Genomic DNA, 56,791 nt, shown 5'->3' on the forward strand with positions numbered 1-56,791 from the left:
AGCCGACCCGAACCAGGGCCCACCACCGGCCCGGCTCCAGCCAGGGCGGCGGGGTCACCGAAAAACGGAGGCGGGCGCTGCCGCGGGCGGGCAGGACCGCGCCCGCCGCGGCGGGGCCCAGCCACTCCCAGGTTCCCCACGGGCTGATCAGATGAGCCTCGAGCGCGAGATCCGCCCCGGCGCGGCTGCCGACCGTGACGGTCAGCGCCGCCGTGTCCCCGGCTGCCAACTCGACGTCGGCGGGCCCCTCGGCGAGGTAGATCAGCTCCCCCTCGTCGGTCGCGCCGACCTCGACGAGGCACACGTCCTCGACGGTCTGTCGCCACGCGGCCGGGGCCTCGTCGCCGGCGATGCGGAGCTGGGCCCTGACCGGGTAGCGCCCCGGGCGGGCGTGGGCGGGCACCGACACCGCCACGTCGGCCTCCCGGAAGTCGCCGCTGCGCAGCGTGAGGGGGAGTTCGTCGGGCTTGGCCGACCAGCCCTCCGGGCAGACCACGGTGACCGTGCCGGTCAGCGTGGCATCGCTGCAGTCGCTGACCGCGGTGAGCCGCAGCACGACCTCGCCGCCCGGCTCGGCGGGCGCCCGCACGGGATGCAGATGCGCGACGGCCGGCAGCCCGCCCAGCGGCGCGGGGCCCCGGTTGTGCAGCCAATAGCGCGCGTACAACGGCTGGGCGGTTTCCGCGTGCGGGGCCAGCGCGACCGACGCCGCCGGCGCGCGCGGGGTATCGAAACGGGCCAGCACGGTGGCGACCTGGTAGCCGTGCAGGTCGAGCGGGCGGCCGTCGCGCGCGGTTTCGAGCAGGTCGGCCGGGCGGATGTCGGCGAGTTCGCCGACGTCGGAGCCGATCACCACGTCGGCCCGCTCCCCCGTCGTCTCCACCAGGCGCAGCGCCACCGCGCGCGGATCGACCGGCCGGGCGCTGCCCGCCGTGAGCGGGTTGCCGGCCGCCTTCAGGGCGGCCAGCTGCACCCGGTCGGCGGGTTCGACGCGCAGCAGTGACCCGGCCGCGGGCGCCGCGCCGCCCGCCCCGCCCGCGGGGACGGCGAGCAGCGGGTGGCTGAACTGCGCGCTGCGGCTCGGGATTTCGGCACGCCGCCAGTCACCGTCGCCGCAGACCAGCGCGTAATCGAAGGCGTGCGTCCAGTGCTGGAGTTGGAAGTTCGAGCCGTCCGGGGCGGTGCGGCGTGGCTCGTCGATCCAGGTGCCCGACGGCCAGCCGGTGCAGGAGCGCATCAACGCGGTGTGCAGCGTGCCCTCGGAGTCGACGGCGAAGCTGGGGACGCCGCGATTGAGCAGGGCGACGGTGCGGTCGTCGAACTCGTCGGTGCCCGCCGGTGCCCGCTGGGTGACGACGATTTCGGCGTCGCGGAGGTCGTCGGCCACCGCCGCGATCGCGGCCGCCAGGCCCGGCTCGTCGCGGCCGGCGATCACCAGCACCGGCAGCGCCGCCGGCGCGCGCAGGTCGGCGCCGGGCACCCACACCTTCGCCAACGGCGCCGCGGCCGGCACCCAGACCGCGGCCCGGCCCGCCGTCGCCAACTGGCGGTCGAGCTCCTCGGCGTACACCGGATCGGCCTGCGCCAGCACCGTCTTGCTGAAGGCGTTGCGGGCCGGCCCGCCCAGCGCGATCCGCACGTCGGGCAGGTTCGAATCGACGTCGAGGTCGCCGTAGCGGGACTTGTCCGCGCCGCTGCAGGTGGCCGTCACCCCGGCGCGCACCAAGGCGACCATCAGCTCGCGCGCCAGCGGTCCCGACACCGCCTCGTCCGGCGTCACCACCTCGGCCACCGAGATCGCCCGCACGGCCTGGCCGTGCGGCGGGCCCACCCGAACGCGCGCCGCCGACGACAGGCCGAACCAGCCGTAGGCCGGGTTGTCCAGCGTCCAGAGGTGCTGCGCGGTGTCCACCGAGCGGGCGCCGTCATGCAACAGGGCGAAGCCCCGCCCCACGACGGCGTCGCCCACCTCGCTGACCGGCGTGGCGCCGGGCACCGGGCAGGGCCAGCGCAGCCGCACCAGCCGGTCGGCCCCGGTGAACTGGTCGATAGTGGTGCGGCAGTCCACCCGCTCGACGCCGTGCCACAGGGTGATGGTCTGCGTGTAGCGCAGCAGCGCGCCGATCCGGCCGGTGACGACCAGCCGCTGCCCCAACGGGCCGCGGAAGGCCCGCGCCCGGGCCGGCGACTCCGACGAACACACCACCGGCCCCTTCGGCAGTAGGTGCCACGGACCCTCGCCCTGCGTCGGGTGCGACGGGTATTCCTCGTAGACGGCCAGCTCGTTGCCCACCCGGCCGTCGGCGATCAGCTCCCGGCCGCCGTGGCTGAGGGAAACCACTCCCCCGCCACGCGCCGGGTCGACCTCGACGCGATAGCGCCCCTCGGCGATCGCCGCGCCGGGCACCTCCTCCCAGCCGGCCGGGCCGTCGCCGGGAACGAGCCGGTAGGCCCGCCAGCCCAGCGACGGCACGTCGCGCGCCAGCCAGCTGACCGTCCGGCCCTCGTCGCCGACGTGGGCGGGCAGCTCGCTGCCGTCGGTGTCGAGCACCCGCACCCCGGCCCCGAGTGGCGCGTCCAGCCGCGCGGTGACGATGTCGGTGCGCTGCCGGGACAACGGGTTCCACACCACGACGTCCCCGCCGAGCGCGCCGGACAGCAGCGCCAGCGCGGCGTCGCGGGTCGCGCGGCCCAGCTCCCACGCGTCGCGCCAGCCGGTCAGCAGGTCGAGGTACACCTGGTCGGACTCCGACCCGGTGATGGCGTCGTGGTGCGCCCCGTAGGCCAGCTGCACCCACGCCTTGGCCAGGGCGGCCTGCGGGTACTCGGCGCCGGCCGTCAGCCCGGCGAACACGGCGAACCGCTCGGCTTCCAGGACGGCGTTCTCGGCGGCCCGGTTGGCTTGCTTGGTGTCGATGTAGGACACGTCCTTGCCGGTGTAGATCGGGTTCATGTCGCGGGTCTGCGGCGACGGGACGTGCCCGTGCTCGGCCAACTCGGCGCGCACGGCCGCGAAGAACTCCCGCGGCAGCGCGCACACGAAGCGCGGCCAGGCGTAGCGAGCCGCCCAGTCGCGGTGGATGGCGGTGACCCACTTGTTCGGCGGCGTGTAGTCGGTGCCGACCGGCAGCAGCACGTTGCGCGTCAGCGCGACCCGCTTGAGCCGACGGAACAGCGCGTAGGTGGCGTCCTCGGCCTCGGCCAGCGATGCCGACTCGTCCATCCCCCAGCCCGCCCCGTAGTGCGCGGGCATGTAGTGGGTCAGCAGGCCGCGGCCCGACGGCGCGATCCACTCGAACTCGCTGCAGAACTGCATGCGGTCGACGTCACCGCCCGGGCCCCACTGGTGGTGCGGACCCCGGGCCCACGAGCTCGACGTCAGCCCCGCGTCGGCGGCCATCCCGGGGAATTGCGGGTCGTGGCCGAACACGTCGAGCTGCCAGGCCGTGGCCGGGTCCGCGCCCAGGACGTGACGCTGAAACCCCATGCCGTGCACCAGGTTTCGGATCGTGGTCTCCGGGCCGGTGAGGTTGGTGTTGGGTTCGTTGTAGGTGCCGCCCATCACCTCCACGCGGCCCTGCGCCAGGAAGCGGCGCAGGTCGGCGCGGTCCTCGGGGTGGGTGTCCCAATACGGCTTGAGGTAGTCGACCTCGGCCAGCACGAACTTGTACTCCGGCTCGCGGCGGGCCATCTCCAGGTGCGCGTGGACCAGCTCGAAGCTGTTGGTCTGCCGGCCCGGCGGGTCGGAGACCCACTCGCTGGTGTACGCGCCCTGGGTGTTCCACCACACCGGGTCGTAGTGGAAGTGACTGACCATGAACATCGTCCAGCCGGGCTCGGCCACGACGAACTCGAACGGCTGCCGGGCGCCGGCGGCCAGTGCCCGCGTCGCCCGCCGCTGCCCGACGACCGGGCGGTCCACCCTGACCGCGACCTCGACGACCTCGTCGCCGGCAACGGCCACCGCCTCCCCGCTCACGCCGTCCCCGTCGATGCGGATCGGCGTCGGCTCGGTCACCGCGGAGACGGTCACCCGCGCCAGCTGCACCGGAGCGTCCGGCGGCCCGACGAACAGCTCGGTCGAGTGGGCCGAAACCAGCTGCATCCCCGCACTTTACGGCCTGCCGGCCATCTACCATCGGCTAATGCCCGCCCTCGCCCCGCCGGTGTCCGACGAACGCAGCGCCCTGCGCGAGTACCTGGCGTTCCACCAGAGCGCCTACTTCGCGGTCAGCTACGGCCTCACTGACGAACAGGCCCGGTCCACCCCCTCGGTCAGCGCGCTGTCGATCGGCGGGCTGATCAAGCACGTCACCGCGATGCAGCGCAGCTGGATGGGACGCGTCGCCGCCGCGCCGGGCGCGCCGCCGAAAGACCCGCGACCGTTCGAGCAGATCGCGCAGGAGTTCGCCGACCAGCACGTGATGCGGCCGGACGAGACGCTGGACGGGTTGCTGCGGGCCTTCGAAGAACAGAACGCGGAATCGCTGCGGTTGGTGGAGACCGCGGACCTCGACGCCGCGGTGCCGGTGCCGAAGGACATCCCCTGGTTCCCGAAGAACCAGGAGGCCTGGTCGGTGCGCTGGGTGATCCTGCACGTCATCAACGAGCTGGCCCGGCACGCCGGGCACGCCGACATCGTCCGCGAATCCATCGACGGCGCCACCATGTACGAGTTGATCGCGGCGCTGGAGGGCTGGGCGATCGAGGGCTGGGTGCAGCCCTGGGCGAAACCCTGATCGCGGGCCCGCACCGAACGTGCACTCAGGGCGAAATTCGGGCCGGTTTTTCGCCATGAATGCACGCTCGGCGCTCCGCAGTTTCCGGTGAGCGCCGTCACAGCGAATTGGGCCTCGACACCGCCGATTTGGCAGACTGCTGGAATGAGCTCTACCAAACATCGAGACGTGGCCAGGCTTGACCGGGTGCCGCTGCCGATCGAAGCGGCCCGGGTGGCCGTCACCGGTTGGCAGGTCACCCGCACCGCCGCGCGCGTCATCACCAAGCTGCCGGGCAAGGGTCCGTGGCAGCAGAAGGTGATCAAGCAGCTCCCGCAGACCTTCGCCGACCTCGGCCCGACGTATGTGAAATTCGGGCAGATCATCGCGTCCAGCCCCGGGGCGTTCGGCGAATCGCTGTCTCGCGAGTTCCGCGGCCTGCTCGACCGGGTGCCGCCCGCCGACACCGACGAGGTGCACAAGCTGCTCGTCGAGGAGCTCGGCGGCGACCCCGCCGAGCTGTTCGCCAAGTGGGAGGAGACGCCGTTCGCGTCGGCGTCCATCGCCCAGGTGCATTACGCGACCCTGCACACCGGGGAAGAGGTCGTCGTCAAGATCCAGCGCCCGGGCATCCGCCGCCGGGTCGCGGCCGACCTGCAGATCCTCAAGCGCTTCGCCCAGGCCGTCGAGCTGGCCAAGCTGGGCCGCCGGCTCTCCGCGCAGGACGTGGTCGCCGACTTCTCCGACAACCTGGCCGAGGAGCTGAACTTCCGCCTCGAGGCGCAGTCGATGGACGCGTGGGTCTCGCACCTGCACGCCTCGCCGCTGGGCCGCAACATCCGGGTGCCGCAGGTGCACTGGGACTTCACCTCCGAGCGGGTGCTGACGATGGAGCGGGTGCACGGCATCCGCATCGACGACGTCGCCGCCATCCGCAAGGCCGGGTTCGACGGGACCGAGCTGGTCAAGGCGCTGCTGTTCTCGCTCTTCGAGGGCGGGCTGCGGCACGGCTTGTTCCACGGGGACCTGCACGCGGGCAACCTCTACGTCGACGACGAGGGCCGCATCGTGTTCTTCGACTTCGGGATCATGGGCCGCATCGATCCCCGCACCCGCTGGCTGCTGCGCGAGCTGGTGTACGCGCTGCTGGTGAAGAAGGACCACGCCGCGGCGGGCAAGATCGTGGTGCTGATGGGCGCCGTCGGCACCATGAAGCCCGAGGCCCAGGCCGCCAAGGACCTGGAGAAATTCGCCACCCCGCTGACCATGCAGACGCTGGGCGACATGTCCTACGCCGACATCGGGCGGCAGCTGTCGGCCCTGGCCGACGCCTACGACGTGAAGCTGCCCCGCGAGCTGGTGCTGATCGGCAAGCAGTTCCTCTACGTCGAGCGATACATGAAGCTGCTGGCGCCGAAGTGGCAGATGATGTCCGACCCGCAGCTGACCGGCTACTTCGCGAACTTCATGGTCGAGGTGAGCCGCGAGCACCAGTCAGAAGAGGTCTGATGGAGGTCCGCACCGGGCACGCCACCTCGGACGGCGAGGTGAAGCTGTACTACGAGGACATGGGCGACATCGACCACCCGCCCGTGCTGCTGATCATGGGGCTGGGCGCCCAGCTGGTGCTGTGGCGAACCGCCTTCTGCGAGCGGCTGGTCGACCACGGGCTGCGCGTGATCCGGTACGACAACCGCGACGTCGGCCTGTCGAGTAAGACCCGGCACCGCGGTTCGGGCCAGCCGCTGGTGACGCGGTTGGCCCGCTCCTGGCTGGGGCTGCCGAGCGACGCGCCGTACAAGCTCGAGGACATGGCCGACGACGCCGCGGCCGTCCTGGATCACCTGGGGATCGAGCACGCACACATCGTGGGCGCGTCGATGGGCGGCATGATCGCCCAGATCTTCGCCGCACGATTCCGCGAGCGGACCAAGACCCTGGGCGTCATCTTCTCCAGCAACAATTCGGCCTGCCTGCCGCCGCCCGGCCCCCGCCAGTTGCTCGCGCTGATCAAGGGCCCGGCGCCGGACTCGCCACGCGACGTGATCGTCGACAACGCGATCCGGGTCAGCAAGATCATCGGCAGCCAGCGCTACCTGGCGCCCGAGGAGCAGCTGCGGGCCGAGGCCATCGAGAGCTACGAACGCAGCTACTACCCGTGGGGTGTCGCCCGGCACTTCGACGCCGTGCTGGGCAGCGGCAGCCTGAAGCACTACAACCGGCGCACCGCCGCACCGACCGTGGTGATCCACGGCCGGGCCGACAAGCTGATGCGCCCCTTCGGGGGCCGCGCGGTGGCCAGGGCCATCGACGGCGCTCGATTGGTGTTATTCGACGGGATGGGACATGATCTGCCACAGCAGTTGTGGGATCAGGTGATCGGCGTGCTGACGAGCAACTTCGCCAAGGCGAGCTGAGCCAAAATCACTCGAACGAAACGCTTCCCCTACGATCTCAGTCCGAGTCGCCGGGTTGTACGGTTGTCAAAGGAGGTGGGTCCACCAATGGCCAAGCTGAAGCCGTATTACGAAGAGTCGCAGGCAACCTACGACATTTCAGACGACTTCTTCGCGCTGTTTCTCGACCCCAACATGGTGTACACCTGCGCGTACTACAAAAACGACGACATGACGCTGGAAGAGGCGCAGCTGGCCAAGCTCGACCTGGGGCTGGACAAGCTGAAGCTCGAGCCGGGAATGACGGTGCTCGACGTCGGTTGTGGCTGGGGCGGGGCCGTGGTCCGCGCGGTCGAGAAGTACGACGTCAACGTCATCGGCATCACGCTCAGCCGCAACCATTACGCCCGCACCAAGGAGAGGCTGGCCGCGATCGGAACGACGCGGCGGGCCGAGGCCCGGCTGCAGGGCTGGGAAGAATTCGACGAGCAGGTCGACCGGATCATGAGCTTCGAGGCCTTCGACGCCTTCAAAAAGGAACGCTGGCCCGCCTTCTGGGATTGGGCGTACAAGACGCTGCCCGATAACAGCCGGATGATGATGCACAGCATCTTCACCTATCCGCAGTCGTCGTGGAAGGATCGCGGCATTCAAATCACGATGTCGGATCTGCGTTTCTTCCATTTCCTGGGAAAGGAAATCTTCCCCGGCGGCCAGATGTGCGGCGAGACCGATATCGTCGACCTCGCGCAAGCCAGCGGCTTCTCGATCGAGCAGGTCCAATACCTGCAGCCGCATTACGCCCGGACGCTGGACACCTGGGCCGCCAATCTGGAGGCCAACCGCGAACAGGCCATCGCCATCCAGTCCGTCGAGGTCTACGACCGCTTCATGCGCTACCTGACCGGCTGCGCGGACCTGTTCCGCAAGGGCATCTCGAACGTCGCCCAATACACGCTCACCAAGTAGCGGCCGGCGCGCAAAAACTCCGGCGCACGCGCGCGCCGCTGCGCCGTTTCGGGTCCCCGGCGAGTACCGTCCCCGAGTGGGCGGCCACCCCATCGGTGCCCGTCCCCTGGGGAGGACAGATGTCTGACAACCCGGCCGGCGCTGCGCGTGCGCGATCCAACTCGGACGACGTGCGGGCGCACTACGACCTCTCGAACGAATTCTTCGCGCTCTTCCAGGATCCGACCCGGACATATAGCTGCGCGTACTTCCCCCGCGCGGACATGACCCTTCAGGAAGCGCAGCTGGCCAAGCTAGACCTGACCCTGGACAAGCTCGGGCTCCAGCCGGGGATGACCCTGCTCGACGTCGGCTGCGGCTGGGGTTCGGCGCTCAAACGCGCCGTGGAGCGCTACGACGTCAACGTCGTCGGGTTGACCCTGTCCAGGAACCAGCACGCATACTGCCAGCAGGTGCTCGACGGGATCGACACCCACCGGTCGCGGCGGGTACTGCTGTGCGACTGGTCCGAGTTCAGCGAACCGGTGGACCGCATCGTCACCATCGAGGCGTTGGAGCACTTCGGCTTTCACCGCTACGACGACTTCTTCAAGTTCGCCTACACCTCGCTGCCCGGCGACGGCGTGATGCTGCTGCACTCGATCACCGGGTTGCACGGAAAGCAGGTCATCGAGCGCGGCCTGCCGCTGACGATCGAGGTCGCCAAGTTCATCAGGTTCATCGTGACCGACATCTTCCCGGGCGGCCGCCTGCCGATGATCGAAACCATCGAGCAGCACGCGGCGAAGGTCGGCTTCGGGGTCACCCGCGTGCAGTCGCTACGGGCCGACTTCGCCAGGACCCTCGATCTGTGGGCTGAGGCCCTGCGAGCGCGCAGGAAGGAGGCCGTCGAGATCCAGTCCGAGGAGGTGTACGAGCGCTACATGCGGTACCTGACGGGCTGTGCCAGGGCTTTCCGTACGGGCTACATCGACTGCAACCAATTCACGCTGCAAAAGTAAGGTTGGGTATCGTTGCACGTCACACCCGAGGCAAGTGCGCGGGAAATACGCAGTGAACTTCATTCAGGAGAACAAGACTAATGGCTGATCAACCGGCTAGCCCGACGAAGATTCGGACGGCTCCCGAGGACATCCAGGCGCACTACGACGTCTCCGACGACTTCTTCGCCCTGTTCCAGGACCCGACGCGGACCTACAGCTGCGCCTACTTCGCGCGCGACGACATGACGCTGGAAGAGGCGCAATACGCCAAGATCGACCTGAACCTGGACCAGCTGGACCTCAAGCCGGGCATGACCCTGCTGGACATCGGCTGCGGCTGGGGCACCACCATGAAGCGCGCCGTCGAGCGGTTCGACGTCAACGTCATCGGTCTGACGCTGTCCAAGAACCAGCACGCCCGCTGCGAGCAGGTGTTGGCGTCGATCGACAGCGACCGTTCGCGCCGGGTCCGGCTGCAGAACTGGGAGGACTTCAACGAGCCCGTCGACCGCATCGTGTCGATCGAGGCCTTCGAGCACTTCGGGCACGAGAACTACGACGACTTCTTCAAGCGGACGTTCGACATCATGCCCGAGGACGGCCGGATGACCGTGCAGAGCAGTGTCAGCTTCCACCCGTACGAACTGGCCGCCCGCGGCAAGAAGCTGACCTTCGAGACGGCGCGGTTCATCAAGTTCATCATCACCGAGATCTTCCCGGGTGGCCGGCTGCCGTCCACCCAGATGATGGTCGACCACGGCGAGAAGGCGGGCTTCGTTGTGCCCGAACCGCTTTCGCTGCGTCCGCACTACATCAAGACGCTGCACATCTGGGGTGACAACCTCGAGGCGAACAAGGACAAGGCCATCGAGGTGACCTCCGAAGAGGTCTACAACCGCTACATCAAGTACCTGCGCGGGTGCGAGCACTACTTCACCGACGAGGCGCTCGACGTCAGCCTGGTGACGTACCTGAAGCCGGGAGCCGTCAGCTGATTTTCGCCGCCCCTGTCGGATTAGGGCTGCGTCGTTCGTCGGATAGGTAGAGAGTGGAGCACGGGGCTTCGCTCGCTATCTGGAGGTGACGAGACATGCAGTACTTCGCCTTGTTGATCAGCAGGGAACAAGATCGCGCGCCCGAAGGCCCGGACGCGATGGCCGCCTGGGGGAAGTTCCACGCCAAGGCCGGCGCGGCGATCAAATCCGGGGACGCCCTGGCGCCCGCCGCCGCCGCGGCGGTCATCACCGGGGGCCCGGACGCGCCGGTGGTCACCGACGGACCCTTCGCCGAATCGGCCGAGGTGGCCTGCGGCTTCTACCTGTTCGAGGCCGAAAACCTCGACGAGGCGCTGGCGTTGGCGCGCGACGTCCCGCTCGCCACGTTCGGCGCGGTCGAGGTGTGGCCCACGGTGCACTCGGTCGAGCTGTCCCGCGGGCTCACCGGCAACGACTGGCTCGCGCTGCTGCTGGAGCCGGCCGAATCCGCGCACACCCCGGGCACACCGGAGTGGGAGGCGGTGGCGGCGCAGCACGCCGACCTCCACGCGGCCGCGGGTGATCACATCATCGGCGGCGCCGCGTTGCACGATCGGTCCACGGCGACGACCGTGCGGGTGCGCGACGGCGAGGTTTTGATCACCGACGGTCCCTACGTGGAGGGCGCCGAAATCGCCACCGGGATCTACCTGTTGAGTGCCGCGGACCGCGAAGAGGCCGTCAAGCTGGCGTCGATGATCCCCGCCTCGACGGTGCAGGTGCGGCAGCTGGCTGGGCTCTCGGGGCTCTGAGCGACGCCGGTGTCCGACCTGGACGGCGTCTTTCGTCGGGAATGGGGGCCCGCCGTCGCCGCGCTCGCGCGGTGGTCCGGCGACCTCACCGTCGCGGAGGACGCCGTCCAGGAAGCCTGCGCCGAGGCGCTTGAAAGCTGGGGCCGCGACGGCCCGCCGGACAATCCCGGCGGCTGGCTGGTGACCGTCGCCCGCAACCGGGCGCGCGATCGCCTGCGTCGCGAAACCATCCGCCCCGGAAAGGAATTGGCGGCCGTGATCGACGAAATCCGGGCGCGCACCGATCACACCGACCCGTCTCCGGTGCGCGACGACGAACTGCGGATGATGTTCACCTGCGCGCACCCCGCCCTGGACCGCCAGTCGCAGCTGGCGCTCACCCTGCGGCTGGTGTCGGGGTTGACCGTCACCGAGATCGCCCGCGCGCTGCTGCAGACCGACGCGGCGATCGGCCAGCGGATCACGCGCGCCAAGAGCAAGATTCGGCACGCGAACATCCCGCTGCGGGTGCCGCCGGCCGAGCTGCTGGGTGAGCGCACCCCGCACGTACTGGGTTGCGTGTATTCGGTGTTCACCGAGGGGTATTGGTCGACGGCCGGCCCGTCGGCGATCCGCGACGAACTGTGCGACGAGGGGATCCGGCTGGCCGGCGAGTTGTGCGCGCTGATGCCGCAGGAGCCCGAGACCCACGCGCTGGCCGCCCTGATGCTGCTGCACGATTCGCGGCGAGCCACGCGGGTCGACGACACCGGGATGCTGGTGCCGCTCGAGGAGCAGGACCGCCGCCGGTGGGACCGCGGCCGCATCGCCCGCGGCCTGGATCGGCTCCGCCTGGCCGAGGGATCGACCGGCCCCTACCTCCCGCAGGCGGTGATCGCCGCGGTGCACGCGACGGCGCCGTCCTGGGAGAAGACGGACTGGGTCACCATCTGCGCGGCCTACGACCGGTTGGTGCGGCTGACCGATTCACCGGTCGTGCGCGCCAACCGCGCCCTGGCGGTCGGATTCCGCGACGGCCCGGACGCCGGCCTGGCCGCCCTGGACGAGGTGGCGCACGACGCCCGGTTAAGCCGCTCCAACCTGGTCGCGACGGTGCGCGCCGACCTGCTGCGGCGCGCCGGCAGGCCGGCCGATGCCGTCACCTGGTACCGAGAAGCGTTGGCGGTCAACGGTTCCGAGCCGGGCCGCGAGTTCCTGCGGCGGCGCATCGCCGAGTGCGGCGGGTAGCCGCCCCGCGACTCAGGCCTCGGCGAAGTTCCGGGTGACCGACGGGTCCACCGGGATGCCCGGGCCCGTGGTCGTCGACACGGTGATCTTCTTCAGGTAACGGCCCTTCGAGGCGGACGGCTTGAGCCGCAGCACCTCGTCGAGGGCGGCGCCGTAGTTCTCCGCGAGGGCCTTCTCGTCGAAGGACGCCTTGCCGATGACGAAGTGCAGGTTGGCCTGCTTGTCGATGCGGAAGTTGATCTTGCCGCCCTTGATGTCGGCCACCGCCTTCGCGACGTCCGGGGTGACGGTACCCGTCTTGGGGTTGGGCATCAGGCCGCGCGGACCCAGGACGCGGGCGATGCGCCCGACCTTGGCCATCTGGTCGGGCGTCGCGATCGCGGCGTCGAAGTCCAGGAAGCCGCCCTGGATCTTCTCGATCAGGTCGTCGCTGCCGACGATGTCGGCCCCGGCGGCCTGCGCCTGCTCGGCCTTGTCGCCGACCGCGAACACCGCGACCCGGGCGGTCTTACCGGTGCCGTGCGGCAGGTTGACCGTGCCGCGGACCATCTGGTCCGCCTTGCGCGGGTCGACGCCGAGCCGGATCGCCACCTCGACCGTCGCGTCCTGCTTGGCCGACGCGGTCTCCTTGGCGAGCTTGGCCGCCTCCAGCGGGCTGTACAGGTTGTTGCGGTCCACCTTCTCGGCGGCGGCGCGGTATGCCTTGCTGTTCTTGCTCATTCGATCAATCCAATCTCGTGGTTGGTTGTGGTTAGTCGGGCCGAAGCTGGCCCTCCCACGTCTAGCTGAGTTCGTCCCTATTCGACGGTGATCCCCATCGACCGGGCGGTGCCGGCGATGATCTTGGCGGCCGCGTCGATGTCGTTGGCGTTGAGGTCGGTCTTCTTGGTCTCGGCGATCTCGCGAACCTGGTCCCAGGTGACCTTGGCGACCTTGGTCTTGTGCGGCTCGGCCGAGCCCTTGCCCACGCCCGCGGCCTTTAGCAGCAGCTTGGCGGCCGGCGGCGTCTTGAGCGCGAAGGTGAAGCTGCGGTCCTCGTAGACCGTGATCTCCACCGGGATGACCTGGCCGCGCTGGTTCTCCGTGGCAGCGTTGTAGGCCTTGCAGAACTCCATGATGTTGACGCCGTGCTGGCCGAGCGCGGGTCCGACCGGCGGGGCGGGGTTGGCCTGCCCGGCCACGATCTGCAGCTTGATCAGCCCAACGACTTTCTTCTTCGGGGCCATGGGTGTTGGTGTTCCTTCCTAGCTAACGTTCTAAATCTTCGAAACCTGGCTGAACGTCAATTCCACCGGCGTCTCGCGGCCGAAGATCGACACCAGCACCTTGAGCTTCTGCTGTTCGCCGTTGACCTCGCTGATGGTCGCGGGCAAGGTCGCGAACGGCCCGTCCATGACCGTCACCGACTCGCCGACCTCGTAGTCGACCTCGACGGCCGGCCGCTCCAGCCCGCCGGCCTCGGCGGCGGCGGCGGTGGTGGCCGCGCCCTTGGCGGCCTTCTTGGCCGCGCCACGCGGCAGCAGGAACTTGACCACGTCGTCAAGCGTCAGGGCCGACGGCCGCGACGTCGCGCCGACGAACCCGGTGACGCCGGGGGTGTTGCGGACCGCGGCCCACGAGTCGTCGGTCAGGTCCATGCGCACCAGGATGTAGCCCGGCAGCACCTTGCGGTTGACCTGCTTGCGCTGGCCGTTCTTGATCTCGGTGACCTCTTCGGTGGGCACCTCGACCTGGAAGATGTAGTCGCCGACGTCCAGGTTCTGCACGCGGGTCTCGAGATTGGCTTTGACCTTGTTCTCGTATCCCGCGTAGGAGTGGATCACGTACCAGTCACCCGGCTTGCTGCGCAGCTCCGCCTTGAGCGCGGCCGCCGGGTCGACCTCTTCGGTCGACTCCTCGGGGGCTTCGGCCGCCGAGGTTTCCGTGGTCTCGGCGTCCTCGGTGCGCTCTTCTACGTCGACCGCTTCACCCGCGGACGTGTCACCGTCGAAGGTAGTCACGGTTTTCAGTCCTCTCTATCCATCGCTCAGCCGAACACCAGCAGCACGAGCTTGGTGAGGCCAAAATCCGCGAGGCCGACCAGCGCCACCATGAAGGCCAGGAACGCCAGCACCACCGACGTGTAGGTGATCATCTGCTTGCGGTTCGGCCAGATGACCTTCCGCATCTCCGCAACCACCTGCTTGAGGTAGTTGAAGACGAAGACGAACGGGTTGGCCGAACGGTCTCCGGGCTTCTTCGGCTTCTTGCCCTTCTTGGCCTTCTTGGCTTTGGCGCCCTTGTCCTCCTTGGCGGCCTCCGCCTCGTCCGCCGACTCTACGTCGACGTCCTGGCCCGTGTCGGCCGCTCGCTGCCGAGATCGTTTGCCGGTCGGGCGCTGCGGCCGCGTCACCACAGCGGTCCGGCCGCCGCTCGCGCGGTCGTCCTCCCTGTCGGCGCCGTCGCTTGTGGCGTCGTTGGCAGCGTCGCCTTCGTCGCTCACCGCATGCTCCTTAAGTTTGCCGGTCTCCCGCGGGCCGTCCCGTGGTGGACGGCCACTATTCCAGTGTCCACCATGGCACGCCTTTCTATTGTCCGGCTCCTCCTCGGGCCCGGTGCGGCCCGCATCGTCGCCAGACGTCGCGTTCAGCAGGGGCGACAGGACTTGAACCTGCAACCTGCGGTTTTGGAGACCGCTGCTCTGCCAGTTGAGCTACGCCCCTTCGCGGTTGGCAGGCCAACCTGCGCTTACCTACCGGGGCTTACATGACACGCGCGCCCTCCGATCGCTCGAATCCCGGAAAGCGCGCTGATGCTGGGAAAACCCCGAGGTCCGAGTGTACATCGACGCGGGAGTCAGATACTAATTACGCCGTCCTGACGACCTGGCCGGACTCCGGGTCCCATTTGAGGTTCTCCGACTCTGCGTACTGGCTCATCAGCGTCGTGTAGGACTGCAGGACCACCCGGCCCTCATCGTCGGTGCAGGTGTTCCTGGTGACCACGATGTCGGCGCCGAACCGCTCGTCGACCGAGTGGATGTCCATCCGGGCCCACAGCTTGTCGCCGGCCTTGATCGGCCTGGAGAAAACGAACCGCTGGTCGACCTGGACGATCACCAGGGTCTCCATGCCGATGTCGACGTGGCGGAAGAAGTCGAGCTGGACCAGCTTGGCGAAGATCGTCGCATAGGTCAGCGGCGCCAGGATCGCGTCGTGGCCGAGTTCGGCGGCCGCGTCCTCGCTGTAATGGGCCGGGTGGCGGTCCTTGACGGCCAACGCAAACTGGCGGAGTTGTTCACGGCCCACGACGAAGTAGTCCGGGTACCGCCAGATCATCCCGCGGATGTCGGTCTTGAGCGCCATGGGCTACGCGAGGGTCGCGGACGCGATGGCCCTACCGAAGATCTTCTTGCCGCCGGTGGTGGCCGTCAACGCGATGGTCACGGACTTGGTTTCCGGGTCAGCCGACTTCACCCGGCCGTTGAAGACCAGCTCGGCGCCCATGCCGTCGTTGGGCACCGGCACCACCGCGGTGAACCGCACGTTGTACTCGGTGACCGCGCCGGGGTCACCGATCCACGCGGTGACATAGCCGCCGCCGATGCCCATGGTCAGCATGCCGTGCGCGATCGCGGTGTCCAGCCCGACGACCTTGGCCATCTCGTCGTCCCAGTGGATCGGGTTCAGGTCACCCGAGACGCCCGCGTAATTCACCAGGTCCTGACGGGTCAGCGGGTAGGTCCGCTCCGGGAGCTGATCGCCCACCTTCACCGAGCTGAACTCACGCAGTGGCATCAGAAAATCCCTCTTCTCCATCCTCGCCCGCACGGCCCGCCAGGGTCGTGTAGGTCTCTTGCACAACATCACCGGCCTCGTTGGTGATGATGTTCTTGGTCACGATGATCTGGGTGCCGTGCGAAACCCGCATCGAGTCGACGTAGACGTCGCAGTACAGCGTGTCGCCCGCCACGATCGGCGCCATGAACTTCAGCACCTGGTCGACCTGCACGATCTGCGCGTCGTGGACGGCAACGTTCGCGTGCTTGAAGAACGCCGACTGCGCCTTGTAGCCGAATACGCAGATGAACGTCAGCGGCGCCAGCAGGCCGGCATAGCCCAGCTCCGCGGCCGCCTTCTCCTCGAGGAACATGGCGTCGTCGTTCTGCACGGCGACGGCGTACTCACGGATCTTCTCCCGCTCCACGACGTAATGGTCGGGATAGCGGTAGTGCATCCCGACGATGCTCTCGCTTAACGGCACGGCTCTAAAATCTACCTAGTCAGGGGCGAATAACGGGTCGCGGGTCGCCGCTAGCGCGTTTCCCGGTGGGCCTGGTGCTTGCCGCAGTTCGGGCAGAACTTCTTCAGTTCCATGCGGTCCGGGTCGTTCCGGCGGTTCTTCTTGGTGATGTAGTTGCGGTGCTTGCACACCTCGCAGGCCAAGGTGATCTTCGGCCGGACGTCGGTACTGGAAGCCATGACGGTTCTCTCTCAACTCTCTAAAAAGTGCGCGTTGTTGTGTTGTAGCGATGGCCGGACTCGAACCGGCGACCTAACGATTATGAGTCGTTCGCTCTAACCGACTGAGCTACATCGCCTCTGGCCACCCCTTTTGGGGTAGGGCCGCCCACGCCTGCTCGGCGTCCGCCGAGCCCCCTAACGGAATCGAACCGTTGACCTTTTCCTTACCATGGAAACGCTCTACCGACTGAGCTAAGGGGGCCGTTCACCCGAATCGGACGCGGTGCCGCGGGCCTAAAAGAGGGTACAGCCTGGCCCGCAACCGGACCAAACCCACGGGCGCTACGGGGCGGCGCCACCGCTGGGACGGGGCCGCCAGGCGCTCAGGTCGCTGAACTCGTCGTACTCCTCGGCCGGTTCGTCGGCGTCGGCCTCGGTGAGCAGGGTGCGCAATGCCAGGTTGACGGCCTCGCGGGCATCGGCCAGATGGAAGCGGCGGATCGCCTCGTCGATCAGATCGACGTCGATCTCGATTTCGACCTTCTTCCTCATGCGCCAACAATACCCAGCGGGCGTGAGCCCAATCGCTGCTCGCGGGCGGTGTCCGGCAAAGTTCACGCCGGGGCCGTGGCCCCCGGCCGGGCACGCCCTAGTCTGGTCACGTGTCAACGGACCGGCTGTACTTTCGCCAACTGCTCTCCGGCCGCGACTTCGCCGCCGGCGACATGTTCGCGACCCAGATGCGCAACTTCGCCTACCTGATCGGCGACCGCCAAACGGGCGACTGCGTGGTGGTCGACCCCGCGTACGCGGCCGGTGATCTTCTCGACACGCTCGAGGCCGACGGCATGCACCTGTCCGGAGTGCTGGTGACCCATCACCATCCCGATCACGTCGGCGGATCGATGATGGGCTTCTCGCTGCAGGGCCTGGCCGAGCTGCTGGAACGCAAAGCTGTGCCGGTACACGTCAATACCCATGAGGCGCAATGGGTTTCGCGGGTGACCGGGATCAGCCTCGGGGATCTCACCGCCCACGAGAATCACGACAAGGTCAGCATCGGGGACATCGAGATCGAGTTGCTGCACACGCCCGGCCACACGCCCGGCAGTCAGTGCTTCCTGCTCGACGGTCGCCTGGTCGCCGGTGACACGTTGTTCCTGGAGGGCTGCGGGCGCACCGACTTTCCCGGCGGCGACTCCGACGAGATGTACCGCAGCCTGCAGCAACTCGCGACACTGCCCGGTGACCCGACGGTCTTTCCGGGGCACTGGTATTCGGCGGAGCCGAGCGCTTCGCTGTCGGAAGTCAAGCGTTCCAACTACGTGTATCGCGCCGCGGACCTCGCCCAATGGCGAATGTTGATGGGCGGCTGACGGTCGCTCGACCACAACGGGCCGGCCACCGGCCTGTGATATAAGCGGAGGGTGGATTCCATGGGGTGGATCCAGGACAGCTGGCACGGGATCACAAACGTCGGATCCAGCACCTGGATTGCGTGGGCGGCGTGGGCGGCGATTGCGCTCGCCGCCATCACCCTGGTCTTCACCAACAGGCAGATCACCCGCAACCGCCGGCTGGCCGCGGAGCAGACGCGCCCGCAGGTCTCGATGTTCATGGAACCGCACCCCGCCGACTGGCACGTGATCGAGCTGGTGGTGAGGAACTTCGGCCAGACCGCGGCGTACGACGTCACATTCTCGTTCGTCAACCCGCCGACGGTGGCCGAGTACGAGAACGCGACCGACGGCTACGCCGACGTCGTCGAACTGCGGCTCCCCCGCGAGCTGCCGTACCTCGCCCCCGGCCAGGAATGGCGGATGGTGTGGGATTCGGCGCTGGACCGCGCCGAGATAGGCAGCGGCATCGAGTCCCGCTTCACCGGCACGATCAGCTATTTCGATCAACCCGAGCGTCCGCGCGGCTGGCGGTTCTGGGAACGCGACCGCCGTCCGCTGGAAACTCAGGTGACGCTCGACTGGGATTCCCTGCCGCCCGTCCAGCGCATCGAGCTGATGACCACCCATGATCTGGCGAAGCGGGAGAAGCAGAAGCTGGAGCTGCTGCGCGGCCTGCTCACCTACTTCCACTACGCGAGCAAGGAAACCCGCCCCGAGGTGTTCCGCAGCGAGATCGAACGGATCAACGGCGCCGTGCGGGAAACGCAGGACAGATGGCGCACCCGCCAGCTCGACGACCCCACCGATGTCAGCCTGCGCTGGAGTGAGGCCCCGGACGACCTGGGCAAACACCACAGCCAGCCGGCGTGACGGCAAGGAGCCCAGCAACGATGAGCGGCCCGGTCCACTACAGCCTCAAGGATTCGATCGCGGTCATCCGGATGGACGACGGCAAGGTCAACGCCCTGGGCCCGACGATGCAGCAGGCCCTGGGCGAGGCGATCGACCGGGCCGAGGCGGACGACGCCGGGGCGCTGGTGATCACCGGCAACGAGCGGGTGTTCAGCGGCGGGTTCGACCTGAAGATCCTGACGTCCGGCGAGGCGCAGCCGGCGATCGACATGCTGCGCGGCGGCTTCGAACTGTCCTACCGGCTGTTGTCGCATCCCAAGCCGGTGGTGATGGCCTGCACCGGCCACGCCATCGCGATGGGGGCGTTCCTGCTCGCGTCGGGCGACCACCGGGTGGCCGCGCACGCCTACAACATCCAGGCCAACGAGGTGGCGATCGGCATGGTCATCCCGTACGCCGCCCTGGAGATCATGAAACTGCGGCTGACGCAGTCGGCGTACCAGCAGGCCGCCGGGCTGGCCAAGACGTTCTTCGGCGAGACGGCGCTGGCCGCCGGCTTCGTCGACGAGATCGTGCTGCCGGAGATGGTGGTGAGCCGCGCCGAGGAGGCCGCGCGCGAATTCGCCGGCCTGCGCCAGCACGCCCACGCCGCAACGAAACTGCGCGCCCGCGCCGACGCGCTCAAGGCCATCCGCGCGGGGATCGACGGCATCGAGGCCGAGTTCGGCCTTTAGGCGCACGGGCGCGCTGCGCCAACGCGACGCTGAAGGATGAGCTGAACGGCGAACGCGGTGGCCGCTGCTGGCCGCCACCGCGTTCCCTTCGCCTCCTCGACGCCAGTGTGACACGCGCGCGAAGCGTCGTCACTTCACCGGTTCCGCGCCGCCACCGGAAAGCGCCGGGTCTACCGGTTCGGTCGCAAGCGTTATTCAGTTCGCCGCCGAAACCCATTGATAGGGAAGGAATTTCCCGTCAAGGGTCACCACGACGCGATCACCGGACGGGTGCGGCTTCTTCTGCAGGTCGACGCTGAAGTTGATCGCGCTCATGATGCCGTCGCCGAACTGTTCGTGGATCAGCTCCTTGATGGCGCCGCCGTAGACCTGCAGGGCCTCGTAGAAGCGGTAGATGGTCGGGTCGGTCGGCACCGCGGTCGGCAGCCCGCCACGCATCGGCGGCGCCGCCAGCACGGGTACCACCGACTCGTCCAGTCCGAGCTTCTCCACGAGAACCCGGGCCGGCTCGGGGGGAATGGGGTGTTGACCCAGCAGCGCCGCGGTGGTCCATACCACCGGCCTGCCGATGGCGTCGGCCAGCTGCTGCCACGTCAGGCCGCGCCTCAGCCGCGCCAGGACGATCTGCTCAGTGATCTCATATCTGTTCATAGCCCCCAAGCATGCCCGGGACCGGGGGCGCGTACCTCCGGGACCGCCGGCGCTCACGCCGGCTTCGTCGCGGTGACCAACCGGGTGGCGAACCACGGACCGCCGTAGTACATGCGCCATCCGAGGTTGCGGCGACGCACGTTTCGCCAACCCAGCTCCCGTAGGTGCGCGGCGTGCTGACGGGTCTCCCAGAGGTCCGCGATCGCCAGCCGGCCACCCGGGCGCAGCACCCGAACCGCCTCGTCGAGGGCCTTGCGCCGGCCCGCGCGCGTCGGAATGTTGTGGATGGCTAGGTTGCTGACGATCACGTCGACGCTCGCGTCGGCGAACGGCAGGGCGGTCATGTCGGCGGTGCGCACCTCGACGCGATCGGCGACGCTCTCCAACGCCGCGTTGGCCAGGGTCGCCTCCGGGGAGTTGTCGGTCTGGTCGGCATGCCACAGATCGACCCCGATCGCGCGGCCCCGCGGCAACCGCTTCGCCGCGGCCAGCAGCACCGCCCCCCGTCCGCAACCGAGGTCGAGCACCGTTTCGTCGCCCGTAAGCCGAAGCTCGTCGAGCACCCGCGCCCACACCACGAACTTGCCCACCCGCGTGGCGTAAACGTAAAGGGTTGCGCTCGAAGCGATTCCGGCCGCCGACGTCGCCGCCAGCGCGGCGGTCAGCCGCTTGCCGCGCGCCCAGCTCAGCGCGGCCCACCCGGCCAGCGCGGCGGTTTGGGCGGCCAGACCGATCGCCTGCAAGCGCACGGAGAGGGTGTGAAACGAGCCGTCGATTCCGTAGTCGCCCCGGTGGTCGTGCACGGTGACGAGCCTACGGCGGCTTGCCTCACCAACGCCCGTGGTGGACCACCTCGGCGAAGGGGCGCCGGTTCGGCTTGCGGATCGGGGTGAGCGGACGGTCGGCGGGATACCCGACGCCGAGCAGAAAGGCGACCAGCCGGTCCCCGGGGACGCCCAGGATGGCGCGCGCCTTCTCCTGGTCCCCCACCGACGAGTGGCCCGCCCCGATCCCCAGGTCCGTGGCCGCGATCATCATCGCCATCGTGGCCTGGCCGACGTCGTAGTTGTCGGTGATCACCCGGCGCTCATCGGGCGGAACGGGCACGACGATCGCGATCGCGGCCGCGGCGGCGGCGATGTGACCGGCCCCCTGCCAGACGGTCGACAGCTCCTGCAGCTGCGCCCGGTCGGTGACGATCACGAAGTCCCACGGTTGCCGGTTCTTCGCCGACGGCGCGCGCCAGCCGGCCTCGGCGATGCGGTTCAGGTCCTCCTCGGAAACCGCCTCCGGCCGGTACTGCCGGACGTTGCGCCGGGCGCGTATCGCGTCCCAAGCCTCCATGTATCCCTCCTCGTTTTCCACCTGACCCCCGGTAAACAGGGGTAACGTCGTCGGAATTCCCCGCGTACGGGCACGCCGAAGTTTTATTCCGGCCCATTCGGGAAGCCATGGTGAACCAGCTGCGCCGCGCGCTCGTGTACAGCTGAATGGCCCCGGATGCAGAAAGGCGCGTAGCCGGCATGACTGAGAACCTGACGCCGCATTTCGAAGACGTCCAGGCACACTATGACCTCTCCGACGACTTCTTCCGGCTTTTCCTCGACCCCACGATGACCTACAGCTGCGCATACTTCGACCGCATGCGCGACATCCCGCTGGAAGAGGCGCAGCTGCGCAAGATGGACCTGGCCCTGGGCAAGCTGGGGTTGCGGCCCGGGATGACCCTGCTGGACGTCGGCTGTGGCTGGGGCGGCACGATGCGCCGCGCGATCGAGAAATACGACGTGGACGTCATCGGCCTGACGCTGTCCGAGCACCAGGCCGCCCACGTGCAGAAGCTGTTCGACGCGATGGACACCACGCACAGCAGGCGGGTGCTGCTGCAGGGCTGGGAACAGTTCGACGAGCCCGTCGACCGGATCGTCTCCATCGGCGCGTTCGAGCACTTCGGCTACGACCGCTACGACGACTTCTTCCAGAAGGCCTACCGCGTCCTGCCCGACGACGGGGTGATGCTGCTGCACACGATCACCATGCTGACGCCGGAGCAGATCGTCGAGCACGGCCTGCCGATGACCGAGGAGCAGACCAGCTTCAACAACTTCATCGCCACCGAGATCTTCCCGGGCGGCCAGCTGCCGCCGATCGAGATGGTGGAGTTCCACGCCTCGAAGATGGGGTTCAACCTGGCCCGCAGGCAGTCGCTGCAGCTGCACTACGCCCGCACCCTCGACCTGTGGGCGGCGGCGCTGGAAGCCCGCCACAGCGAGGCGGTCGCGATCCAGTCCGAAGAGGTCTACCAGCGATACATGAGGTACCTGACCGGTTGCGCCAAGGCATTCCGGGACGGCTACATCGACATCAATCAGTTCACGCTGGCCAAGTAACCCACTCGTGTCGGTGTCCGGGGCTATCGTGGCACCGCGATGTCGCTTCATCTCCACCGCGCCGAGCGCACCGACCTCCTTGCCGACGGCCTCGGCGCCCTGCTGGCCGACCCGCCGACCGACCCCTTCACCGAGGAACTGGTGCTGGTGCCGGCGCGCGGCGTCGAACGCTGGCTCAGCCAGCGGCTGTCACATGTGCTCGGCCGCGCCCGCGGCGGTGACGGGGTGTGCGCCGGGGTGGCGTTCCGCAGCCCGGCGTCCCTGATCGCCGAACTCACCGGCACCGCCGACGAGGACCCGTGGTCGCCCGACGCGATGGCGTGGCCGCTGCTGGCCGTGATCGACTGCTCGCTGGACGAGCCGTGGTGCCGCACGCTGGCAACGCATCTGGGTCACTTCGCGTCGACGGAGGCGGAGGCCGAGCTGCGCCGCGGGCGCAGATACTCGGTGGCGCGCCGGCTGGCCGGCCTGTTCGCCTCGTACGCCAGGCAGCGTCCGGGGCTGCTCGCCGATTGGCTGGCCGGCGAGCGGGGCGACCTAGACCCCGACCTGGCCTGGCAGCCCGAGCTCTGGCGGGCGCTGGTGGACGCGGTGCCCGCCGATCCCCCGCACGTCCGCCATCAGCGGGCCGTGACCCGGCTCCGCGGGGGCCCGGCCGACCTGCCGGGGCGGCTGTCGCTGTTCGGGCACACCCGGTTGGCGTGCACCGACGTGGAGCTGCTGGACGCGTTGTCCACCCACCATGACCTGCACCTGTGGCTGCCGCATCCCAGCGACGAACTGTGGCGCGCGCTGGCCGGCGCCCGGGGGGCGATCCCGCGGCGCGCCGACACCGGCCACCGCAGCGTGAACCATCCCCTGCTGGCGACGCTCGGGCGCGACCTGCGCGAGCTGCAACGCGGCCTGCCCCCCGACCCGCACACCGACGAATACCTGCCCGCGCCGGAGCGGCCCGACACGCTGCTCGGCTGGCTGCAGTCCGACATCGCCGCGAATGCCGTTCGGCCACAAGGGCGTACGCTCGCCGACGACGACCGATCGGTGCAGGTGCACAACTGTCACGGTCCGGCGCGCCAGGTCGACGTCCTGCGCGAGGTCCTGCTCGGCCTGCTGCAGGACGACCCGACACTGGAGCCGCGCGACATCCTGGTGATGTGTCCGGACATCGAGACGTACGCGCCGCTGATCGTCGCCGACTTCGGGCTCGGCGACGTGGTGCGCGGCGCGCATCCCGCGCACCGGTTGCGGGTGCGGCTCGCGGATCGCTCACCGCTGCAAACCAATCCGCTGCTCGGCGTCGCCTCGCAATTGCTGGCGCTGGCGGGCAGCCGGGTGACCGCCAGCGAGGTGCTCGACTTCGCCGAGGCCGCGCCGGTGCGGGCCCGCTTCGGTTTCACCGACGACGACCTGGAGGCCATCACCCGCTGGGTCCGCCAGGCCAACATCCGGTGGGGGTTCGACCAGGAGCACCGACGGCCCTACCACGTCGACTTCGTACACAACACTTGGCGTTTCGGCATCGACCGGGTGCTGGCCGGCGTCGCGATGTCCGACGACTCGCACGCTTGGATCGACGCCACACTGCCCCTGGACGACGTCAGCAGCAACCGCGTCCAATCGGCCGGCCAGCTCGCCGAATTCGTGTCGCGGCTGCAGCGCGTGGTCGACTCGCTCACCGGCACCAGGCCGTTGCGCGACTGGCTGGCCGCGCTGGCCGACGGGATCGAGCTGTTGACCCGTGTCGACGACGCGGACCTGTGGCAGACCGGCCAGATGCAACGGGAATTCGCTTCGACGCTGGCCGACGCCGGGCCGCGGGCCGACACACCGCTGCGGCTGCCCGACATCCGGGCGCTGCTGCAGGGACGCCTGGCGGGGCGCCCGACGCGCGCCAACTTCCGCACCGGCACGCTGACGGTGTGCACGATGGTCCCGATGCGCTCCGTGCCGCACCGGGTGGTGTGCCTGGTCGGCCTCGACGACGGGGTGTTCCCCCGGCTCGGCGTCGTCGACGGCGACGACGCGCTGGCGCGCGACCCGATGACCGGCGAACGCGACATCCGCTCCGAGGATCGGCAATTGCTGCTCGACGCGGTCGGCGCGGCCACCGACAAGCTGGTGATCACCTACACCGGCGCCAACGAGTACTCGGGCCAGCCGCGCCCACCGGCGGTGCCGCTGGCCGAACTGCTGGACACGCTGGACATGACGGTGTCGGGCGAGAAGATTCGCGGGCGCATCCTGGTCGAACATCCGTTGCAGCCCTTCGACATTCGCAACGTCATCCCGGGCAGGCTGGTGCCGACGGTGCCCTTCAGCTTCGACCCGACCGTGTTGCGGGCGGCCAGGGTCGCCGCGGGCGAGCGGGGCGAGGCACCCCGGTTCATCGCGGGACCGCTGCCGCCACCGCCCGCCGACGACGTCATCCTGGCCGACCTCGTCGGCTTCTTCAAGGATCCGGTCAAGGGCTTCTTCCGCGCGCTGGACTTCACCCTGCCGCGGGACGTCGACGGCGTGCAAGACGCGATGCCCGTCGACCTCGACGCCCTTGAGGAGTGGACCGTCGGCGACCGGATGCTGGGCGACATCCTGCGCGGGTGGACGCCGGACGATGCCCGGCAGGCCGAGTGGCGGCGGGGCACGCTGCCGCCCGGCCAACTGGGCTGGCGCACCGCGACGGAAGTCCGCGACCAGGCCGCGCTGCTGGCGGCCAAAGCGCAGCAATACCGGGGGGCCGACGCCCGGGCGTATGACGTCGACGTCGATCTCGGCTCCGGGCGCAGGCTCACGGGCACGGTGTCACCGGTGTACGGCGAGCGACTGGTGTCGGTGACATACTCCAAGCTGGACGGCAAGCACCTGCTCGAGGCGTGGATCCCGTTGCTGGCCTTGATCGCTCACGACCCGGGCCGGGACTGGTCGGCGGTGTGCGTCGGCCGCCTGAAGCGGGGCACCACCCCGCGGGTCGAGGGGTTGGGACGGCCGCGCGACGACGCCCTGACACTGCTGCGCGAGCTGGTGGCGGTCTACGACGCGGGCCGCCGGGAGCCGATTCCGTTGCCCATCAAGACGTCCTACGCGTGGGCGGCCGCGCGGCACTGCGGCGACGATCCGCTGCGCGAGGCGCAGTACCGGTGGAAGTACGAGCACGAGGAGCCGGCGCACCTGCGGGCCTGGGGCAAGAACACCCGGCTGTCCGATCTGATGCGGCCCGTGCGGCCGGGTGAGGAGTTCGACGGCGAAGACACCCGGTTGGGCGCCTACGCCGCGCGGGTCTGGCTGCCGATGCTGCGGGCCGAAAGGAAGCCCTGAGATGGGGCAGGTGACAGAGCGCTTCGATCTGCTCGGCCCGCTGCCCGCCGATCGGTCGACCACGGTGCTGCAGGCCAGCGCGGGCACCGGCAAGACGTTCGCGCTGGCCGGCCTGGTGACCCGCTACCTCGCCGAGGGCGCCGCGACGCTGGACCAGATGCTGTTGATCACGTTCGGCCGGGCCGCCAGCCAGGAGTTGCGTGAACGGGTCCGCGGCCAAATCGTCGCCGCGGTGGCGGCTTTCGACGACCCGTCGGCCGCCGGGGACAACCAGTTGGTGACATACCTGCTCGACGGCACCGACGAGGAACGCGCAGCGCGCAGGCAGCGGCTCCGCGACGGGCTGGCGGGCTTCGACGCGGCGACCATCGCCACCACCCACCAGTTCTGCCAGCTGGTGTTGAAGTCACTGGGCGTGGCCGGCGACACCGCCGCGAACGTCACGCTGCTGGAAAGCGTCGACGAGTTGATCGTCGAGATCGTCGACGATCTGTACCTCGCCCACTTCGGGCGCGAGCGCGACGATCCGGCGCTGGCCTATCGCGAGGCGCTGCGCCTGGCGCGCGAGGTCGTCAAGAACCCGTCGACGCAGCTGCGGCCGCTGAACCCCGAACCCGGATCGCGGGCCGCCGTCTGCGTGACGTTCGCGAAAGACGTTCTGGCCGAACTGGACACCCGCAAGCGCCGGCTGGGCGTCCTGGACTACGACGACCTGCTGAGCCGGCTCGCCGACGCGCTGGCCACCGACGATTCCCCCGCGCGGGTGCGCATGCACCACCGCTGGCCCATCGTGATGGTCGACGAGTTCCAGGACACCGACCCGGTGCAGTGGCAGGTGATCGACCGCGCGTTCAGCGGGCGCTCCACGCTGATCCTGATCGGTGATCCCAAGCAGGCCATCTACGCGTTTCGTGGCGGCGACATCGTGACCTATCTGCGGGCGGCCGAGACGGCGGGCGAGAAGAGGACGCTGGCCACCAATTGGCGCAGCGACGCGGCGCTCGTCGAGCGCCTGCAGGTGGTGCTGCGGGGCGCCCAACTCGGCGATCCCGCGATCGTCGTGGACGACGTCGACGCCTACCATCGGGGCCACCGGCTCGCCGGCGCCCCGCACAACGACCCGTTCCGGTTGCGGGTGGTCCAGCGAGCGACCCTGGGGCGCAGCGGGATTCAGAACCTGCCCATCGACGAGCTGCGAGCCCACATCGGCGCCGACCTGGCCGCCGACATCCGCGCCCTGCTGGCGGCCGGCGCGACGTTCGCGGGCAGGCCGCTGCAGGCCCGCGACATCGCCGTGATCGTGGAGAAGCACAAGGACGCGGCCGCCTGCTTCAAGGCGTTGTGCGACGCGGGCGTGCCGGCGGTGTACACCGGCGACTCCGACGTTTTCGGCTCGGACGCGGCCGAAGACTGGCTCTGCCTGCTGGAGGCGTTCGACCAGCCGCACCGCCCGGGAATGGTGCGCGCCGCGGCGGCCACCATGTTCTTCGGCGAGACCGCGCAATCGTTGGCGGCCGGCGGTGACGCGCTGACCGACCGGGTCGCGGAAACCCTGCGGGAGTGGGCCGGCCACGCGCGCGAGCGCGGCGTCGCCGCCATCTTCGAGGCCGCGCAGCTTTCGGGGATGGCCGACCGGGTGCTGGCCGCCCGCGGCGGCGAACGCCACATGACCGACCTGGCGCACGTCGCGCAGCTGCTGCAGGACGTCGCCCACCGCGAGCGCTCGAGCCTGCCGGCGCTGCGCGACTGGCTGCGCAGGCAGCGCGAGGAACGCGCCGGTGCGCCCGAACGCAACCGGCGCCTGGACAGCGATGCGGCCGCGGTGCAGATCATGACGGTGTTCGTCAGCAAGGGCCTGCAATACCCGATCGTGTATCTGCCGTTCGCGTTCAACCGCAACACCCAGGACCGCGACGTGGTGTTGTTCCACGACGCCGGCGTGCGCTGCCTGCACATCGGCGGCAAGGACAGCCCGGACTTCAAGGCCGTCGAGGTACTCGGCCGCAAGGAGGACGCCAGCGACGACAGCCGCTTGACCTATGTGGCCCTGACCCGGGCCCAGTCGCAGGTCGTCGCGTGGTGGTCGCCGGCGTTCGACGAACCCAACGGCGGGCTGTCGCGGCTGCTGCGCGGCCGGCGGCCTTCAGAGCCGTGCGTGCCCGACCGATGCGAGCCGGCGAAGATCCCCGACGACGACGCCCTGGACCGCTTGCGCGAATGGGAGGCGGCGGGCGGCCCGGTGATCGAGCGGTCGGTGGTGGCCGCCGCGCCGTCCGTGCCGCCGGCGCCGGTGCCGGCCGACCTCGACAGCCGCCACTTTCACCGCGCCATTGACACCGGGTGGCGGCGCACCTCCTACTCCGGCCTCATCCGGGTCGCGGAAAACTCCGCGGCCGCGGGCGTCAGCAGCGAGCCGGAGGTCACCGAGCTGGACGACGAGGCCGGCGAAATACCGTTGGCGCAGAACGCGTCCGGGCGCCAGGTGCCGTCGCCGATGGCGGACCTGCCGATGGGCGCGAAGTTCGGCACGCTGGTGCACGCCGTGCTCGAGACGGCCGACCCGCTGGCCACCGATCTGGCCGCCGAGCTCGAGGCGCACATCCGCACCCACTCGGTGTGGTGGCCGGTCGACGTGCCCGCCGACGAGCTCGCGGCGGCCATGGTGCCCATGCATGACACGCCGCTGGGACCGCTGGCCGACGACCTGACGCTGCGGCGCATCGGGCTCTCGGACCGACTGCGCGAGCTGGACTTCGAATTCCCGCTCGCCGGTGGCGATCTGCGTTCCACCGCACCCGAGATCCGGCTGGCGGACACGGCCGCGTTGTTGCGTGCGCACCTACCGGCCGATGACGCGCTGGCGTCCTATGCCGACCGCCTGGCCAGCCCCCCGCTCGGCGACCAGCCGTTGCGCGGCTATCTGACCGGTTCGGTCGACGCCGTGTTGCGGGTGCCCGACGGCGGGGGGCACCGCTACCTGGTGGTCGACTACAAGACCAACTGGCTCGGCGACCCCGACCGGCCGTTGACGTCCGCCGACTACGACCGGCCGCGCTTGGTCGAGGCGATGCTGCATTCGGATTATCCGCTGCAGGCGCTGCTGTACAGCGTTGTGCTGCACCGGTTCCTGCGGTGGCGCGTGCCGGGATACGACCCCGAGGCGCATCTCGGCGGTGTCCTGTACCTGTTCGTGCGCGGAATGTGCGGCGCGGCCACCCCCGTGGTCGGCGGTCATCCGTCGGGAGTGTTCAGCTGGCGGCCGCCCGCCTCGTTGACAGCCGAGCTGTCGGACCTGCTCGATGGGAGGGCGGTCGCGTGACGCTGGAGGCGATCACCGCCGAGGGCCTGCTGCGGACGTACACCGACGCCGGCGTGTTCGAGGCCGCCGACGTCCATGTGGCGCAGCGGCTTACGGCGCTCGCGGGCGAGCCCGACGAACGGGTTGCGCTGGCGGTCGCGCTGCTGGTGCGGGCGCTCCGCAGCGGTTCGGTGTGCGTGGACCTGCGGGCGGTGGCGGCGCAAGTCGGCGCCGCCGACCTGCCGTGGCCCGACCCGGCCGCCTGGATGGCCGCCGTGCGCGCCAGCCCGCTGCTCGGGTCCCCGCCGGTGCTGCGGCTGTTCGGTGAACTTCTGTACCTGGACCGGTACTGGCTCGAGGAACAGCAGGTGTGCGCCGACCTGCTCGCGCTCTCCATGCCCGGGGTAAGGGGCGACGCCCCGGACTTGGATCGGCTTTTCCCCCCGGGTTACGAGGAACAGCGTGCGGCCGCGGAAATAGCTGTCTCGCAAGCGGTTACGGTGCTTACGGGGGGCCCCGGGACGGGCAAGACCACGACGGTGGCGCGGTTGCTGGCGCTGCTCGCCGCGCAGGCCGAGAGCGCCGGGTTGCCGCGGCCCCGAATCGCGCTGGCCGCACCGACGGGCAAGGCCGCGGCGCGGCTCGCCGAGGCGGTCGCCGCCGAGGTGCAGAGGCTGGACGCGGCGGACCGGGGCCGGCTGGCCGGGCTGCCGGCGACGACGCTGCACCGGCTGCTGGGTTCGCGGCCGGATACGTCGGTGCGGTTCAAGCACAATCGCGGCAACCGGCTCCCGCACGACGTGATCGTCGTGGACGAGACGTCGATGGTGTCGCTGACGATGATGGCCCGGCTGCTGGAGGCGGTGCGGCCCGATACGCGGCTGATCCTGGTGGGCGACCCCGACCAGCTGGCCTCGGTGGAGGCCGGCGCCGTGCTGGCCGACCTGGTGGACGGGCTGACGGCGCGAGCCGACGTGCGGGTGGCGGCGCTGCGCACACCGCATCGATTCGGCGAGTCGATCGGCGCGCTGGCCGAGGCGATCCGGGTCGGCGACGCGGACCGCGTGATGGGGCTGCTGCGGGCCGGCGGCGAGCACGTCGAGTGGCTCGATTCCGACGGGCCGGCCGACCGGCTGCGCCCGGTGCTGGTATCGCACGCGCTGCGGGTGCGGCAGGCCGCCGTCCTCGGCGCCACCGGGGCGGCGCTGGCGTCACTCGACGAGCACCGGCTGTTGTGCGCGCACCGGCGCGGCCCCTACGGAGTGTCGCACTGGAACCGGCAGGTAGAGCGCTGGCTCGCGGAGGAGACTGGTCAGCAACCGTCGTCCGCGTGGTATGCGGGCCGGCCATTGTTGGTGACCGCCAACGACTATGGGCTCAAGGTCTACAACGGCGACACCGGGGTGGTCGTGGTCGGCGACGACGGGTTGCGGGCGGTCATCGCCGGCGCCACCGGAACGTTGAGCTTCGCGACCAGCCGGCTCACGGACATCGAGACCATGCACGCCATGACGATCCACAAGAGCCAGGGCAGCCAGGCCGGCGAGGTGACGGTGCTGATGCCGCCGGAGGATTCGCGGCTGCTGACCCGGGAGTTGTTCTACACGGCCGTGACCCGGGCGAAGGCCAAGGTCCGGGTGGCCGGCACCGAGGCGTCGGTGCGGGCGGCCATCGACCGCCGGGCGGTGCGCGCGAGCGGGCTGGCCCAGCGGCTGCAGTCGTCCTGAGTGCGGCGTCGCCCTAGTGCGCGCCTCCGGATTGCGCGCCGGCGGCCATCTGCTTGAGCATCACGTCGTGGATGATGTCGATCCGCGAACGGGCCTCCGCGCAGACATACGGGTCGCGGATCACGGTGAGTTGGTTGTCCTGCTTGGATTCTCCGCCGGTGGACCAGTTGGTCGAACCGGTGATGACGTCGACGCCGTCGATGATCACCATCTTCAAATGCATGATCGCCGACTTTTCGCTGTGCCCGATGGCGATGCTGTTGCCGATCTTGTCATTGAGCCACGGGGCCAGCAGAGCCCGCTCGGACTTCCCCGCGGCCTGGGTGGAGTCGAGACTCATTTGCACGTACATCTTTTCGTCCTTCAGCGCCGACTGCAGCACCGAATTCAGTTCGGCGTCATCGTAGCCGTACATCGCCACCACGATGCTTTTGTTGGCCGACGTCAGCAGGGCCTTGAGCGCCTCGTGCACCTGGTCGACCGGGCTGTAGAAGGTTCGCGTGTCGTCGGGGTAGCCGGGCGGGAACGGCGCGGCTTTGTATTGGTCCAACTCGGTGAGCGAACGCAGTGCCATGGCGGTTTCTCCTTTACATCGCGGGAGACGTCCAGTCGGCCGGGTCGGCGCTGAGCCGTTGCGCCTCCTCGGTCAGGTTCGGTAAGTAGCCGGGGTTGTCGCGACGGCGCACCAGCACGCTCGGATGCACCAGCGCGTCGGGACCCATCGGCCGGCGCCGGCAGCCGACCAGGTACCAGAGCTTGCCGTTGTGGTGGATCGGCGCGTCCGCGAAGTCTTCGGTCACCGCGCACTGCTGCCGGTAGGCCGCTGCGTCGATCGCGAGTTCGCCGGCGATTCCGTCGGTGACCCACTTCAGCGCGATCGTGGCGAGCCGGTGATCGGGCATGAACGTTCCGCCGACGTCGGCGTGCACGCCGGCGAACCAGCGTTCCTCCAGCCCCAGCGGATGGCGTTCGACAAGGTATTCGCGATAGGGCCGGCGACGTTCGTCGATCGAGACGGCGTGGCGGATGCGCGCGACGTTGGGCAGCGAGCGGGTGTAGGGCCAGCGCAGGTTGCCGAACCGCAGGAAGCCGGCCGCCTTCACGGTGTCCCACAGGCCGAGGTAGGCGACCGGCACCGCGTGGTGCCAGACCTGATTTGGGCTGTTCTGCCGCACAGTCGAAAACAGCGGCTCGCCCTCGGTGCGCCAGCAGAACGCGCGGGCGAACTCGGCCCAGTGGGCGTACTCGTCCTCGGTGAAATATCGGTTGATGGCGTACTTTTCGACCGCGTACGGCAGCAGGTTCTCCGAACCGGGCCGCAGCAACCCCGGCCGCAGCAGCATGCCGGCCAACGCGCGCGCGGTGTAGGCGCCGCGGCTGAAGCCGAAGATGTAGAGCGCGTCGCCCGGGCGCCAGTGCTGCATCACGTACCGGTACGCCTGCGCCACATTGCCTTTCAGGCCCAGGCCGAACGCCTTCTCGACCAGCAGGTCGATTGTGCGCGACAGCGACGAGTGCGCCGATGCGGGCGCCAGCGTGCCGACGCCGGGGTCGTAGTAGGCGAGTTGGGCGGCCGGATCGTCCTTGTCCAACATCTCGAACAGCTTGGCGACATTGGTGAGGTTGCCGGCCCCGATCTGGTTGGCGGTGCCGTCGAGGCAGACGACGATCCGCTTGCCGCGCGGTCGCTCAGGGTGCTCGGACATCTCGAAGAACGCCTCTCACAGGTATGCGACTCCCTGATGTGTGGCACTCTACGACGGCCGCGCACGGTGCGGAAGAATCGCGGTCAGCATGGACAACAACAACGACGACGACTCCGCGCCGGCACCGGCACCCGCATCCCGGCGCGTCCACATCGTGCGCCTCGGCGTGTTCGTCGCCTTCCTGCTCCTGATGTTCTACCTGGTGGCCATCGCGCGCGTCATCCACGTGGACGACGTGCGACGCGTGGTCTCCGCGACGGGGCCGGCCGCGCCGCTGGCCTACGTGCTGGCGTCGGCCGTGCTCGGCGCGCTGTTCGTGCCGGGCTCGATCCTGGCCGCGGCCAGCGGACTGCTGTTCGGCCCCCTCCTCGGCATCTTCGTGACGCTCGGCGCGACGGTAGGCACCGCGATCGTCGCGAGCCTCATCGGCCGGCGGGCCGGGCGCGACAGCGCCCGGGCGCTGCTGGGCACCAAACGCACCGACCGCATCGACGCGCTTATCGAGCGGCGCGGGCTGTGGGCGGTCGTCGGCCAGCGATTCGTCCCGGGCATCTCCGATGCGCTCGCGTCGTATGTCTTCGGGGCGTTCGGGGTGCCCTTGTGGCAGATGGTCATTGGCTCGTTCGTCGGTTCCGTGCCGCGCGCGTTCGTCTACACCGCGCTGGGCGCGTCGATCGGCAACCGATCGTCGCCGTTGGCGTACGCGGCGATCGCGGTGTGGTGCGTGTCGGCGATCGTCGGCGCGTTCGCCGCGCGCCGCGGATTTCAACGGTGGCGCGCCCACGCGCGCGGCGCCCAAGGAGAGGGCGGCGACGACGATGCACCTCAGCGGTCCGGCCGCCACCGGTAGATGACAGCGTCGCGGTGGTGAGCGGCTCGAGGCAGCGAGGCAACCCCCGACGCTGGTCAGCCCACTCGGATGACGATCTTCCCGAGGTGCGCGCCTTCCGCGATTCGGTTGAACGCCGCTGCGGCATCATCGAATTCGAAAACCCGGTCGATCACCGGCTGCATTCCCGTGGCGCCGACTGCGCGCACCAGTTCCTGCGTATCGCCGCGGTCCCCGACCGTGATCGACCGGGTTGTCGCGCCGGCGCCCTTGAGGAGGAAGTAGTCGATGCCGGGGTTGGCTTCACTGAGGAAGCCAATCAGCGTCACCTCTCCGCCAATCGCGACCGCCCGTAAAGACTGGTCGATGGTGGCTGGGCCGCCGACTTCGACGACGCGATCGACGCCTCGGCCGTCGGTCAGGGCGCGGACCCGCTCACTCCACTGCGGGTGGTCGCGGTAGTTGATGACATCGTCGGCCCCCAACGCCGTCAGGGCCCGTGCTTTCTCGAGGCTCGACGTCGTCGCGATGACCCGAGCACCCAGCAGTTTGGCCAGTTGAAGGGCGAAGACGGAGACACCGCCCGAACCGAGGGTCAACACAGTCTGGCCGGCGCGGATCGGCGTGGGGCCGCCCAGCGCATTCCAGGCGGTGACAGCCGCGCAGGGCAGTGTCGCTGCCTGTTCGTCGGTCAAGGCGTCCGGCGTGGCTACCACCGATTCCCGCGATACCACTTTGTATTCGGTGAGCCAGCCATCTTGCCCGCTGCCGTAGCTGTCGGAGTTCGCCGTCGCCGGTAGCGGGCCGCCGAACCACCTGGGCTGGAATATGCTCATGACGCGGTCGCCCGGGTGGTAGTCGTCAACGCCTTCACCGGCCTCGGCCACTTCGGCGGCAGCGTCGCTGCACGGCACGAGACCGGACTTGCTGTCGCGCACGTAGCGCCCCAGCGGGATCGCGATGTCGCGATAGTTCAGTGACACCGCCCGGATCTTGAGCAACAGTTCACCGCGTTGCGGGGCGGGGATGGGCTCGTCACTCATCTCCAGACCGTCGAGTCCACGTGAGTTGTCGAATCGGTATACCCGCATCGGGGCGCTCCTTACCTGGGGCGGTGCGCTAGGGCGTGACCACGTGAGCGCGCGATCCACTACCGCGGATGCCGCGCCCTGCTCTAGCTCTGCGGGCGCTCCGCGGCCACGAACAGGTTGCCCGGCACCGCATCCGCGACCTCCTTGGCCGCCGTGCGCCCGTAGCCGGCCATCAGCTCGTCGGCCGGCGTGACCGTCACGCTCCAGCCGTGGCGGCGGAACCAGTCGCCGACGTCCTCGCGCTCCTCGAAGTACCACAGCTCGTCGGTCCTCGGCACCTGCCGGTCCGGGTCGACGCGCGCCATCAGTGCGCGGACCCGGTCCATCCGCTCGCGACGCTTGGCGCGGAACTCGGGGTCGAGGAACTTCGGTCCGAGCGCCTCCACGGCCACCCGGCTGCCGGGGGCGGTGAGCGCGTGCACGCGGTCGAACAGCAGCTCCTGGGCGGTGGCCGGCAGGTAGGGCATCAGCCCCTCGGCGGACCACACACTGGGCGCCGACGGGTCAAAACCCGCGTCGCGCAAGGCCGTCGGCCAATAGTGGCGCAGGTCGACCGGGACGGCGATCCGGTTGCACGCGGGCTCTGCCCCGTGTTCGGTCAGCGTCGACAATTTGAAGTCCAGCACCCGGGGCTGATCCAGCTCGTAGGTCGTCGTCCCGTCCGGCCAGGACAGCCGCCAAGCCCGCGCGTCCAGGCCCGCGGCCAGGATCACCGCCTGACGAATGCCGGCGCGCGTCGCGGCGAGGAAGAACTCGTCGAAAAACGCCGTCCGCGAGGCCATGTAGCCGACCATCGCCTGCATCTGCAGCGGCAATTCGGGTTCGGCCTCGATGAGTTCGTCCGGTAGCTGCGGTGCCGAATGCCAGTTCCACACCCCGTCGCCGGCGGCGTCGAGGAAGACCTGCGCGAACGGGTCCCGGATCAACGGGTTGTCGCTTCGCGTCTCCGCGGCCCGCGCCGACGCCACGCCCAGTGCGGTGGCCCCCACGCTCTCGGTGATCTCCCAGCTGTCGTTCTCCGTCCTGGCCACGCGCATCCCCTCGAATCGATAGTTCGCCTACATACTCGACCGTACGCGCGCCGGATGGGTGGGAGCTATCGCGTAACCGGCTATCCGGTTAAGTTGTCGGCGAGCCGGCAAGCGGCAATTGTTTGCGGCGCCGAACGGATCCGAAGGATCGTTACACCATGCGAGTCGACGGGCGCGAGGTCATCGTTTCCGGCAGCTTGCTGCAGCCGCTGACCCGCCGCACCAACGACATACTGCGGCTCGCGGCGAGCGCGACCTTCCTCGCCGTGGTGATCACGAGTTCGCTGATCACCCGGCCGCAGTGGGACGCGCTGGAGAAGTCGATCTCGCAGATCGTCGGCGTGCTCTCCCCGCGGCAGTCCGATTTGGTGTACCTCGCGTACGGCGTGGCGATCCTGGCCCTGCCGTTCATGATCCTGATCGGCCTGGTCGTCGGCCGGCAGTGGAAGCTGCTCGGGGCGTACGCGGCCGCCGCGGTGCTCGCGGCGCTACCGCTGTCGATCGGCGGCAACGGGTTTTCGGCGCCCCGCTGGCACTTCGACCTCTCCGAGCGGCTGCAGACCGTGCTGGGCCAGTTCCTCGACGACCCGCGCTGGATCGGCATGCTGGCGGCGGTGCTGACCGTCTCGGGGCCGTGGCTGCCCGCGCGGTGGCGGCACTGGTGGTGGGCGCTGCTGCTGGCCTTCGTGCCGATCCACCTGGTGGTCAGCGCCATCGTGCCGGCGCGCGCCCTGCTGGGCCTGGCGGTCGGGTGGCTGGTCGGCTCGCTGGTGGTGCTCGTGGTCGGGACCCCCGCGCTCGAGGTGCCGCTCGAGGCCGCGGTCCGCGCGATGGCAAGGCGCGGGTTCGTGGTCACCCGGCTCACCGTGGTCCGCCCGGCCGGCCGCGGCCCGCTCGTCCTCTCGGCCGGCTGTGCGGAGCCAGACGGCGCCGCGGTCGTCGAGTTGTACGGACCGCATCAGCGCAGTGGCGGCGCACTAAGGCAGCTCTGGATAAAGCTGCGGCTGCGCGACACCGAGACCGCGCCGCTGGTGACCTCGATGCGCCGCGCCGTCGAGCACCGCGCCCTGATGACGATCGCCATCGGGGAGGTGGACCTGGCGAACACCTCGACGATCGCCGTCGCCACCCTCGACCGAGGCTGGATTCTGTACTCGCACAAGCCACCCCACGGCCTGCCGCTCGGTCGGTGCGCACAGTCGACCCCCGTGGACCGGGTGTGGAGGTCGCTGCGCAGGCTCAACGACCAGCAGATCGCCCACGGCGACCTGCGCGCCAACGAGATCACCTTCGATGAGGGCACGGTGCGCTTCGGTGGCTTCCACAACGCCGAATACGGTGCCAGCGAGGCCCAACTGCAATCCGACATCGCGCAGCTGCTGGTGACCACCTCCGCCCTGTATGACCCCAAATCGGCGGTGGCCGCGGCCATCGACGCGTTCGACAGGGACACCATCCTGAGCGCGTCGCGTCGGTTGACGAAAGTGGCTGTGCCGCGGCTCATTCGGAGGTCCGTCCCGAATGCGGGCGCCGTCATCTCGGCGGCCCGCGCGGAGGTGAAGCGCCAGACCGGGGCCGACCAGATCAAGACCGAGACCATCACCCGGTTCACCCGCAGCCAGCTCATCCAGCTGGTGCTCTTCGGCGCGCTGGTGTACGTCGCCTATCCCTTCATCAGCACCGCGCCCACGTTCTTCTCCCAGCTGAGGTCCGCCAACTGGTGGTACGCGCTGCTCGGCTTGGCGGTGTCGGCGCTGACGTACCTCGGCGCGGCCGCGGCCCTATGGGCCTGCACCGACGGGACGGTCAACTATTGGCGGCTGTCATTCGTCCAGGTGGCCAACACCTTTGCCGCGACCACCACGCCAGCCGGCGTCGGCGGGCTCGCGCTGTCCACCCGGTATCTGCAAAAGAGCGGCCTGTCGGCGATGCGAGCCACCGCGGCGGTCGCGCTGCAGCAGGCCGTGCAGGTGATCGTGCACCTCTTGCTCTTGATCTTCTTCAGCGTGGTCGCGGGCGCGTCGATGCACCTGTCGCACTTCGTGCCGAGCGCCACGATGCTGTACCTGATCGGGGGCGTGGCACTCGGCATCGTCGGCACCTTGCTGTTCGTGCCGAAGTCGCGGCGCTGGCTGGCCACCGAGGTGCGCCCGAAGCTGAACGAGGTGACCGGCGATCTGGTGAAGCTGGCCCGCGAGCCGCGGCGACTGGCGCTGATCCTGCTCGGTTGCGCGGGAACGACTCTCGGCGCGGCGCTGGCGCTGTGGGCCAGCGTCGAAGCGTTCGGCGGCGGCACGACGTTCGTCACCGTCACCGTGGTCACAATGGTCGGCGGGACACTGGCCTCCGCCGCGCCGACACCCGGCGGCGTCGGCGCCGTCGAAGCGGCGCTGATCGGTGGCCTGGCCGCCTTCGGCGTTCCGGCGGCCGTCGGGGTGCCGTCCGTGCTGCTGTACCGGGTGCTCACCTGCTGGCTGCCCGTGTTTGTCGGCTGGCCCGTGATGCGCTGGCTGACCAAGAACGAGATGATCTAACGGGCGCTGAGCGCGCTCACTCGCTCCCTGCCTGCACGACCACGAGAATCGTTGACGTGCGGGCGCTTTCGCCGACCCTGGAAGTCAGGTTGACCAGGTAGTACTCCTCGGGCACCGACCGTGCGACCGCGATCGGAACGTCGACGGTCGCCGACCCGTCGGCGGAGAATTGGCCAGCCGTGGGCGTCACGGTGATCCCGCGGTCCGAGGCGGCGCCGGTGACCGTGTAACCCCCGTCGCCGGCCATCCGTTGCGCGTCGAGTCTCACCGTGCCCGTGCTCCCCGGCGCGATCGTGACCACCGGGTTGGCGACGTTGACGGTCACCGCCGAACCACCCGCGCCGAAGGACGGGGGCGCCGCCGATTCGCTTGTACCCCAATGCTTGTCGGGGTAAGCGCCCAGCGAGAACGCCAGTTCGCCCCCCGTGCGGACGAACGACTCGGGCAGCCACGTGTTGTCGGTGGCGCGACCGTCGACGCGCAGGCCGCTGATGTACCTGAGGTGGTACGGTCCGGACGCGCCGGGCGCCGAGATCCGGATGGCTTTGCCGTGCGGGAGCGCGATCACCGCGCGGTCGAAAAGCGGTGCGCCGACGGTGAGGATCGCCGTTCCGGGTGTGCTCGGGTAGAGCCCCAGCGCCGCCCAGACATACCAACTGGCCATCGCGCCGAGGTCGTCGTTGCCGGGCTCGCCGTCCGGCGTCGGGCCGAACAGGCCCCGCACCCGGTCGACCGTGTGTTGCGCCTTCCACGGCTGACCGATGTAGTTGTACAGCCACGGCACCCCGAAGCCCGGTTCGTTGCCGGCCCACAGGTAGGGCTCGTTGGGCCCGACGTTGAGTCTCTCGGTGAAGGCGTCGAGGCGCGCGGCCACCGCGTCACGGCCGCCGAGCGCGGTCACCAGGCCGGCCACGTTGTGCGGCACCCACCAGACGTACTGCGCGGCGTTGCCCTCGTCGTAGCCGATCTGGCCGAAACTCGACTGGGGCTCGACGAAACCCGGGCCGTCGCGGAAGAATCCGGTCCAGCTGCGCGGTGAGACGTAACCGGTGCTCGGGTTGAACAGGTTCTGCCAATACTGCGACCGGGCTTGGAATTCGGCGGCCGTGGCGTCCTCGCCGAGCGAGTCGGCGAATCGCGAGATGGCGAAGTCGTCGACCGACCATTCCAGCGTGATCGACGCGTCGGCGATCCAGCCGTCGAGGCCGAATTCCTGCGTGAAGGGTGCGTAGCCGCGCTCCAGGTAGGTGGCGATGCCCGGCCGCTCCACGTATTTGTTCAGCCCGACCCCGCCTTTCGTCGCCGCATTCACCATGTAGCGCAGCGCCGTTCGGGTGTCGAAGTTCTCGGCCCCGAACGCGTGGAGGTTCACGATGAGCGGCACGACGTTGTCGCCGCTCATCTCCGCGGTCGCGGCGTTGGCGAACGCCCAGCGCGGCAGCGCGCCGCTCTGCTCGGCGTCGTTCACCAGCGATTGGGCCATGTCGCCGGCCCGGTCTGGAAAGAGGAGCGCCTGCAACGCCGCGAGGCAGCGGTAGGTGTCCCAGTCGGAGAAGTTGGCATACTGCGTCCGCCCCGCGGCCACGGTGTGCACGGCGCCGTCGAACCCGACGTATCGGCCGTCGGCGTCGTTGAAGGTGTTGGGGTGCAAGAGGGATCGGTACAGCGAGGTGTAGAACGTGTCCAGGTCGTCGACATTGCGGCCGGCGACGGCGATGCGTGACAGGCTGGCATTCCATTCCCGCGACGCCGCGGCGCGCACGTCGTCGAAACTTGCGCCGCCCTCGGCCGCCAAATTCGCCCGCGCCCCGTCGACGCCGACGTAGGAGATCGCGGTACGCACCTCTAGCACCGAGCCGGGCGGGAACTGCACGTATCCGCCGCTGTACGGGGAATTCGCGCTGCGGGCGCCGGGGTAAACCGCGAAGCCATCCCATGCGCCGTAGGCGGTGAACGGCTGGCTGAACTTCATCGCGAAATAGACCGTGTACGTGTTGTTCTTGCCGCAGAATCCGCCACTGGTGGCCCAGCCCGTGATCGTCGTGTTGTCCTCGCCGATCTGAATGGTTGCGCGGGAGTTGCCGGCCAGCGATGCGCCGGATCGCACCTGAAGCAGGGCGGGGCGGCCGTTGTGCGGGTAGCTGAACCGGCCGACGCCGGTGCGCGTCGTGGCGGTGAGTTCGGCCTTCACCCCGGTATCCGGAAACCGCACCGTGTAATAGCCCGGCACACCCTGTTCGGTGTCGTCGTGGGCGATCCGCTCCCAGGACTTCCAGGGTTGCATGCCAATTCCGTTGCCGGTCGGCAACATCGAGATGTCACCGAACGCCGCGCAGCCGACCGAGGCGTGGGTCATGCTGAACCCGCTCGCGCGCGGGTTGTCGTAGTTGTAACCGGCGTAGTTGCCCACCGTGTCCGGTGAGTACTGCACCATTCCGAACGGCACGGTGGCGCCCGGGAAGTTGTTGATCTCCCCCACCGTCCGGCCGCCCGTCCCGGTGCCGATGAGCGTGGCGACGTGGTCGACCGGGCTGGCCACCAATGTGGGCTCGCCGTCATAGGCCATCGGCGGCGCGGCAGCGATGAACGCCATGAAGACGACCGACGCCGCGAGAATCGCGACGATGGTCCTTCGTGCCCGCATACCTGTCTCTTACTGGACAACTGTGTATTGAGTGGGCGTTTTCCAACCGAATTGGATAACGATTTGCTTCGACGATCACGGCGGCGCCCAAAGTTCAAATAAATATCGGCAAACGCGGGTGCCATTTCGGCTACTGTCGTCTCGGCGTGGCCGGCGCTGGTACCGGCCCCAATTTTCGGGAGATTGGATCGATGAAACATTTGACGACAGCAACCATTTCCGTGGCGCTGAGTTTGGCGCTCGTCGGTTGCGGCGGTGACCACAAATCCGGCAATCAATCGACGACATCGACGACCACATCCGCCTCGACATCCACCACGTCGTCGGCGACCAGCGCGGCACCGGCCGCCAAAGCCAAATACACCATCGCCGACTACGTGAAGGACAACCACATCACGGAGACCCCCGTCCATCACGGCGATCCCGGCCCGAACGTCGACCTGCCGGTGCCCAACGGCTGGCAGCTCAACCAGAACGCGGGCACGTCATATGGCGGCATCGTCATGACCCAGCCCAGTAACCCCGCCGACGCGCCCACCGTCTCGGCGCTGTTCTCCCGGCTGTCGGGCAACGTCGACCCGGCGAAGGTCATCCAGTACGCGCCGGGCGAGGTGCAGAACCTGCCCGGGTTCGACGGCAGCGGCGACGGCAGCGCGTCGACGCTCGGCGGTTTCCAGGCGTGGCAAATCGGGGGCACCTATCAGAAGGACGGCGCCACCCGTGTCATCGCCCAGAAGACGGTGGTGATCCCCAGCCAGGGCGCCGTCTACGTGCTCCAACTCAACGCCGAGGGCCCGCAGGCCGATCAGGGCCCGCTGATGGACGTCACGAAGATCATCGACGACCAGACGACGATCACGCCGTGACCTAGGACCGTGCTGCCCCTCGGCCCTAGGCCGGGGGCCCGATTGGCCTTACGGTAAGCGCATGGCCGAGCAGTCGCATCAGATAGAGGCCGGGCATCCCCCGTCGGCGCTGATGCGCATCGTCAACCCGATGATGGGTTTCCTGTTGCGCACCCCGCTGGCCGGTCCCGCCCGCAAACAGCTGATGGTGCTGAGCTTCACCGGGCGAAAAACGGGCCGGCCGTTCTCAATTCCGTTGAGCGCCCATGTGATTGACGGTCAGCTCTACGCGCTGACCGGCGCGCCCTGGAAGCAGAACTTCCGCGACGGCGCACCCGCTCAGGTCGTCTACGACGGCAAGACGACCGCGATGCGCGGCGAGCTCATCCGCGACCGGGCCACGGTGTCCGACCTCTTCCTGCGCTGCGCCGAGTCCTACGGCGTCCAGCGCGCGCAGCGGATGATCGGGCTCAAGTTCCGCGATCACCGGATACCGACACGCGACGAGTTCGCCGAGGCGGTCGACCGGATGCACCTGGGAGCGGTGCGCCTGATCCCGGTGGGATAGCCGCTCAGTTGTCGGCGCCGAAGGCCCGATCGTGCGCGGTGAGCAGGCGCTGGTCGAACCGCGAGCGCGACGTGATGACCTCCCTGCCCAACTCCGAGAAGTCCTTCGCGATTTGCTCGGCCAGCGCGCCCAGCTTCATGTTGCGCACCTGCGACAGGGATTTGAGTAGGTTGAACGCCGCCAGCTCGTCGACGCCGTAAACCAACATCAACATGCCCTTGGTCCGGTCGATGGCGCCGCGACGCTCGGCGATCTCGGCCACCTGCTCGCTGATGCTCTCCTCGCGCTTGCGGCTGCGCGCCGGGGTGACGTCCACGTAGAAGCCGTGGGTGCCGATCACCTCGCCGTTGCTGTCGCAGAATTGGTCGCCCACCACGACCACGTCGTGGGTGTTGCCGCGAGTGTCCACGATGCGGTGCCTGGTGCTGAACGCCTGCCGGTGTTCGACCATGTCGTTGATGGTTGCGGCGACCTGGTTGCGGTCGGCCGGGTGCTTGTGGGCGATCACCAGCTCCGTCGTCGGGGTGACGGTTCCGGGTTCGTAGCCGTGCATCCGGTACACGGAGTCGGACCACTCCCAGCGCTGGTCCTCGAAGTAGAAGCGAAACCACCCGGCCCGCTGCGGCGTGCCGCCGGCGAGGGCCTCCTCCACCGCCGCCGTCTGGCCGTCTAGTTCCCACGCCACAGCGCACGCCCCGTCTCCGACTTTGCCGCCCACCCCGCCCTCCCTTCGAGCGACGCCTTCCGGATGGCGTCGCTTTCCTGCAGCCGCAGCGCGGACACGCGGCATAGTTCGCGCGCCCGGTCGAGCTGCTGACGCGAGCGCTGCATGGAGCTGGCGACCGAAGGCTGCAGCGACCGGGTAGAGGCCGAATACGCGCCCGCACCGGTCGCGGAGCGCCGCCGCAGGGTTTCCCGCAGCGCGGCCGTGCGGCGCGCCGCTCGAACGCGATGGGCCTTCTGCCGGCAGGCCGGCGAGCAGTAGACGGCATCGGCCCGGGCCGAGAAACCCGCCCCGCACATCGCGCATGTCATCCCCGGCATAGCCGTTACGTTACAGCTATCTGCGGGCGCGTTACAGCTATGGCCGCTAAGTGCGGAACGGGCCGTGTCGGGCGGGCTCGGTCAATCCCACGGTCCCGCGCCGGCGGCGGCGCGGGTCCGTGCGATTACCGGTTGCTCGAAACCGGCGTCGCGTACCGCGCGTCGCACCGCCTCGCCGACCGCGCCGGTCCGGTCGGCCGGCACGAGCGCGATCACGCAGCCGCCGAACCCGCCGCCGGTCATCCGCGCGCCCAGCGCGCCGGCCCCCACCGCGGTGTCGGCGATCAGGTCGATGTGTTGGGTGGTGATCTCGAAGTCGTCACGCATGGACGCGTGCGAGGCGTTGAAGATCCGCCCGGCTTCGCCGAAGTCCGCGTCGCGGAGGGCCGCTACGCAGTCGAGCACCCGCTGATTCTCGCTCAGCACGTGGCGGGCCCGGCGGGCGTCGACGGGGTCACGGACCGCGGCCACGACCGAGGGCCCGCGGACGCCGATCTCGCGCAACGACGACACCCCGAGCTCCGCCGCCGCCCGCTCGCACGACGCGCGGCGCGCGGCGTAGTCGCCGCCGGCGTGACTGTGGCGGGCACGGGAGTCGATCAACAGCAGCGCGACACCGGCGGCGTCCGGGTCGAAGGCCACCGGCTCGACCGTGAGATCGCGGAAGTCGATCAGCAGCGCCGTCGCCGGCCGGCCGAACAGCGACGCCAGCTGGTCGAGCAAACCCGTTGGGGCGCCGACGTACTCGTTCTCGGCGCGCTGGGCCAGCCTCGCCTGCTCGATGCGGTCGATGCGTGCCCCGGCGGCCGCCGCGATCGCGCCCAGCGCCGCGCACTCCAGCGCCGCCGACGACGACAGTCCCGACCCCATCTCCACGTCGCTGGTGATGCGCATCGCGCCGCCGGGCACCGGGTGGCCGGCGCGCCGCAGTGCCCACACCACCCCGGCGACGTAGGCGGCCCAGCCGGCCACGTCGCCGGGCACGGTGTCGAGCGCGATCCGCACCGACCCGTCCGCGCGGTCACTGCCCACCGTGACGGCATCGCTGCCGTCGGGCCTGAACGTCACCACCGTGCGCTGCGGCAGCGCGATCGGCAAGGCGAACCCCAGGTTGTAGTCGGTGTGCTCGCCGATCAGGTTGACCCGCCCGGGGGCGGCGTAGCGGACGGTCATCCGAGCTCACGCAGCCGCTCAGCCACGCTTTCGGGCGTGACATCGCTGATGAACGCGTCCATCGCCGACTCGGAGGCCGCCAGGTACTTCAGCTTGGTGGCGCTGCGCCGGATCGACATCAACTCGACGTGGAAGTAGCCGTCAGCCTGGGCGTCGGTGTCGGCGTACTGGTGCAACGCCGAAATGTAGGGCAGCGGTGAGGAATACATCCGGTCGAATCGCCGCAGCATGTCCAGGTAGATCCGCGCGAAACCCTCCCGTTCGTCCTCGCCGAGTTCGGTGAGGTTGCGCACGAACCTGTTCGGGTAGATGTGCACCTCGACCGGCCACCGCGCCGCGAAGGGCACGAACGCGGTGAACAGGTCATCGCGCGCGACGATTCGGCTGCCGTCGGCGATTTCGCCGGCCAGTAGGTCGCCGAAGAGGTTGGTGCCGTGGCGCATTCGGTGCTCGCGCGCCTGCCCCAGCATGGCGGCGGTGCGCGGCGTCAGATACGGGTAGCCGTAGATCTGCCCGTGCGGGTGGGTCAACGTCACCCCGATTTCCTCGCCGCGGTTCTCGAAGCAGAACACCTGCTCGATGCCCGGCGCGGCCAACAGTTCGCCGGTGCGGTGCCGCCACGCCTCGATGACCAGCCGGGCGTGCGCGACGTCCAGCCCGGCGAAGGAGCCGGTGTGGTCGCTGGAGAAGCAGATCACCTCGCTGCGCCCGTGCCCCGGAGCGCACACGAAGCCGGCACCCGGGAGCGCGGGCGCCGGACCCGAGCCGGACAGGCTGGGGAAGCGGTTCTCGAAGACCACGACGTCGTAGTCCGGCGCGGGCACCTCACTGGTCAGCCCGGTCGGGCCGGGGCACAGCGGGCACTGGTCGGGGGGCGGCTTGTAGGTGCGGTCTTGGCGCAGCGCCGCGACGATCACCCACTGCCCCGTCGTCTGGTCGAACCGCAGCTCGGATCGCTGACCGTCGCGCGCAGGCAGCGGCCTGCGGTCGTCGACCGGCGCCGGGCGGTGCCCGGGCAGCGCGAAGAAGAGCAGGTCACGGCCGTCGGCCAGCTTGGCCCGCGTCGGCGCTGTCACGATGTCGAAGACTAGCTTGTGCCGAAGTTCGGGTAACCCATGATGCGTTCGGCAGGCCAGAAGGGGGGCGCGGCGATCACCGACTTCTACGAACAGGCGCGCAACTGGGTGGTCGGCTCCGATCCCGGTCTGCTCCGGCTGCGCATGGCGACGCGGACGACGGCCGCGCTCGGCTGTTCACTGCTGGTCCTGTACGCCGCGACCCGTGCGACGGGGCAGCCGCTGACGGTCGCGTTGCTGGGCGTCGTCATCACGATGGTCGCTTCGCGATCGGTCAACGAGCCGGACCCGGGGCAGCAGCGGATCACCATGGCGCTGCTGCCCGTGCCCGCCGCCGTGGCCATCGCCGCCGCGGCGGCGCTCGCGCCCCACCAGGTGGTCAGTGACGCGGTGTTCGTGCTCGTCGTGTTCACCGCCGCCTACGTCCGCCGCTTCGGGGCGCGCGGCCGGGCGTTGGGCATGGTCGCCTTCATGTCCTACTTCTTCACGCTGTATCTGCGTGCGAGCGTCTCGGAGCTGCCGTGGATGATCGGGGCGGTCGCGGTGGGCACGGTGTGCACGTTCGTGATGACCACCTACGTCATGCCCGATCGGCCGGACCGCGTGCTGCGGGCGACCGTCCGTGCGTTGCGGGCGCGGATGGCGATCGTCGTCGACACCACCGCGGACGCCGTCCGCACCGGCCGCCTCGACGAACGGCGCAGGCGCCGGATGCGGGCGCGCACCACCCGGCTCAACGAGACCGCGCTGATGGTGCAGAGCCAGATCGAGGACAAGGCCGACCCCGCGATGCTGTGGCCCGGCGTCACCGCCGAACAGTTGGCCCCCTGGCTGCTGGACGCGGAGCTGGCCATCGAGTGGGTGGCGACGGCCGGGCGGCGGGCCGCGGCGCTGATGTCGGAGGACCCGAGCGCGATACCCGCACCGACTCGGGTCGCGCTCGTCGACGCGCTGTCGCGGCTGGCGCGGGCCATCCGCCTGCCCGAGCCCGACGGCCTCCGCCAAGCCGGCGCGCGGGCGCAACGGCTGCTGGACGAGCAGCGCGGCGCCGCCGGTGACGATCCGGGCAGCGCCGCCGTGCGCCGCCTCGCCCTGGCGATAATCAACGCCGCCACAGCGACTTCCGACGTTCGGGCCATTGTCGACCGCGCCGCGGCCGGCCAGGCGGGCGCCCTGGAGAACCGGGACAGCGAGCGCCCGCCTGCCTCGGACGGCGCGCCGCCGGACGCGCCCGGCGAGCCCGCCGACGAGGCACCGTCGCAGGGCCTCCGGCCGACCACCCGGCAGGCCATCCAGGTCGCCGTCGCCGCGTCGCTCGCGATCATCGCGGGCGAGCTGGTGTCACCCGCCCGCTGGTATTGGGCGGTGATCGCCGCGTTCGTCATCTTCGCCGGCACGAACTCGTGGGGCGAAACCCTGACCAAAGGCTGGCAGCGCCTGCTCGGCACCCTGCTCGGCGTGCCGTGCGGCGTGCTGGTGGCCACGCTGCTGGCCGGCGACAAGACGGCCGCGCTCGCCGGCATCTTCGTCTGCCTGTTCTGCGCCTTCTATTTCATGACGGTCACGTACAGCCTGATGACCTTCTGGATCACGACGATGCTGGCGTTGCTGTACGGCCTGCTCGGGCAATTCTCGTTCGGCGTGCTGATGTTGCGGATCGAAGAGACCGCCCTCGGCGCGGTGATCGGGGCGACGGTGGCCGTGGTCGTGTTGCCGACGCACACCAGGGAGGCGATCCGCGACGACACCCGAACGTTCCTCACCAGCCTGTCGGCGCTCGTCGAGGTGTCGACCGGGACGATGCTCGGCGACGACGCGAGCGGGAGCCCGTCCGAGCAGGCACGCCAACTGGACCGGGACCTCCAGCAGTTCCGCGTGACCGCCAAGCCGCTGCTGGCGGGCGTCGCCGGCCTGGCGGGCCGGCGCAGCATTCGCCGCGCCCTGCGCATCTTCGCCGCGTGCGACCGGTACGGGCGCAGCCTGGCGCGTAGCAGCGAGCGATACCAGGATCCGCTGGGGGCCCAGCCGCTCACCTTCGAACTGGCCCAGGCCTTTTCGGCGGCCGCGGCTCAGACGCGGCGCAACATCGAAGCGCTGGCCGCAGCCATCGGCAGTGGCCGCGCGCCGACCATGGTGTCGGCGGCAGACGAGCTCGACGCCGCGGAGACGCTGGCCCGGCAGCGGGACGGCGAGGCCGGATCGCCGATGCCCGACACCCGCCGATTACTCACCGCGGTGCACGCGCTGCGCCAGATCGAGCGGGCCGTCGTGACCGCGGCCACCAACCTCGGCGGGCGCGAAACCGCCGCGGCCGAATTTCACACCGACGGGTTTCAGAGGCCGGGCAGGCATGCGGGGAAATAGCACGGCTGGTTGGGCCCCTGGGCTTTTCGCACCAGGTCGAACAGCGCCAGCATCGTTTGCAACAGCCGCATTTCGACGCCGGGCCGTTGCGCAGGAGGCAGGTTCTGCACGTCGTTCGACACCGTGGTGGACTGCTGCTGCAGCTGCGTCAGCCGTTGCTGACGTTCCGCCGGGGTGAGGTTGTCCCAGTTGTCGTGCAGGTCGTTCACCTGCCACTGCAGTTCGGCGACCTCCGCCTCGGGATCGGGCTGCGGGGCGGGGGCCAGCGCGTAGAACTGGCTCCCGACGGGCGCCGCCGCGGTCTCGGCCTGCGCGCATCCGGCCGCCGCCAGCGCGACGGCGACGAGGCCGGACGCGACTATCGCTGTGATTTTCATGAATCTTCTTTTCTTTCAAGGCTCGCCTTTATGGTGCTGGCATTAGGTCACGCCGGGTTTGCTACCGATCCCAATAGTCGAAAGGGACTGCGACGGCGACGTCGAAGCTGCCTGGGCAGTACAGCTAGCGGGCCGGGGCCTCGGTGGCGGCGGGCGCCGCGGCGGGAACGTCCCTGACCGCCCGCAGGCGAATGCGGGCCCCGCGATGTGGCACCAGGACAACGAATTTCAGCCGCTGGCGTTCGTCGGGCGCGGACGTGGTAGACAACTCGACCCGGCGCAGAATCTCGCGCAACACCACGCGCATCTCGACCGAGGCGAACCCGGCGCCCAGACAGCGGCGGTTGCCGCCACCGAACGGGAACCAGGTCGTCGGGGTGAGGGTGGCGCCCAGCATGCGGTCGGGGTCGAATCGGTGCGGGTCCGGATAAACCGCGGCGCTGGTGTGCACCAGCCCGATTCCGGGCGCCACCATGACCCTGGCCGGCAGCCGGTAGCCGGCCACGTCGGCCGGTTCGGTGAGCACCCGCCCCACATCGAAGACCACCGGGCGGATCCGCAACGTCTCCTTCACCAGCGCGTCGAGATACTCGTCTCCGGCCGGATCGCCCCCGGCGCCGGCCTCGGCGGCGGCCGTGGCCTTGGCCAGCACGGCCGGATGGCGGGTCAACCGCTCGAGCGCCCAGGACAACCCGTTCGCGGTGGTGTCGTGCCCGGCCACCAGCAACGTCATCAGCTGATCCCGCAACTCGCGGTCCGACATCGGATGCCCGCCCTCGTCGGCACGGACGAGCATGGCCAGCACGTCGGTGCGCTCGGCCAGGTCGGGGTCGGCGCGGCGCTCGGCGATCTCGGCGTAGAGCAGGCGGTCCGCCTCGGCCATCCGGCGCCGCAGCGCCCGCCACGGGAGGTAACGCTGCAGCTCCGGCCTGGCCAGCGCCAGAGTCGCCCAGGGGCCCACCGTGAGCAGCCGGGGCATGATCGCGCGCAGGGCGGCGAGCCGGGCCGGATCCGTGGCACCGATGACCGTCCGCAGGATGACCTCCAGCGTGATCTCCGACATCTTGGGCGCGGCCGCGAAGCTCTTGCCCACCGGCCACTCGGCGATCTTGGCGGCGGCGATGTCGGCCATCTGCCCGGCTTGGCGAGCGACGGCGTCCCGATGGAAGGGCGGCAGCATCAGCCGGCGCCGGTCGCGGTGGACATCCTCGTCGATCACCAGAAGCGAGCTCTCGCCCAGCAATCCGCTCAAGATCGAATTGGCTTCTCCGGCATGGAAAACGCGCGGGTCGCCGGCGAAGACCGTCTTGATGTCGGCCGGGTCGGCCAAGTACACCAGCGTGCCCATCCCCGCGACACGCAGCGTGAACACGTTCCCATAACGACGCCGGCAGGCGGCAACGAAGTGCGACCCGCGGTGCAACATCAACGCGGCCTGTAGAACCCGGGGCAGCCGGGGCCCCGGCGGGAGCGTGGAACGCGCGGCATTGCGCATCGCCCGTCATTTTACGACGGGCCCGCGCGGCGAAGCGGAATTACTTTGCGCCGCCCCCTCAGCTCACATCCGCAGCTGGGTGGTATCCGTCTCGTGGCGGTCGCCGGTCGCGATGAAGTCTTCGATCAGCTCCACCACCTGGTTCGGCGCCTCGACCTGAGCGAAGTGACCCACGTCGGGCAGGATTTCCAGCCGCGCGTCGGTGCGGGCCTCGTGCGCGGCGTACGCGTGGTCGACGGGGATGATGGCATCCCGCTCGCCCCAAATCGCCATCACCGGCAGGTCCTCGCGCAGCCGCAGCCTGCTGAGCGCGCTGACCGCCTGGCCCCGGTAGTCCACCACCGACCGCAGCGTGCGCAGGAACGACTGCCGGGTCTCGCCGTCGGACAGCGACGAGTAGGCGCTCCACATTTCGGCCCCGCGCGGCGAGTGGATGCCGGCCCCGCGCAACCACGACCTGAGCCGATTGCCGACGGCCAATACCGGCTTGGGCGCGATGATCGGCAGCACCAGCTCCGCCCCGGGCGCCGACAGCAGCCGCAGCACCCAGCCGACGTCGGGCCCCAGCCCGCCGCTGCTGATCAGGATCAGGCGCTTGGCGTAGTCGGGGTGCTGGTAGACGAACTGCATCGCGACGCCGCCGCCGAGCGATTGACCGACCAAGGTGGCCTGGCTGACGCCCAGCTCGTCGAGCAGATCGCGAAGCCAGACCGCGAACGCACCCAGCGAATAGTCCGTGCGGGGCTTCGCCGATGCACCGTGGCCGAGCAGGTCCGGGGCGATGACCCGGAACTTCTTGGCCAGCGGCGGGATGATCGACCGCCACGTCTCTGAGCTGCCCGCCATGCCGTGGATGAGCAGGAGCACCTCGCCGTCACCCTCGTCGCGGTAGGCGACCCGGTCGCCGTGCAGCTCGAGATACTTCAACTCGTTCATGGCCCCGGTGTACCCGCTCCGGCGTCGTTTAGAGGCCTGTGTGGGCGAATCTGTGAGGGAAAACGCTTCCGGCCGCCACAGTGCCGGACGCCTCAGCGATGATCTACTGCATGACCGAACCGGTTGCGGCCCGCGTGGCCGTCTACCTCGACTTCGACAACATCGTGATCTCGCGATATGACCAGGTGCACGGTCGCAACTCGTTCCAGCGGGACAAGGCCAAGGGCCTCGAGCAGTACGGCGAGCGGCTGGACCGGGCCACGGTGGACGTCGGCGCCATCCTCGACTTCGCATCGTCGTTCGGGACGCTGGTGCTCACCCGCGCCTACGCCGACTGGTCGGCCGATATCAACACCGGCTATCGCGGGCAGCTGGTGGGCCGCGCGGTCGACCTGGTGCAGTTGTTCCCCGCGGCGGCCTACGGCAAGAACGGAGCGGACATCCGGTTGGCCGTCGACGCGGTCGAGGACATGTTCCGGCTGCCCGACCTGACCCACGTCGTGATCGTGGCCGGCGACTCCGACTACATCCCGCTGGCCCAGCGTTGCAAGAGGCTGGGCCGGTACGTGGTGGGGATCGGGGTGGCCGGCGCGTCGAGCCGGGCGCTGGCGGCGGCCTGCGACGAGTTCGTCATCTACGACTCGCTGCCGGGCGTGCCTGCGCTCGCACCGCAGGCCGCCGAAGCCGACGCCAAGCCGGCGAAGCGACGCTCCGGGCGTGCCAAGGAGGCGGCGCCCGAGGAGCCGGAGCCGCCCGACCCCCAGGCGGCCGCCACGGCGCTGCTGACGCGCGCGCTGCAGATCGGCCTGGACAAGGACGACGTCGACTGGCTGCACAACTCCGCGGTGAAGGCCCAGATGAAACGGATGGACCCGTCGTTCAGCGAAAGGTCGTTGGGATTCCGGTCATTCAGCGATTTCCTGCGTTCGCGCTCCGATGTCGTCGAGTTGGACGAGACGTCGACGACGCGGATGGTGCGGTTGCGTGCGCAAGACTGAAACCATCTCGGGGCCCCGGTGGCTGACCCGCAACGTCCGGGTGCTCTCCGGGGTCTCGTTCCTGCAAGACGCGGCCAGCGAGCTGTTGTACCCGCTGTTGCCGATCTACCTGACGGCCGTGCTGGGCGCCCCGCCGTCGGTGGTGGGCGCAGTCGAGGGGGCGGCCGAGGGTGCGGCGTCGCTGACGAAGCTCGCGGCGGGCCCGCTCGGCGACCGGTTCGCCCGGCGCCCGTTGATCGCCACCGGCTACGGCATGGCCGCGCTCGGCAAGGTCATCATCGCGGTGGCCGGGGCGTGGCCGGGCGTGCTGGCGGGTCGCGTGGTCGACCGGCTCGGCAAGGGCATTCGCGGCGCACCGCGCGACGCGCTGTTGGTCGATGACGTCGATGACGCCTTGCGCGGGAGGGTTTTCGGCTTCCACCGCGCGATGGACACCTTCGGCGCCGTCGTCGGTCCGCTGCTCGGGCTGGTGGGTTACGAACTGCTGGACCATCGGATCGCGCCGTTGCTGTATGTCGCCATCGTGCCCGCCGTCCTGTCGGTGGCACTCGTCTTCGGCGTGCGCGAGCGCGGGCGCCGGGCCCCGCGGGAGCGGCGGCAGTCCATGTGGGCGGGTGTGCGTTCGTTGCCGAGGCCGTATTGGCGGGTGACCGCGCTCCTGGTCGTCTTCAGCATGGTCAATTTCCCCGATGCCCTGTTGTTGTTGCGCCTCAACGAGATCGGCTTCTCGGTGGTCGGGGTGATCCTGGCCTACGTCGGTTACAACGCGGTGTATGCGCTGGCCAGCTACCCGGCCGGAGCGCTCGCAGACCGCATCGGCAGGCCGGCGCTGTTCGGCATCGGCCTGGCCTTTTTTGCGATCGGCTACGTCGGGCTGGGGCTGACCACGGACGCCGTCACGGCATGGCTGCTGATCGGCGCCTATGGAATGTTCACCGGGTGCACCGACGGCGTCGGGAAGGCCTGGATCTCGGGGTTGGTCGACCCGGGGCACCAGGCCAGCGCGCAGGGCGTGTTCCAGGGCGCCGTGGGCCTGGCCGTGCTGGTGGCCGGCTTGTGGGCGGGTGCCCTGTGGGGTTCGAACGGCCAACTGCCACTGCTCATTTCGGGGGTCACGGGCGGCGTCTTCGCGGTCCTGCTGATCGGCGGCCGGCTGGTCGGCGCGTTAAGGAGCGGGTGACCGCAACCCTGGCGACCACACACATCGGCTCCAACGTATGGCGAGGGCCGGCTTGGGCCCGCAATATCGTTGACACACAACCCAGCCGGTCATACATTGTGTGAAAGTTGTCGCGGGCGCCTCGCTTCGCGCGACCTCGAGGAGACCGTCATGGCCGTCGGTACCGCCCCCACAAGCGTTTTCGACGCCGACCTGCCGACGCTGGCGTACCACGCCGAGGAAACCCCCGCCGACGTCTACCCCCGCCTCCAGGCGGCGCAGCGGCACGCCCCGGTCGCCATGGGCCCGCACGGGCCCGAGGTCCTCTCCTACCACCTGGTCCGCTCCGTCCTCCGCGATGCGCGATTCCAGATCCCGCCGGGGATCAACCTGCTCGCCCAGGGGGTGACGTCGGGCCCGTTGTGGGACAAGGTGGTCAACAGCCTGCTGTGCCTGGAGGGCGCCGCGCACCACCGGCTGCGCAGCCTGACGTCCAAGGCGTTCACCCCCCGCGCGACCCTGCGGCTGCACGACACCATGGTCGACGTGATGAATGGGCTCATCGATGCCGTCATCGACGCGGGTCGCTGCGACGTCGTCGCCGACCTTGCCCGCCCCTACCCCGTGCCGATCATCTGCGCCTTGCTCGGGGCCCCGCGCGAGGACTGGCAACAGTTCTCGCTATGGGCGGACGACGTGTTCAAGGCCTTCAGCTTCAGCGTCGACATCCGGGAGGTCGAGCCCGTCGTCATGCGGGCGTGGGGCGAGCTCGACGACTACGTCGACGACATGGTGGCGCGGCGGAGGCACAGCCTGACCGACGACCTGCTCTCCGACCTGATCCGCGCCGAGGATGACGGCGACCGCCTGAACACCGCCGAGCTGCGGATGCTGGCGGGCGGCCTGCTGCTGGCGGGGACTGACACCACCCGCAACCAGGTGGCCGCGTCGGTGCACGTCCTCTGCGAGCACCCCGAGCAATGGGACCTGCTCAAGGAGCACCCCGAGCTGGCGATGCGCGCCGTCGAGGAGACCATGCGCCACTCGCCGATCGCGGGCGGGACCCTGCGCCTGGTGGTCGAGGACGCCGAGCTGGACGGCTACCTCTTTCCCGCGGGCACGATGGTCCTGGTCAACACGGCTGCCGCCAACCGCGACCCCGCGGTCTACGACGACCCCGACCGGGTCGACATCGCCCGCGAGGGAGCCCCGCCCATCTTGACGTTCGGCGGGGGTGTGCACTACTGCCTGGGGGCCAACCTGGCCCGGCGCGAGATCGCCGAAGCGCTGAACGTCATCGCGGGGCGCCTGCTCAACCCGCGCACCGCCGGGCCGGTCCCGTGGAAGCCGATGGTGAGCCTGAGCGGCCCGAAGAGCCTGCCCATCGAGTTCGACCGATAGGCGTCGGTGTGACGAAGACCGCCTGACACAAGTCGCGGTTGGTCCCCGCCCGCTTTACGCTCACTGGTTACACGAACTTAACGGGGGTTTTTTGATGCGTGCGTTTCCGGGGCAAACTGCGGCCAAATGCGGGTCTGCCCTGCCCGCGCTGGCCGCCTGCCTGGCCCTCGTGGCGTGTTCGGAAACCGCGTCCCCACCCGCCGCGACGCCCACCACCTCGACTTCTTCGGCGAAAACCGCGCCCAGCGCCGTCGCCGCACCCGCGCCCATCACCGGTCCCTTGGAGAAGGATTGGAAAAGCTACGGCGGAACGGCGTACTTCGGCTGTCCGGAGAAATTTTCCGACAGCAAATCCGCACTCGACGACATCCGGCCGAAAATATTCGATCCGAAGACCGGCCAATACGTGGCGCCGGCCCTCCCGGTGGTCCCCGCCGGTGAGAACCTGACCGGCGCCATCTGCGCGCTGACGGGCACGGCGGAGGACATGCGGGTCGTCTATATCGTCACGACCGTCAAACCCGCCCAGGCCCAACAACCCGCGGCCGCCAAGGCGACCGCGTACGCCTTCGACTTCAAGGCGGGCCAACCGCTGGCGACGAAGGAGCTGCAGCCGCCGACACCGGACCTGAAGCTGACCTCGTCGAAGGACTGGTCGCTGTCCTCGACCGCGTCGGGCGTGGCGTGGGTCAACGCCTTCACCGACGGGCACGCCCCCAATTCGCCGCCCCGGACCGTCATCCTGTCCGGCACCGATCTCTCGATGCCCTGGAACGATCCACAATCCGGGCGCGCCTGGCAGGACGTCCTCGCGTTCCAGCGCAACACCGACCCCGCCAAGACGTCGGGCGCCGAGCTGCGCCGGCCCAGCGGCGAGGCCATCTATCAGGACAACGACATCCGCAGCGTGGACGCCGAATTGTCCGACGGCCCGGACAAATTGGTGAAGATCACGCGCTGGGATTCCTACAACCCGCCCGTGCTGTCGACGATGTTCTACGACCTGAACGCCAAAGCGGTCATCAAGGTCGGCGACTCCGACCGCATTCCCGGCGGCGGGCTGTCCGCCACCTTGTCCGACGGGAAATTGTTTGTCGACGGCCATGATTCGGACAGTTCCCCGTTCGGTTTCGGGGTGTGGAACCTGCGCAGCCAGCAGTGGGATTTCCTGAAGACGCGCGACGACGCGAAGAAGATGTCGATCGCCAAGATGGCGTTCTTCGAAGACCACCTCTACATCACCAACGTCGGCAACACGTTCGCCGTCCTCGCCCTGCCCGCCACCGAACCGATCGCCACCACCTGGTCGGTCCGGCCCTTCGCGCGGATCTCGGGCTGGACGCTGATCTGCCGCGGTGAGAATGCCGTGGCCCTCAACGGCGACTGCAAGGACATCGTGATGGTGCAGGACCAGGACGGACACTTCCCCGGCCCCTGGACCTGAATTGCGTCAGCCGTCCACCGAGACCAGATGACGGTGCAGAAATTCCGTCTGCACCGAGCTGATCTCCTCGAACAGCTTTCCCGTGTAGACGTCGAAGTGCCCGACCGGGTAGCGGTGCAGCTCAACGTTATTCATCAGCGAGGCGATCCGTACCGCGAACCTGGGTGACGCCTGCAGGTCTTGGTCCCCCACGCACATCAGGACGGGCATGTGCAGTTTCTCCGCGGTGCCTTCGCGATAGCGCGGCAATGCGAACAGCATGCGGGGAGCCAGCGAGTTGCGCCAACCGACGGCTTCGCCGCCGAGCGCCTCGAACGCGAATCCGGCCTCTGGCTCAGTGAATACCGCGACTCCACCGGAACGGCTCACCACAGGAACCAGATACGGCCGCTGACCCACCTTCGCACCAACCACATCGCGCACCGCGGCGGCGGTGAATTGCAGCGTCCGCCATGCCACATCCCAACTGAGACGCTCGCGTAGTCCGCGGCCGCGGTGCCAGCCGTCGATCAGCGGGACTTGCGACACCCACGGCGGCGACATCCGGGTCGTCGGCGGCGACCGCCAGCACGTGGCCGCCGCTGAGAGACGTTCCCCACAGCGCAACCCGACGCGGATCGATGTCGTCACGACCGCGCGCGTATCGCACCGCCGCCCGGTAGTCGTCCCGTTGTTCGTCGACGTCGATGACTTGCCGAGGCTCGCCACCGCTCGCTCCGAAATGCCGATAGTCGAACGCCAGCACCGCCAGGCCCGCCGCCGTGAATTTCTCCGCGTAAGCGGGCAGACCGAGGCGCTTGGTGGCGCTGCCGCCGTGCCCCATCACCACGCAGGCGAGCCCGTTGCCCGCGTTCGCCGGCCAATAGAGATCGGCCGCGCACGGCACCCCGCCGGACTCGAACGACACTTCCTGCAGCACTGACACGTCGGTTCCGTCCTGAGTCGCTACAACTCGTCCCAATCTGCCGCGTGGCGCGGGCACCTCACCAGAACCAAGAGGACCAGCCTTCGATGACGTTTTCCCCTACTGAACCGGCAGCCGGACGTCGATGCTCTCGGTATGCGTGGCAGACGACCGCGGTTGCTGCTCGACCAACTGCGCGACCAGCGTGGTCGACGGGTCATGCTCGTCTCGCACTGCCTGCTGAACGAGAACACGCGTTACGCCGGGGGTGCCACCCGACCGGGTGC

At 69.4% G+C, this 56,791-nt stretch carries 52 protein-coding genes and 3 tRNA genes (2 of these 55 running past the window's edge); 25 read left to right on the forward strand and 30 right to left on the reverse strand.

Annotation, left to right across the window (positions count from 1 at the left end; translation table 11 throughout):
- Window positions 1-4,105, reverse strand: the 5' portion of a protein-coding gene (locus A5691_RS13525) for an NEW3 domain-containing protein (RefSeq protein WP_068017861.1). It extends 50 nt beyond the left edge of the window; only the first 4,105 of its 4,155 coding nucleotides appear in the window; the start codon lies at window positions 4,103-4,105; its stop codon lies beyond the left edge, outside the window.
- Between the two features lie 61 nt (window positions 4,106-4,166).
- Between A5691_RS13525 and A5691_RS13530 the strand changes: the two genes are divergently transcribed.
- The 8 genes from A5691_RS13530 to A5691_RS13565 all read left to right on the forward strand — a co-directional run bounded on the left by A5691_RS13530 (window position 4,167) and on the right by A5691_RS13565 (window position 12,079).
- Window positions 4,167-4,739 carry a DinB family protein gene (locus A5691_RS13530; RefSeq protein WP_068017882.1) on the forward strand — a complete coding sequence of 191 codons (573 nt, stop codon included), beginning with the start codon at window positions 4,167-4,169 and terminating at the stop codon, window positions 4,737-4,739.
- Between the two features lie 144 nt (window positions 4,740-4,883).
- A complete protein-coding gene (locus A5691_RS13535) occupies window positions 4,884-6,227 on the forward strand; it encodes an AarF/ABC1/UbiB kinase family protein (RefSeq protein WP_068017866.1) in 1,344 nt (447 codons plus the stop codon).
- On the forward strand, window positions 6,227-7,135 hold the full coding sequence (locus A5691_RS13540) for an alpha/beta fold hydrolase (RefSeq protein WP_067757439.1): 909 nt from the start codon (window positions 6,227-6,229) through the stop codon (window positions 7,133-7,135). Before A5691_RS13535 ends, A5691_RS13540 begins: the two co-directional genes overlap by 1 nt.
- 87 nt (window positions 7,136-7,222) lie before the next feature.
- Complete coding sequence (locus tag A5691_RS13545; protein ID WP_067757436.1) at window positions 7,223-8,083, forward strand: cyclopropane mycolic acid synthase family methyltransferase; 861 nt, start codon at window positions 7,223-7,225, stop codon at window positions 8,081-8,083.
- Window positions 8,084-8,202: 119 nt separating this feature from the next.
- On the forward strand, window positions 8,203-9,084 hold the full coding sequence (gene mmaA3 / locus A5691_RS13550) for a methoxy mycolic acid synthase MmaA3 (protein WP_068017869.1): 882 nt from the start codon (window positions 8,203-8,205) through the stop codon (window positions 9,082-9,084).
- A gap of 80 nt (window positions 9,085-9,164) precedes the next feature.
- Window positions 9,165-10,061 (forward strand): hydroxymycolate synthase MmaA4, encoded by an 897-nt coding sequence (gene mmaA4, locus A5691_RS13555; RefSeq protein ID WP_068017871.1) that lies wholly within the window; start codon window positions 9,165-9,167, stop codon window positions 10,059-10,061.
- 95 nt (window positions 10,062-10,156) lie between these two features.
- The gene (locus tag A5691_RS13560) at window positions 10,157-10,852 is read left to right on the forward strand and encodes a YciI family protein (protein WP_068017874.1); all 696 of its coding nucleotides are present in this window, start codon (window positions 10,157-10,159) and stop codon (window positions 10,850-10,852) included.
- Window positions 10,853-10,861: 9 nt separating this feature from the next.
- Window positions 10,862-12,079, forward strand: a complete 1,218-nt coding sequence (locus tag A5691_RS13565) for an RNA polymerase sigma factor (protein WP_068266643.1) — start codon at window positions 10,862-10,864, stop codon at window positions 12,077-12,079.
- Window positions 12,080-12,091: 12 nt separating this feature from the next.
- On the opposite strand, the gene rplA is transcribed toward A5691_RS13565, so the two are convergent.
- The 12 genes from rplA to A5691_RS13625 form a co-directional block, all read right to left on the reverse strand.
- The gene (gene rplA, locus A5691_RS13570; protein WP_007167783.1) at window positions 12,092-12,799 is read right to left on the reverse strand and encodes a 50S ribosomal protein L1; all 708 of its coding nucleotides are present in this window, start codon (window positions 12,797-12,799) and stop codon (window positions 12,092-12,094) included.
- A 77-nt stretch (window positions 12,800-12,876) separates the two neighbouring features.
- Window positions 12,877-13,305, reverse strand: coding sequence for a 50S ribosomal protein L11 (gene rplK, locus A5691_RS13575; RefSeq protein WP_066952006.1), 429 nt, complete (start codon window positions 13,303-13,305; stop codon window positions 12,877-12,879).
- Window positions 13,306-13,335: 30 nt separating this feature from the next.
- On the reverse strand, window positions 13,336-14,079 hold the full coding sequence (gene nusG, locus A5691_RS13580) for a transcription termination/antitermination protein NusG (protein ID WP_067757427.1): 744 nt from the start codon (window positions 14,077-14,079) through the stop codon (window positions 13,336-13,338).
- Between the two features lie 26 nt (window positions 14,080-14,105).
- Window positions 14,106-14,561: a preprotein translocase subunit SecE gene (gene secE / locus A5691_RS13585; protein WP_067780491.1), complete on the reverse strand. Its 456-nt coding sequence runs from the start codon at window positions 14,559-14,561 to the stop codon at window positions 14,106-14,108.
- Between the two features lie 147 nt (window positions 14,562-14,708).
- Window positions 14,709-14,781 (reverse strand) — tRNA-Trp (locus A5691_RS13590).
- 144 nt (window positions 14,782-14,925) lie between these two features.
- Window positions 14,926-15,423, reverse strand: a complete 498-nt coding sequence (gene hadC / locus A5691_RS13595; protein WP_067780489.1) for a (3R)-hydroxyacyl-ACP dehydratase subunit HadC — start codon at window positions 15,421-15,423, stop codon at window positions 14,926-14,928.
- Between the two features lie 3 nt (window positions 15,424-15,426).
- The gene (hadB, locus tag A5691_RS13600; RefSeq protein ID WP_067780486.1) at window positions 15,427-15,855 is read right to left on the reverse strand and encodes a (3R)-hydroxyacyl-ACP dehydratase subunit HadB; all 429 of its coding nucleotides are present in this window, start codon (window positions 15,853-15,855) and stop codon (window positions 15,427-15,429) included.
- Entirely contained in the window at window positions 15,842-16,321 is a 480-nt protein-coding gene (gene hadA / locus A5691_RS13605) for a (3R)-hydroxyacyl-ACP dehydratase subunit HadA (protein WP_067757420.1), read from the reverse strand. Before hadA ends, hadB begins: the two co-directional genes overlap by 14 nt.
- Before the next feature lie 50 nt (window positions 16,322-16,371).
- A complete protein-coding gene (rpmG, locus tag A5691_RS13610; protein WP_007167776.1) occupies window positions 16,372-16,539 on the reverse strand; it encodes a 50S ribosomal protein L33 in 168 nt (55 codons plus the stop codon).
- 45 nt (window positions 16,540-16,584) lie between these two features.
- Window positions 16,585-16,658 (reverse strand) — tRNA-Met (locus A5691_RS13615).
- A 52-nt stretch (window positions 16,659-16,710) separates the two neighbouring features.
- A tRNA-Thr gene (locus A5691_RS13620) sits at window positions 16,711-16,783 on the reverse strand.
- Window positions 16,784-16,863: 80 nt separating this feature from the next.
- Window positions 16,864-17,073, reverse strand: coding sequence for a type II toxin-antitoxin system VapB family antitoxin (locus tag A5691_RS13625; RefSeq protein ID WP_067757413.1), 210 nt, complete (start codon window positions 17,071-17,073; stop codon window positions 16,864-16,866).
- Window positions 17,074-17,183: 110 nt separating this feature from the next.
- On the opposite strand from A5691_RS13625, the gene A5691_RS13630 reads away from it, so the two are divergent.
- The 3 genes from A5691_RS13630 to A5691_RS13640 are packed head-to-tail and all read left to right on the forward strand — an operon-like array spanning window position 17,184 to window position 19,507.
- A complete protein-coding gene (locus A5691_RS13630) occupies window positions 17,184-17,897 on the forward strand; it encodes an MBL fold metallo-hydrolase (protein WP_067780484.1) in 714 nt (237 codons plus the stop codon).
- Between the two features lie 60 nt (window positions 17,898-17,957).
- On the forward strand, window positions 17,958-18,791 hold the full coding sequence (locus A5691_RS13635; RefSeq protein WP_067780481.1) for a hypothetical protein: 834 nt from the start codon (window positions 17,958-17,960) through the stop codon (window positions 18,789-18,791).
- A gap of 20 nt (window positions 18,792-18,811) precedes the next feature.
- On the forward strand, window positions 18,812-19,507 hold the full coding sequence (locus A5691_RS13640) for a crotonase/enoyl-CoA hydratase family protein (protein ID WP_068018962.1): 696 nt from the start codon (window positions 18,812-18,814) through the stop codon (window positions 19,505-19,507).
- A 195-nt stretch (window positions 19,508-19,702) separates the two neighbouring features.
- On the opposite strand, the gene cynS is transcribed toward A5691_RS13640, so the two are convergent.
- From cynS to A5691_RS13655, 3 genes are read right to left on the reverse strand one after another with little or no spacing between them, the layout of a single operon-like run.
- Entirely contained in the window at window positions 19,703-20,158 is a 456-nt protein-coding gene (gene cynS, locus A5691_RS13645; protein ID WP_068018965.1) for a cyanase, read from the reverse strand.
- Window positions 20,159-20,211: 53 nt separating this feature from the next.
- Window positions 20,212-20,961 carry a class I SAM-dependent methyltransferase gene (locus A5691_RS13650; RefSeq protein WP_068018967.1) on the reverse strand — a complete coding sequence of 250 codons (750 nt, stop codon included), beginning with the start codon at window positions 20,959-20,961 and terminating at the stop codon, window positions 20,212-20,214.
- Between the two features lie 25 nt (window positions 20,962-20,986).
- Window positions 20,987-21,502, reverse strand: coding sequence for a nitroreductase family protein (locus A5691_RS13655; RefSeq protein ID WP_068018973.1), 516 nt, complete (start codon window positions 21,500-21,502; stop codon window positions 20,987-20,989).
- Window positions 21,503-21,681: 179 nt separating this feature from the next.
- Between A5691_RS13655 and A5691_RS13660 the strand changes: the two genes are divergently transcribed.
- Genes A5691_RS13660 through recD form a run of 4 tightly spaced genes read left to right on the forward strand, consistent with a single transcriptional unit; the run spans window position 21,682 to window position 30,885 of the window.
- Window positions 21,682-22,548 carry a cyclopropane mycolic acid synthase family methyltransferase gene (locus tag A5691_RS13660; protein WP_067757383.1) on the forward strand — a complete coding sequence of 289 codons (867 nt, stop codon included), beginning with the start codon at window positions 21,682-21,684 and terminating at the stop codon, window positions 22,546-22,548.
- A gap of 39 nt (window positions 22,549-22,587) precedes the next feature.
- A complete protein-coding gene (gene recC / locus A5691_RS13665; protein ID WP_068018971.1) occupies window positions 22,588-25,860 on the forward strand; it encodes an exodeoxyribonuclease V subunit gamma in 3,273 nt (1,090 codons plus the stop codon).
- A 1-nt stretch (window position 25,861) separates the two neighbouring features.
- A complete protein-coding gene (recB, locus tag A5691_RS13670) occupies window positions 25,862-29,179 on the forward strand; it encodes an exodeoxyribonuclease V subunit beta (protein WP_068266646.1) in 3,318 nt (1,105 codons plus the stop codon).
- Window positions 29,176-30,885 (forward strand): exodeoxyribonuclease V subunit alpha, encoded by a 1,710-nt coding sequence (gene recD / locus A5691_RS13675; protein ID WP_068016744.1) that lies wholly within the window; start codon window positions 29,176-29,178, stop codon window positions 30,883-30,885. The genes recB and recD overlap by 4 nt, the downstream gene beginning before the upstream one ends.
- Before the next feature lie 13 nt (window positions 30,886-30,898).
- On the opposite strand, the gene A5691_RS13680 is transcribed toward recD, so the two are convergent.
- Window positions 30,899-31,459, reverse strand: coding sequence for a phospholipase D-like domain-containing protein (locus A5691_RS13680; RefSeq protein WP_067783283.1), 561 nt, complete (start codon window positions 31,457-31,459; stop codon window positions 30,899-30,901).
- A 13-nt stretch (window positions 31,460-31,472) separates the two neighbouring features.
- Window positions 31,473-32,591: a DUF2235 domain-containing protein gene (locus tag A5691_RS13685; RefSeq protein ID WP_068016747.1), complete on the reverse strand. Its 1,119-nt coding sequence runs from the start codon at window positions 32,589-32,591 to the stop codon at window positions 31,473-31,475.
- 88 nt (window positions 32,592-32,679) lie between these two features.
- On the opposite strand from A5691_RS13685, the gene A5691_RS13690 reads away from it, so the two are divergent.
- On the forward strand, window positions 32,680-33,441 hold the full coding sequence (locus tag A5691_RS13690; RefSeq protein WP_068016750.1) for a TVP38/TMEM64 family protein: 762 nt from the start codon (window positions 32,680-32,682) through the stop codon (window positions 33,439-33,441).
- A 56-nt stretch (window positions 33,442-33,497) separates the two neighbouring features.
- Here A5691_RS13690 and A5691_RS13695 read toward each other — a convergent pair whose 3' ends face one another.
- Window positions 33,498-34,421, reverse strand: a complete 924-nt coding sequence (locus A5691_RS13695) for an NAD(P)-dependent alcohol dehydrogenase (protein ID WP_231972830.1) — start codon at window positions 34,419-34,421, stop codon at window positions 33,498-33,500.
- Between the two features lie 173 nt (window positions 34,422-34,594).
- Window positions 34,595-35,542 carry a class I SAM-dependent methyltransferase gene (locus A5691_RS13700; protein WP_068016768.1) on the reverse strand — a complete coding sequence of 316 codons (948 nt, stop codon included), beginning with the start codon at window positions 35,540-35,542 and terminating at the stop codon, window positions 34,595-34,597.
- 158 nt (window positions 35,543-35,700) lie between these two features.
- On the opposite strand from A5691_RS13700, the gene A5691_RS13705 reads away from it, so the two are divergent.
- On the forward strand, window positions 35,701-38,076 hold the full coding sequence (locus A5691_RS13705; RefSeq protein WP_067754749.1) for a lysylphosphatidylglycerol synthase transmembrane domain-containing protein: 2,376 nt from the start codon (window positions 35,701-35,703) through the stop codon (window positions 38,074-38,076).
- Window positions 38,077-38,092: 16 nt separating this feature from the next.
- Here A5691_RS13705 and A5691_RS13710 read toward each other — a convergent pair whose 3' ends face one another.
- Complete coding sequence (locus A5691_RS13710) at window positions 38,093-40,720, reverse strand: GH92 family glycosyl hydrolase (RefSeq protein ID WP_068016753.1); 2,628 nt, start codon at window positions 40,718-40,720, stop codon at window positions 38,093-38,095.
- A gap of 191 nt (window positions 40,721-40,911) precedes the next feature.
- On the opposite strand from A5691_RS13710, the gene A5691_RS13715 reads away from it, so the two are divergent.
- On the forward strand, window positions 40,912-41,586 hold the full coding sequence (locus tag A5691_RS13715; RefSeq protein WP_067754756.1) for an LpqN/LpqT family lipoprotein: 675 nt from the start codon (window positions 40,912-40,914) through the stop codon (window positions 41,584-41,586).
- A 61-nt stretch (window positions 41,587-41,647) separates the two neighbouring features.
- Complete coding sequence (locus A5691_RS13720) at window positions 41,648-42,133, forward strand: hypothetical protein (RefSeq protein WP_067754759.1); 486 nt, start codon at window positions 41,648-41,650, stop codon at window positions 42,131-42,133.
- Between the two features lie 4 nt (window positions 42,134-42,137).
- Here the strand turns inward: A5691_RS13720 and A5691_RS13725 are convergent, their stop codons facing one another.
- The 4 genes from A5691_RS13725 to galT all read right to left on the reverse strand — a co-directional run bounded on the left by A5691_RS13725 (window position 42,138) and on the right by galT (window position 45,426).
- A complete protein-coding gene (locus A5691_RS13725) occupies window positions 42,138-42,818 on the reverse strand; it encodes a PAS and ANTAR domain-containing protein (protein ID WP_067754762.1) in 681 nt (226 codons plus the stop codon).
- A complete protein-coding gene (locus A5691_RS28645; protein ID WP_156670099.1) occupies window positions 42,803-43,177 on the reverse strand; it encodes a hypothetical protein in 375 nt (124 codons plus the stop codon). Before A5691_RS28645 ends, A5691_RS13725 begins: the two co-directional genes overlap by 16 nt.
- Before the next feature lie 81 nt (window positions 43,178-43,258).
- Window positions 43,259-44,350, reverse strand: a complete 1,092-nt coding sequence (locus A5691_RS13730; RefSeq protein WP_068016756.1) for a galactokinase — start codon at window positions 44,348-44,350, stop codon at window positions 43,259-43,261.
- Window positions 44,347-45,426, reverse strand: coding sequence for a galactose-1-phosphate uridylyltransferase (gene galT / locus A5691_RS13735; RefSeq protein ID WP_197499233.1), 1,080 nt, complete (start codon window positions 45,424-45,426; stop codon window positions 44,347-44,349). Before galT ends, A5691_RS13730 begins: the two co-directional genes overlap by 4 nt.
- Window positions 45,427-45,534: 108 nt before the next feature.
- Here galT and A5691_RS13740 point away from each other — a divergent pair, with 108 nt between their 5' ends.
- Window positions 45,535-47,790 (forward strand): FUSC family protein, encoded by a 2,256-nt coding sequence (locus tag A5691_RS13740; RefSeq protein ID WP_082950309.1) that lies wholly within the window; start codon window positions 45,535-45,537, stop codon window positions 47,788-47,790.
- Here the strand turns inward: A5691_RS13740 and A5691_RS13745 are convergent.
- From A5691_RS13745 to A5691_RS13755, 3 genes are all read right to left on the reverse strand, one after another.
- Complete coding sequence (locus A5691_RS13745) at window positions 47,760-48,167, reverse strand: hypothetical protein (RefSeq protein ID WP_067754772.1); 408 nt, start codon at window positions 48,165-48,167, stop codon at window positions 47,760-47,762. The two genes, A5691_RS13740 and A5691_RS13745, sit on opposite strands and share 31 nt — an antisense overlap.
- Before the next feature lie 124 nt (window positions 48,168-48,291).
- Entirely contained in the window at window positions 48,292-49,662 is a 1,371-nt protein-coding gene (locus A5691_RS13750) for a cytochrome P450 (RefSeq protein WP_068016763.1), read from the reverse strand.
- A 63-nt stretch (window positions 49,663-49,725) separates the two neighbouring features.
- The gene (locus A5691_RS13755; RefSeq protein WP_067754777.1) at window positions 49,726-50,598 is read right to left on the reverse strand and encodes an alpha/beta fold hydrolase; all 873 of its coding nucleotides are present in this window, start codon (window positions 50,596-50,598) and stop codon (window positions 49,726-49,728) included.
- A gap of 98 nt (window positions 50,599-50,696) precedes the next feature.
- On the opposite strand from A5691_RS13755, the gene A5691_RS13760 reads away from it, so the two are divergent.
- From A5691_RS13760 to A5691_RS13775, 4 genes are all read left to right on the forward strand, one after another.
- Window positions 50,697-51,596 (forward strand): NYN domain-containing protein, encoded by a 900-nt coding sequence (locus tag A5691_RS13760; RefSeq protein ID WP_067754780.1) that lies wholly within the window; start codon window positions 50,697-50,699, stop codon window positions 51,594-51,596.
- Entirely contained in the window at window positions 51,583-52,776 is a 1,194-nt protein-coding gene (locus A5691_RS13765; protein WP_067754783.1) for an MFS transporter, read from the forward strand. The genes A5691_RS13760 and A5691_RS13765 overlap by 14 nt, the downstream gene beginning before the upstream one ends.
- Window positions 52,777-52,926: 150 nt before the next feature.
- Window positions 52,927-54,156: a cytochrome P450 gene (locus A5691_RS13770; RefSeq protein ID WP_067754794.1), complete on the forward strand. Its 1,230-nt coding sequence runs from the start codon at window positions 52,927-52,929 to the stop codon at window positions 54,154-54,156.
- 94 nt (window positions 54,157-54,250) lie between these two features.
- Entirely contained in the window at window positions 54,251-55,600 is a 1,350-nt protein-coding gene (locus tag A5691_RS13775; RefSeq protein WP_067754797.1) for a hypothetical protein, read from the forward strand.
- 6 nt (window positions 55,601-55,606) lie between these two features.
- Here the strand turns inward: A5691_RS13775 and A5691_RS29125 are convergent, their stop codons facing one another.
- Together A5691_RS29125 and A5691_RS29130 are read right to left on the reverse strand one after the other, a co-directional pair.
- A complete protein-coding gene (locus tag A5691_RS29125; RefSeq protein WP_156675607.1) occupies window positions 55,607-55,969 on the reverse strand; it encodes a hypothetical protein in 363 nt (120 codons plus the stop codon).
- The gene (locus A5691_RS29130) at window positions 55,935-56,423 is read right to left on the reverse strand and encodes an alpha/beta fold hydrolase (RefSeq protein ID WP_231980993.1); all 489 of its coding nucleotides are present in this window, start codon (window positions 56,421-56,423) and stop codon (window positions 55,935-55,937) included. Before A5691_RS29130 ends, A5691_RS29125 begins: the two co-directional genes overlap by 35 nt.
- 237 nt (window positions 56,424-56,660) lie before the next feature.
- Here A5691_RS29130 and A5691_RS13785 point away from each other — a divergent pair, with 237 nt between their 5' ends.
- Window positions 56,661-56,791: the beginning of a DUF523 domain-containing protein gene (locus tag A5691_RS13785; RefSeq protein WP_082950307.1), read on the forward strand. 589 nt of this gene lie beyond the right edge of the window; 131 of the gene's 720 nt are visible here — the first part of the coding sequence; its start codon is at window positions 56,661-56,663; its stop codon lies off the right edge, out of view.

The sequence above is a fragment of the Mycobacterium sp. E183 genome, from assembly GCF_001667735.1.
Lineage (GTDB): Bacteria > Actinomycetota > Actinomycetes > Mycobacteriales > Mycobacteriaceae > Mycobacterium.

What these genes read in the sequence shown, in the direction of transcription:
- mmaA4 (WP_068017871.1), top strand. Translation starts at nt 9,165, where the DNA reads ATGGCTGATCAACCGGCTAGCCCGACGAAGATTCGGACGGCTCCCGAG.
- A5691_RS13685 (WP_068016747.1), bottom strand. Translation starts at nt 32,591, where the DNA reads ATGTCCGAGCACCCTGAGCGACCGCGCGGCAAGCGGATCGTCGTCTGC.
- A5691_RS13750 (WP_068016763.1), bottom strand. Translation starts at nt 49,662, where the DNA reads ATGCGCAATGCCGCGCGTTCCACGCTCCCGCCGGGGCCCCGGCTGCCC.
- A5691_RS13745 (WP_067754772.1), bottom strand. Translation starts at nt 48,167, where the DNA reads ATGAAAATCACAGCGATAGTCGCGTCCGGCCTCGTCGCCGTCGCGCTG.
- A5691_RS13640 (WP_068018962.1), top strand. Translation starts at nt 18,812, where the DNA reads ATGAGCGGCCCGGTCCACTACAGCCTCAAGGATTCGATCGCGGTCATC.
- A5691_RS13770 (WP_067754794.1), top strand. Translation starts at nt 52,927, where the DNA reads ATGGCCGTCGGTACCGCCCCCACAAGCGTTTTCGACGCCGACCTGCCG.
- A5691_RS28645 (WP_156670099.1), bottom strand. Translation starts at nt 43,177, where the DNA reads ATGCCGGGGATGACATGCGCGATGTGCGGGGCGGGTTTCTCGGCCCGG.
- A5691_RS13710 (WP_068016753.1), bottom strand. Translation starts at nt 40,720, where the DNA reads ATGCGGGCACGAAGGACCATCGTCGCGATTCTCGCGGCGTCGGTCGTC.
- A5691_RS13535 (WP_068017866.1), top strand. Translation starts at nt 4,884, where the DNA reads ATGAGCTCTACCAAACATCGAGACGTGGCCAGGCTTGACCGGGTGCCG.
- A5691_RS29130 (WP_231980993.1), bottom strand. Translation starts at nt 56,423, where the DNA reads ATGGGGCACGGCGGCAGCGCCACCAAGCGCCTCGGTCTGCCCGCTTAC.
- hadC (WP_067780489.1), bottom strand. Translation starts at nt 15,423, where the DNA reads ATGGCGCTCAAGACCGACATCCGCGGGATGATCTGGCGGTACCCGGAC.
- mmaA3 (WP_068017869.1), top strand. Translation starts at nt 8,203, where the DNA reads ATGTCTGACAACCCGGCCGGCGCTGCGCGTGCGCGATCCAACTCGGAC.
- rplA (WP_007167783.1), bottom strand. Translation starts at nt 12,799, where the DNA reads ATGAGCAAGAACAGCAAGGCATACCGCGCCGCCGCCGAGAAGGTGGAC.
- A5691_RS13655 (WP_068018973.1), bottom strand. Translation starts at nt 21,502, where the DNA reads ATGGAGGCTTGGGACGCGATACGCGCCCGGCGCAACGTCCGGCAGTAC.
- A5691_RS13775 (WP_067754797.1), top strand. Translation starts at nt 54,251, where the DNA reads ATGCGTGCGTTTCCGGGGCAAACTGCGGCCAAATGCGGGTCTGCCCTG.
- A5691_RS13625 (WP_067757413.1), bottom strand. Translation starts at nt 17,073, where the DNA reads ATGAGGAAGAAGGTCGAAATCGAGATCGACGTCGATCTGATCGACGAG.
- recB (WP_068266646.1), top strand. Translation starts at nt 25,862, where the DNA reads ATGGGGCAGGTGACAGAGCGCTTCGATCTGCTCGGCCCGCTGCCCGCC.
- cynS (WP_068018965.1), bottom strand. Translation starts at nt 20,158, where the DNA reads ATGAACAGATATGAGATCACTGAGCAGATCGTCCTGGCGCGGCTGAGG.
- A5691_RS13760 (WP_067754780.1), top strand. Translation starts at nt 50,697, where the DNA reads ATGATCTACTGCATGACCGAACCGGTTGCGGCCCGCGTGGCCGTCTAC.
- A5691_RS13545 (WP_067757436.1), top strand. Translation starts at nt 7,223, where the DNA reads ATGGCCAAGCTGAAGCCGTATTACGAAGAGTCGCAGGCAACCTACGAC.
- rplK (WP_066952006.1), bottom strand. Translation starts at nt 13,305, where the DNA reads ATGGCCCCGAAGAAGAAAGTCGTTGGGCTGATCAAGCTGCAGATCGTG.
- A5691_RS13705 (WP_067754749.1), top strand. Translation starts at nt 35,701, where the DNA reads ATGCGAGTCGACGGGCGCGAGGTCATCGTTTCCGGCAGCTTGCTGCAG.
- recC (WP_068018971.1), top strand. Translation starts at nt 22,588, where the DNA reads ATGTCGCTTCATCTCCACCGCGCCGAGCGCACCGACCTCCTTGCCGAC.
- A5691_RS13540 (WP_067757439.1), top strand. Translation starts at nt 6,227, where the DNA reads ATGGAGGTCCGCACCGGGCACGCCACCTCGGACGGCGAGGTGAAGCTG.
- A5691_RS13560 (WP_068017874.1), top strand. Translation starts at nt 10,157, where the DNA reads ATGCAGTACTTCGCCTTGTTGATCAGCAGGGAACAAGATCGCGCGCCC.
- hadB (WP_067780486.1), bottom strand. Translation starts at nt 15,855, where the DNA reads ATGCCACTGCGTGAGTTCAGCTCGGTGAAGGTGGGCGATCAGCTCCCG.
- A5691_RS13690 (WP_068016750.1), top strand. Translation starts at nt 32,680, where the DNA reads ATGGACAACAACAACGACGACGACTCCGCGCCGGCACCGGCACCCGCA.
- A5691_RS13680 (WP_067783283.1), bottom strand. Translation starts at nt 31,459, where the DNA reads ATGGCACTGCGTTCGCTCACCGAGTTGGACCAATACAAAGCCGCGCCG.
- A5691_RS13660 (WP_067757383.1), top strand. Translation starts at nt 21,682, where the DNA reads ATGACTGAGAACCTGACGCCGCATTTCGAAGACGTCCAGGCACACTAT.
- A5691_RS13635 (WP_067780481.1), top strand. Translation starts at nt 17,958, where the DNA reads ATGGGGTGGATCCAGGACAGCTGGCACGGGATCACAAACGTCGGATCC.
- A5691_RS13755 (WP_067754777.1), bottom strand. Translation starts at nt 50,598, where the DNA reads ATGAACGAGTTGAAGTATCTCGAGCTGCACGGCGACCGGGTCGCCTAC.
- A5691_RS13715 (WP_067754756.1), top strand. Translation starts at nt 40,912, where the DNA reads ATGAAACATTTGACGACAGCAACCATTTCCGTGGCGCTGAGTTTGGCG.
- A5691_RS13720 (WP_067754759.1), top strand. Translation starts at nt 41,648, where the DNA reads ATGGCCGAGCAGTCGCATCAGATAGAGGCCGGGCATCCCCCGTCGGCG.
- rpmG (WP_007167776.1), bottom strand. Translation starts at nt 16,539, where the DNA reads ATGGCTTCCAGTACCGACGTCCGGCCGAAGATCACCTTGGCCTGCGAG.
- A5691_RS13730 (WP_068016756.1), bottom strand. Translation starts at nt 44,350, where the DNA reads ATGACCGTCCGCTACGCCGCCCCCGGGCGGGTCAACCTGATCGGCGAG.